This window comes from Pseudarthrobacter sp. NamE5, from assembly GCF_005796225.1.
Lineage (GTDB): Bacteria > Actinomycetota > Actinomycetes > Actinomycetales > Micrococcaceae > Arthrobacter.
Map to the genome: position 1 here is coordinate 112050 of NZ_CM016730.1, position 55844 is coordinate 167893.

58 protein-coding genes and 3 pseudogenes (1 of these 61 only partly in view) are annotated in these 55844 nt (G+C 61.4%); 41 read left to right on the plus strand and 20 right to left on the minus strand.

Annotated features, from left to right (window positions below):
- Window positions 1–143, minus strand: partial view of a hypothetical protein gene (locus FDW84_RS00585; RefSeq protein ID WP_240721312.1) — the 5' end (the start) only. The gene continues 529 nt to the left of window position 1, outside the view; 143 of the gene's 672 nt are visible here — the first part of the coding sequence; its start codon is at window positions 141–143; the stop codon falls past the left edge of the window.
- A gap of 221 nt (window positions 144–364) precedes the next feature.
- On the opposite strand from FDW84_RS00585, the gene FDW84_RS00590 reads away from it, so the two are divergent.
- The 5 genes and pseudogenes from FDW84_RS00590 (at window position 365) to FDW84_RS00605 (ending at window position 2578) form a co-directional block, all read left to right on the plus strand.
- Entirely contained in the window at window positions 365–784 is a 420-nt protein-coding gene (locus tag FDW84_RS00590; RefSeq protein WP_138605542.1) for a P-loop nucleotide/nucleoside kinase family protein, read from the plus strand.
- A 56-nt stretch (window positions 785–840) separates the two neighbouring features.
- The gene (locus tag FDW84_RS00595; protein WP_138605544.1) at window positions 841–1191 is read left to right on the plus strand and encodes an ArsR/SmtB family transcription factor; all 351 of its coding nucleotides are present in this window, start codon (window positions 841–843) and stop codon (window positions 1189–1191) included.
- A pseudogene (locus FDW84_RS19560) lies at window positions 1191–1607 on the plus strand (SRPBCC domain-containing protein); the annotation flags it as partial. The gene FDW84_RS00595 and the pseudogene FDW84_RS19560, both read left to right, overlap by 1 nt.
- 93 nt (window positions 1608–1700) lie before the next feature.
- Window positions 1701–2102 carry a VOC family protein gene (locus tag FDW84_RS19565; RefSeq protein WP_240721313.1) on the plus strand — a complete coding sequence of 134 codons (402 nt, stop codon included), beginning with the start codon at window positions 1701–1703 and terminating at the stop codon, window positions 2100–2102.
- Window positions 2099–2578 carry a mycothiol transferase gene (locus FDW84_RS00605; protein WP_138605548.1) on the plus strand — a complete coding sequence of 160 codons (480 nt, stop codon included), beginning with the start codon at window positions 2099–2101 and terminating at the stop codon, window positions 2576–2578. Before FDW84_RS19565 ends, FDW84_RS00605 begins: the two co-directional genes overlap by 4 nt.
- Window positions 2579–2660: 82 nt before the next feature.
- On the opposite strand, the pseudogene FDW84_RS19455 reads toward FDW84_RS00605, so the two are convergent.
- From FDW84_RS19455 to bla, 4 genes and pseudogenes are all read right to left on the minus strand, one after another.
- Window positions 2661–2804: pseudogene (locus FDW84_RS19455) on the minus strand (ATP-binding protein); the annotation flags it as partial.
- Between the two features lie 97 nt (window positions 2805–2901).
- A complete protein-coding gene (locus FDW84_RS00615) occupies window positions 2902–3129 on the minus strand; it encodes a hypothetical protein (RefSeq protein ID WP_138605551.1) in 228 nt (75 codons plus the stop codon).
- A gap of 163 nt (window positions 3130–3292) precedes the next feature.
- Complete coding sequence (locus FDW84_RS00620) at window positions 3293–4030, minus strand: hypothetical protein (protein WP_240721294.1); 738 nt, start codon at window positions 4028–4030, stop codon at window positions 3293–3295.
- Window positions 4031–4504: 474 nt separating this feature from the next.
- Window positions 4505–5455 carry a class A beta-lactamase gene (bla, locus tag FDW84_RS00625; protein ID WP_138605553.1) on the minus strand — a complete coding sequence of 317 codons (951 nt, stop codon included), beginning with the start codon at window positions 5453–5455 and terminating at the stop codon, window positions 4505–4507.
- A gap of 79 nt (window positions 5456–5534) precedes the next feature.
- On the opposite strand from bla, the gene FDW84_RS00630 reads away from it, so the two are divergent.
- Together FDW84_RS00630 and FDW84_RS00635 are read left to right on the plus strand one after the other, a co-directional pair.
- The gene (locus tag FDW84_RS00630; protein ID WP_138605554.1) at window positions 5535–6419 is read left to right on the plus strand and encodes a LysR family transcriptional regulator; all 885 of its coding nucleotides are present in this window, start codon (window positions 5535–5537) and stop codon (window positions 6417–6419) included.
- 56 nt (window positions 6420–6475) lie between these two features.
- Entirely contained in the window at window positions 6476–7330 is an 855-nt protein-coding gene (locus tag FDW84_RS00635) for a serine hydrolase (protein WP_171046589.1), read from the plus strand.
- A gap of 151 nt (window positions 7331–7481) precedes the next feature.
- On the opposite strand, the gene FDW84_RS00640 is transcribed toward FDW84_RS00635, so the two are convergent.
- The gene (locus FDW84_RS00640; RefSeq protein ID WP_171046590.1) at window positions 7482–8066 is read right to left on the minus strand and encodes a hypothetical protein; all 585 of its coding nucleotides are present in this window, start codon (window positions 8064–8066) and stop codon (window positions 7482–7484) included.
- Window positions 8067–8518: 452 nt separating this feature from the next.
- Between FDW84_RS00640 and FDW84_RS00645 the strand changes: the two genes are divergently transcribed.
- The 10 genes and pseudogenes from FDW84_RS00645 (at window position 8519) to FDW84_RS00690 (ending at window position 17700) form a co-directional block, all read left to right on the plus strand.
- Window positions 8519–8851 (plus strand): STAS domain-containing protein, encoded by a 333-nt coding sequence (locus tag FDW84_RS00645; protein ID WP_138605560.1) that lies wholly within the window; start codon window positions 8519–8521, stop codon window positions 8849–8851.
- Window positions 8844–9269 (plus strand): ATP-binding protein, encoded by a 426-nt coding sequence (locus FDW84_RS00650; RefSeq protein ID WP_138605562.1) that lies wholly within the window; start codon window positions 8844–8846, stop codon window positions 9267–9269. The genes FDW84_RS00645 and FDW84_RS00650 overlap by 8 nt, the downstream gene beginning before the upstream one ends.
- A 213-nt stretch (window positions 9270–9482) precedes the next feature.
- Window positions 9483–10745, plus strand: coding sequence for a PP2C family protein-serine/threonine phosphatase (locus FDW84_RS00655; protein ID WP_138605564.1), 1263 nt, complete (start codon window positions 9483–9485; stop codon window positions 10743–10745).
- Window positions 10746–11106: 361 nt separating this feature from the next.
- Complete coding sequence (locus tag FDW84_RS00660) at window positions 11107–12435, plus strand: glycosyl hydrolase (protein ID WP_138605566.1); 1329 nt, start codon at window positions 11107–11109, stop codon at window positions 12433–12435.
- Window positions 12436–12511: 76 nt separating this feature from the next.
- A pseudogene (locus FDW84_RS00665) lies at window positions 12512–14467 on the plus strand (glycosyltransferase family 2 protein).
- A gap of 93 nt (window positions 14468–14560) precedes the next feature.
- Window positions 14561–14779, plus strand: a complete 219-nt coding sequence (locus tag FDW84_RS00670) for a hypothetical protein (protein ID WP_138605568.1) — start codon at window positions 14561–14563, stop codon at window positions 14777–14779.
- A gap of 72 nt (window positions 14780–14851) precedes the next feature.
- Entirely contained in the window at window positions 14852–15562 is a 711-nt protein-coding gene (locus FDW84_RS00675) for a sensor histidine kinase (protein ID WP_138605570.1), read from the plus strand.
- Window positions 15555–16226, plus strand: a complete 672-nt coding sequence (locus FDW84_RS00680) for a response regulator (protein WP_138605572.1) — start codon at window positions 15555–15557, stop codon at window positions 16224–16226. The genes FDW84_RS00675 and FDW84_RS00680 overlap by 8 nt, the downstream gene beginning before the upstream one ends.
- A gap of 482 nt (window positions 16227–16708) precedes the next feature.
- Window positions 16709–17044: a PadR family transcriptional regulator gene (locus tag FDW84_RS19940; RefSeq protein ID WP_138605574.1), complete on the plus strand. Its 336-nt coding sequence runs from the start codon at window positions 16709–16711 to the stop codon at window positions 17042–17044.
- Window positions 17041–17700 carry a hypothetical protein gene (locus tag FDW84_RS00690; protein WP_138605576.1) on the plus strand — a complete coding sequence of 220 codons (660 nt, stop codon included), beginning with the start codon at window positions 17041–17043 and terminating at the stop codon, window positions 17698–17700. Before FDW84_RS19940 ends, FDW84_RS00690 begins: the two co-directional genes overlap by 4 nt.
- 164 nt (window positions 17701–17864) lie before the next feature.
- Here the strand turns inward: FDW84_RS00690 and FDW84_RS00695 are convergent, their stop codons facing one another.
- From FDW84_RS00695 to FDW84_RS00705, 3 genes are read right to left on the minus strand one after another with little or no spacing between them, the layout of a single operon-like run.
- The gene (locus tag FDW84_RS00695; RefSeq protein ID WP_138605582.1) at window positions 17865–18320 is read right to left on the minus strand and encodes a DDE-type integrase/transposase/recombinase; all 456 of its coding nucleotides are present in this window, start codon (window positions 18318–18320) and stop codon (window positions 17865–17867) included.
- A complete protein-coding gene (locus tag FDW84_RS00700) occupies window positions 18307–19209 on the minus strand; it encodes an IS30 family transposase (protein WP_138605584.1) in 903 nt (300 codons plus the stop codon). The genes FDW84_RS00695 and FDW84_RS00700 overlap by 14 nt, the downstream gene beginning before the upstream one ends.
- A gap of 15 nt (window positions 19210–19224) precedes the next feature.
- Complete coding sequence (locus FDW84_RS00705) at window positions 19225–19548, minus strand: protein kinase family protein (protein ID WP_205754704.1); 324 nt, start codon at window positions 19546–19548, stop codon at window positions 19225–19227.
- A gap of 1078 nt (window positions 19549–20626) precedes the next feature.
- Here FDW84_RS00705 and FDW84_RS00710 point away from each other — a divergent pair.
- Window positions 20627–21568, plus strand: a complete 942-nt coding sequence (locus FDW84_RS00710) for a ParA family protein (RefSeq protein ID WP_138605586.1) — start codon at window positions 20627–20629, stop codon at window positions 21566–21568.
- Window positions 21565–22317 carry a hypothetical protein gene (locus tag FDW84_RS00715; protein WP_138605588.1) on the plus strand — a complete coding sequence of 251 codons (753 nt, stop codon included), beginning with the start codon at window positions 21565–21567 and terminating at the stop codon, window positions 22315–22317. Before FDW84_RS00710 ends, FDW84_RS00715 begins: the two co-directional genes overlap by 4 nt.
- Window positions 22318–22499: 182 nt before the next feature.
- Here FDW84_RS00715 and FDW84_RS00720 read toward each other — a convergent pair whose 3' ends face one another.
- Both FDW84_RS00720 and FDW84_RS00725 read right to left on the minus strand, forming a co-directional pair.
- Window positions 22500–24155, minus strand: a complete 1656-nt coding sequence (locus tag FDW84_RS00720) for a MarR family transcriptional regulator (protein WP_240721296.1) — start codon at window positions 24153–24155, stop codon at window positions 22500–22502.
- Window positions 24156–24542: 387 nt separating this feature from the next.
- Window positions 24543–24779 carry a hypothetical protein gene (locus FDW84_RS00725; protein WP_138605593.1) on the minus strand — a complete coding sequence of 79 codons (237 nt, stop codon included), beginning with the start codon at window positions 24777–24779 and terminating at the stop codon, window positions 24543–24545.
- Between the two features lie 763 nt (window positions 24780–25542).
- Here FDW84_RS00725 and FDW84_RS00735 point away from each other — a divergent pair.
- From FDW84_RS00735 to FDW84_RS00745, 3 genes are all read left to right on the plus strand, one after another.
- A complete protein-coding gene (locus tag FDW84_RS00735; RefSeq protein WP_138605597.1) occupies window positions 25543–25995 on the plus strand; it encodes a hypothetical protein in 453 nt (150 codons plus the stop codon).
- On the plus strand, window positions 25996–26442 hold the full coding sequence (locus FDW84_RS00740; RefSeq protein ID WP_138605599.1) for a hypothetical protein: 447 nt from the start codon (window positions 25996–25998) through the stop codon (window positions 26440–26442).
- Window positions 26443–26547: 105 nt separating this feature from the next.
- Window positions 26548–27360, plus strand: a complete 813-nt coding sequence (locus tag FDW84_RS00745; protein ID WP_240721315.1) for a hypothetical protein — start codon at window positions 26548–26550, stop codon at window positions 27358–27360.
- Here the strand turns inward: FDW84_RS00745 and FDW84_RS00750 are convergent.
- Complete coding sequence (locus FDW84_RS00750) at window positions 27357–28505, minus strand: alpha/beta hydrolase family protein (protein WP_138605604.1); 1149 nt, start codon at window positions 28503–28505, stop codon at window positions 27357–27359. The two genes, FDW84_RS00745 and FDW84_RS00750, sit on opposite strands and share 4 nt — an antisense overlap.
- A 169-nt stretch (window positions 28506–28674) precedes the next feature.
- Here FDW84_RS00750 and FDW84_RS00755 point away from each other — a divergent pair, with 169 nt between their 5' ends.
- Genes FDW84_RS00755 through FDW84_RS00805 form a run of 11 tightly spaced genes read left to right on the plus strand, consistent with a single transcriptional unit; the run spans window position 28675 to window position 40030 of the window.
- Window positions 28675–29751, plus strand: a complete 1077-nt coding sequence (locus FDW84_RS00755; protein ID WP_138605606.1) for a CHAP domain-containing protein — start codon at window positions 28675–28677, stop codon at window positions 29749–29751.
- Window positions 29751–30257 carry a hypothetical protein gene (locus tag FDW84_RS00760; RefSeq protein ID WP_138605608.1) on the plus strand — a complete coding sequence of 169 codons (507 nt, stop codon included), beginning with the start codon at window positions 29751–29753 and terminating at the stop codon, window positions 30255–30257. Before FDW84_RS00755 ends, FDW84_RS00760 begins: the two co-directional genes overlap by 1 nt.
- A gap of 41 nt (window positions 30258–30298) precedes the next feature.
- Window positions 30299–31765: a chromosome partitioning protein ParA gene (locus FDW84_RS00765; RefSeq protein WP_138605610.1), complete on the plus strand. Its 1467-nt coding sequence runs from the start codon at window positions 30299–30301 to the stop codon at window positions 31763–31765.
- Between the two features lie 35 nt (window positions 31766–31800).
- Complete coding sequence (locus tag FDW84_RS00770) at window positions 31801–32400, plus strand: DUF6668 family protein (protein ID WP_138605612.1); 600 nt, start codon at window positions 31801–31803, stop codon at window positions 32398–32400.
- 11 nt (window positions 32401–32411) lie between these two features.
- Window positions 32412–32681 carry a hypothetical protein gene (locus FDW84_RS00775; protein WP_012623549.1) on the plus strand — a complete coding sequence of 90 codons (270 nt, stop codon included), beginning with the start codon at window positions 32412–32414 and terminating at the stop codon, window positions 32679–32681.
- Between the two features lie 27 nt (window positions 32682–32708).
- Window positions 32709–33449, plus strand: a complete 741-nt coding sequence (locus FDW84_RS00780; protein WP_138605614.1) for a DUF8175 domain-containg protein — start codon at window positions 32709–32711, stop codon at window positions 33447–33449.
- Window position 33450: 1 nt separating this feature from the next.
- Window positions 33451–34731: a TrbL/VirB6 family protein gene (locus tag FDW84_RS00785; protein WP_171046593.1), complete on the plus strand. Its 1281-nt coding sequence runs from the start codon at window positions 33451–33453 to the stop codon at window positions 34729–34731.
- A complete protein-coding gene (locus tag FDW84_RS00790; RefSeq protein WP_138605616.1) occupies window positions 34718–36226 on the plus strand; it encodes an SCO6880 family protein in 1509 nt (502 codons plus the stop codon). The genes FDW84_RS00785 and FDW84_RS00790 overlap by 14 nt, the downstream gene beginning before the upstream one ends.
- Window positions 36226–37812, plus strand: coding sequence for a helicase HerA domain-containing protein (locus FDW84_RS00795; RefSeq protein WP_371419111.1), 1587 nt, complete (start codon window positions 36226–36228; stop codon window positions 37810–37812). Before FDW84_RS00790 ends, FDW84_RS00795 begins: the two co-directional genes overlap by 1 nt.
- Window positions 37809–39578, plus strand: coding sequence for a type IV secretory system conjugative DNA transfer family protein (locus tag FDW84_RS00800; RefSeq protein WP_138605618.1), 1770 nt, complete (start codon window positions 37809–37811; stop codon window positions 39576–39578). Before FDW84_RS00795 ends, FDW84_RS00800 begins: the two co-directional genes overlap by 4 nt.
- An 11-nt stretch (window positions 39579–39589) precedes the next feature.
- The gene (locus FDW84_RS00805; protein ID WP_138605620.1) at window positions 39590–40030 is read left to right on the plus strand and encodes a DUF4913 domain-containing protein; all 441 of its coding nucleotides are present in this window, start codon (window positions 39590–39592) and stop codon (window positions 40028–40030) included.
- 85 nt (window positions 40031–40115) lie between these two features.
- On the opposite strand, the gene FDW84_RS00810 is transcribed toward FDW84_RS00805, so the two are convergent.
- The 3 genes from FDW84_RS00810 to FDW84_RS00825 all read right to left on the minus strand — a co-directional run bounded on the left by FDW84_RS00810 (window position 40116) and on the right by FDW84_RS00825 (window position 41917).
- On the minus strand, window positions 40116–40451 hold the full coding sequence (locus FDW84_RS00810) for a histone-like nucleoid-structuring protein Lsr2 (RefSeq protein WP_138605622.1): 336 nt from the start codon (window positions 40449–40451) through the stop codon (window positions 40116–40118).
- Window positions 40452–41144: 693 nt separating this feature from the next.
- Window positions 41145–41372 carry a hypothetical protein gene (locus FDW84_RS00820; protein ID WP_171046594.1) on the minus strand — a complete coding sequence of 76 codons (228 nt, stop codon included), beginning with the start codon at window positions 41370–41372 and terminating at the stop codon, window positions 41145–41147.
- Between the two features lie 29 nt (window positions 41373–41401).
- Entirely contained in the window at window positions 41402–41917 is a 516-nt protein-coding gene (locus FDW84_RS00825; protein ID WP_138605626.1) for a hypothetical protein, read from the minus strand.
- Window positions 41918–42276: 359 nt separating this feature from the next.
- On the opposite strand from FDW84_RS00825, the gene FDW84_RS00830 reads away from it, so the two are divergent.
- Window positions 42277–42468, plus strand: a complete 192-nt coding sequence (locus FDW84_RS00830; protein ID WP_138605628.1) for a hypothetical protein — start codon at window positions 42277–42279, stop codon at window positions 42466–42468.
- Between the two features lie 666 nt (window positions 42469–43134).
- On the opposite strand, the gene FDW84_RS00835 is transcribed toward FDW84_RS00830, so the two are convergent.
- Window positions 43135–44574, minus strand: coding sequence for an MFS transporter (locus tag FDW84_RS00835; RefSeq protein ID WP_138605630.1), 1440 nt, complete (start codon window positions 44572–44574; stop codon window positions 43135–43137).
- A 456-nt stretch (window positions 44575–45030) separates the two neighbouring features.
- On the opposite strand from FDW84_RS00835, the gene FDW84_RS00840 reads away from it, so the two are divergent.
- Entirely contained in the window at window positions 45031–45609 is a 579-nt protein-coding gene (locus tag FDW84_RS00840; protein ID WP_138605632.1) for a TetR/AcrR family transcriptional regulator, read from the plus strand.
- Between the two features lie 170 nt (window positions 45610–45779).
- Here FDW84_RS00840 and FDW84_RS00845 read toward each other — a convergent pair whose 3' ends face one another.
- Together FDW84_RS00845 and FDW84_RS00850 are read right to left on the minus strand one after the other, a co-directional pair.
- Window positions 45780–46439 carry a hypothetical protein gene (locus FDW84_RS00845; RefSeq protein ID WP_138605634.1) on the minus strand — a complete coding sequence of 220 codons (660 nt, stop codon included), beginning with the start codon at window positions 46437–46439 and terminating at the stop codon, window positions 45780–45782.
- Window positions 46436–47248, minus strand: coding sequence for a hydroxypyruvate isomerase family protein (locus FDW84_RS00850; protein WP_138605749.1), 813 nt, complete (start codon window positions 47246–47248; stop codon window positions 46436–46438). Before FDW84_RS00850 ends, FDW84_RS00845 begins: the two co-directional genes overlap by 4 nt.
- A 116-nt stretch (window positions 47249–47364) precedes the next feature.
- Between FDW84_RS00850 and FDW84_RS00855 the strand changes: the two genes are divergently transcribed.
- The gene (locus FDW84_RS00855) at window positions 47365–48132 is read left to right on the plus strand and encodes a GntR family transcriptional regulator (RefSeq protein ID WP_171046595.1); all 768 of its coding nucleotides are present in this window, start codon (window positions 47365–47367) and stop codon (window positions 48130–48132) included.
- Window positions 48133–48256: 124 nt separating this feature from the next.
- Window positions 48257–49189 (plus strand): glutamate cyclase domain-containing protein, encoded by a 933-nt coding sequence (locus FDW84_RS00860; protein ID WP_138605638.1) that lies wholly within the window; start codon window positions 48257–48259, stop codon window positions 49187–49189.
- A 406-nt stretch (window positions 49190–49595) separates the two neighbouring features.
- On the opposite strand, the gene FDW84_RS00865 is transcribed toward FDW84_RS00860, so the two are convergent.
- A complete protein-coding gene (locus tag FDW84_RS00865; RefSeq protein WP_240721297.1) occupies window positions 49596–50501 on the minus strand; it encodes an alpha/beta fold hydrolase in 906 nt (301 codons plus the stop codon).
- A gap of 188 nt (window positions 50502–50689) precedes the next feature.
- On the opposite strand from FDW84_RS00865, the gene FDW84_RS00870 reads away from it, so the two are divergent.
- The 4 genes from FDW84_RS00870 to FDW84_RS00885 all read left to right on the plus strand — a co-directional run bounded on the left by FDW84_RS00870 (window position 50690) and on the right by FDW84_RS00885 (window position 54866).
- Window positions 50690–52039, plus strand: a complete 1350-nt coding sequence (locus tag FDW84_RS00870; RefSeq protein ID WP_240721298.1) for an MFS transporter — start codon at window positions 50690–50692, stop codon at window positions 52037–52039.
- A gap of 195 nt (window positions 52040–52234) precedes the next feature.
- Complete coding sequence (otnK, locus tag FDW84_RS00875) at window positions 52235–53545, plus strand: 3-oxo-tetronate kinase (protein ID WP_240721299.1); 1311 nt, start codon at window positions 52235–52237, stop codon at window positions 53543–53545.
- Window positions 53532–54149, plus strand: coding sequence for a 3-oxo-tetronate 4-phosphate decarboxylase (gene otnC / locus FDW84_RS00880; protein ID WP_138605753.1), 618 nt, complete (start codon window positions 53532–53534; stop codon window positions 54147–54149). Before otnK ends, otnC begins: the two co-directional genes overlap by 14 nt.
- Window positions 54150–54176: 27 nt before the next feature.
- Window positions 54177–54866 (plus strand): substrate-binding domain-containing protein, encoded by a 690-nt coding sequence (locus FDW84_RS00885; protein WP_138605644.1) that lies wholly within the window; start codon window positions 54177–54179, stop codon window positions 54864–54866.
- 51 nt (window positions 54867–54917) lie between these two features.
- On the opposite strand, the gene FDW84_RS00890 is transcribed toward FDW84_RS00885, so the two are convergent.
- A complete protein-coding gene (locus FDW84_RS00890; protein WP_171046596.1) occupies window positions 54918–55655 on the minus strand; it encodes a GntR family transcriptional regulator in 738 nt (245 codons plus the stop codon).
- Window positions 55656–55844 lie beyond the last annotated feature (189 nt).

Sequence of the window (55844 nt, forward strand, 5' to 3'; positions counted from 1 at the left end):
CCCGGGCTTCCAACCAGCCGCTGGAGGGTTTCACCCTCGAACTGCCGCTGCGGTGTTACAACGGCAACTGGGCCACCCGGTTGTTGCAAGAGCCAGTCGACCGCGCGGGCATTCTGCGCTTCACGGGAGTCGTTCTCACCCAATTGCGATACTGCGACTGGAAACGGGTATTCATCTGACGACATCGAAACTCCCTGCTCGGCTTGGACAGACCCTAGCAGCCACGCCCCGACAACAAACGCCGCCCAGGCGAGGGGCACACCCGAGGCGCAGGTCGACGCACGGACAACGATCCTTCACCCGGCGCTGGGTAGGTACTCGCCAAACCTGCTCATACGATCGTAGACATGAGCCGGCCGTATTCATGTGTGGGCCAGCCGGTGCTGGCAAGTCCACTGTCGCTCGTCGGTTGGAGCGCGAAGGCATGGTCCGTCTCTCTTTCGACGAGATCGCATGGGATATGGGGCTACGCATTATGCCCCTGGATGCGGAGACTCAACGCTTGATCGAGGCATCACTTCAGGACCGTATAGCCGCCCTCATCAAGGCTGGCGCAGATGTCGTCCTCGACTTTTCCTTCTGGTCCCGAAGGATGCGTGAGGACTATCGCAACCTCTTAAAGCCTCTAGGTGTTGAGCCAGAGACCATCTACTTGGCGACGCCCCGATCTATCGCCCTCGCACGTATTCTTGCCCGGAGGGCAGACCACGCGGATGACTATTACCTAGGCGAAGAAACGGCCGCTCAATACTTCGATCAGTTCGAGGTCCCCAACGGAGGATGAAGGCCCGCACTTCGAAGCTTGTATTTACGTTATGGCCTAATTAGGCTAGAGCGCAAATGGATGAATTGAGTACGATCTTCCTTGCGCTGGCCGATCCCACCCGCCGTGCTCTGCTGGCGCAACTGCAGCAGGGCGAGGCGACGGTGACCGAATTGGCCGCTCCGCACTCGATTAGCGTGCCCTCCGTATCACGCCACCTGAAAGTGCTCGAGCAGGCCGGGCTGATCACTAAGTCCAGATCAGCCCAGTGGAGGAACTGCCGGCTTCAACCCGCACCGCTCCAAAAGGTTGAGGAATGGATGGGCTCGTACCGCGATTTCCTGGGCATCCGTCTGGATCGCCTTGACGCTCAGCTCGCCATAACACCCGAACGGCCCGACGCTCGCACTGAACCGGAGGATAGATGATGACCGATAACCCGCCAAAGGATCGAAGCTTCACCCTTACCCGAATTCTTGCTGCATCTCGGCAGTCGGTGTTCAAAGCGTGGACTGACCCTGATCACTTGGCTTGGTTCTACAACCCCGAACTGCCCACACCGACCACACCCATTGAGGTCGACCTACGGGTCGGGGGAACATGGAAACAGCAGATGATCGTCGATGACGACCTCAGCTACCCTACCGGAGGGATCTATTTGGAGATCGTTCCCGACGAACGACTCGTCTTCCGCTGGGGAGCAGTTGGAGGCTGGCCCGAACTCGACGGCGAGAACGAATTGACTGCCCCTGTCGTCACGGTGCAGCTCAACGAGCTGGGCAAGGAAACGGAGCTCGTCCTCACAGTTCAGTTCTCTGAGCATCTGGACATTGAAGAAGTGCAAAGGCTCATTCTCGGCGGCACTCAGGCGGGATGGGGTGCCACCATCGACCGGATTAAGGACAGCACCGCCATGACGCCCAAAACTCATGGGCGCATGGCCGGGCCCCAAATCTATGTCTTTTTCCCGGGAACGGCGCGGGAAGCATTGAACTTTTACGCGGAAGTTTTCGGCGGTGAGCTGTCCCTACACACCTACGAGGACTTCGGCAGGAGCGACGGCCCACCAGAAGCCGTAGCTCATGGAGTGCTCAACGGCATCGTTGCTCTGGCGGGATCGGACGCAGCCGAAGGCCAAACAACGGTCCGGCTCGAAGGCATCATGCTCTCGCTGCTGGGAACCGCCGAACCGAAAGTCCTCCATGAATGGTTCGACAAACTCTCCGTTGACGGGTCCGTGCTCGATCCACTCTCGCCAAAGCCCTGGGGCGCTTCCGACGGCCAAGTGATTGATCGTCACGGACTTCACTGGCTCGTCGGATACGAGCCCGCGATATGAGCGACGCACTGCTGCTTGCTCAGCTCGAGAGGGAGCGAAGCCATGTTCTCCGGACAGTCGACGGCCTCGAGGACGATGCGATGCGGCGAACTTTAGTCCCTTCAGGCTGGACGGTGACGCAGCTACTCAACCACTTGGCCTTCGACGACGAGATGTTCTGGATATCGGCCGTTCTCGGTGGTGACGACAGGGCAATCGCCGGACTTCACAACGGGTGGGCCTCCCGACCGATGACCGGTGCCGAGGCCGTCACCATTTACAAGCGTGAAATCACTCGAAGTGATGAGGTCCTCGCGGAAATCAATTTGGATGCCCCTCCCAGCTGGTGGCCTCCAGCCAGCGTGTTCGACGCACCACCGATGTCCAACGGGCGTGAGGTCCTGTTTCGCGTGCTCGCTGAAACTTCCGTCCATGCGGGCCACCTCGACATCGTCCGAGAGCTAATCGACGGACATCAGAATCTCGTATTGGAATAGTCCGGAATTCAGGCCGCAGTTCAAGCGGAGACACCAACATATCGTTTCGTTCTTGACGTTTAACTAGCCGCCTGCTGGGCCACGTATGGGCGAGCCGGTAGGAGTCTGCGCCCGTTTTGATGATGGTTCCTTCGAAGGTCAGACGGTCCACAATCGCGGCGCACAAACGTGGGTCGGTGAAGGTTTTGGTCCAGCCGGAGAAGGATTCGTTGGTGGCGACGGCCACTCTCGGAGATGACAGTAGGGACAGCCTCGTATAGCTGCCCCTACTGGAAGGATGTGGTTGTCCGCCGACCGATTGGTCGACCTGAATTGAGGGTCTGTCAGGCCGTATCGATGCGGTCACTGAGGCGCTGGATGCCACCGCGAATCATGGCGCCGTAGCCGCTCTCGGAAAGGAGTCCGGCGCTGCGCCTTGCCTGCTCGAGGTGGGCTCTCGCGTCCTCGATGCGACCTGCGCGCAGGTAGTCATCACCTAAATTGAGGTGAAGGCTGAGCGCGAACCCGGCGGCCGATGGAACGCCGATGGGGGCAAGGTCAGCATCCTCCACGCAGGACCTGGACTGGGATCCAGTTAAGCAACCCGAATAAGGGACCAGTTCCTGGCTTATGCTGCGCGCAGCATTTACAGGATGTTCGGTGCGGAATTCTTCAGCGCACAACTGCACGGTGGGGCGCTGCAGAGGATCATCCTTTCAAGTGGCGGCTTTGTATCTATCGCGGAGCACTGCACGAACGGACACCTATTCCCAGCACTGCTAGGAGTAGGGCGAGCAGCACTATTGGGACTGCTCCTCCATCGGGCCCGAGAGTCGCTGTAAGGATCTGCCGGCTCAGTATGAGCATCTCTTGTGGGTTGCCCAAGCTTAGGCGGGTGCCAAAGACATAGGAAATAGATGTGAAAAGAGCCGGGACCAGCCAGAGAAAAGCAAGATTCGTGAGCCAGACGACTCCCTGCCGCACCGAGTGTAAGCCGCACCACGCCAGCGCCCCGCCTACGAGAACGGCAGGAATCCATCGAGTCACGGTCGGCAATCCAGCTGGAACATTCATTTGCCCAAGGACACCAACAACCCACTCACCTGTCCAAGAAGCGACGGGCACCGAAATCAAACCGATTCCTAGAGCTGTGGTCGTCCTCGATCTGGCAGCGATAAGAAGTAGCACAATGAGGGTAACGGCGAGGGAGGCGATTCCACCGATGAGTAATCCGACTATATAGATGGTCGCGGCCGTTCCTATCATCAAGCCGTCGTCCAGGACGATGAATGACTGAATCATTGCAACGACCTGAACCGTGAGTACACCGGCTGCAGCCCATCGAGTTACCAGTTCACGTCGGGTGGGGCCCCACATGCGCACAGCGAGTCCAGCCGCCGCACCGCCGACGACAAGTAGGACCACAATCGTCGTCAGCTTGTACTGGTTTAGTGGCAGCAGTGCGATGGGCATTTGATCGGGAAGGGTGTCGGCGCCCCATAGATTTTGCAGTGGAAGTCGTGCTCCGGATATCAGCCAAGGACCGAGTCCGAGGGTTCCTGCTGCAAAGCCGACAAGCCATCCACGTACCGCGTCGATCCCGAAGCGTCGATCTGGCCGTACGACCACATCAGGCCCATGAGGGTTGTGGTCTGAGGAACTCAATTGGTGTCCTTTTCTGTGTTTGTAGCTCTCATTGGTGATTTGCGAGGCTTGAAGTGAGAACTCTCGCATTATTGGTCCGCCGGTACGGACCAGTAATCACCGTCCTCGACAAGTGCGTAGGGTGCGAATCATTAGTGAGGTGTCCGTTCATCGATGCGGGTTTCGCCCAGGGAAAGCTCCAGACCGGGAAATTTCCAAGGAGGTGGAAAATCTGGGTACTGCGCTTGCGAGTCTGATGGGTACCTGTCGGTAGGACAAGACGCCTCATTGGGCGAGCGTCCATCAAAGGAGCTCCGCGAAAACGAGTTGGCCAACGCGCGCGAGGACGGCGTTGTTGTTTACCGCATCCGGATCATCGGTCTTGGTCATCACGGCCAGTGTTAGCGGAGGACGCCCGTCCGGCCACACGACGCCCGCGTCATTGACGACTCCGTAAGCGCCGGCACCTGTCTTGTCGGCGAGTTCAGCTCCAGGTGGCACAGCCGCTCCCAGCCGCTTGCCGGCGGTGGTGTTTCGCAGCATCCAGCTGCGAAGGCGTGCCTGCCCGAGTGTACCCAGCGCTTCGCCGAGCAGGAGGGCCTCGTAGAGTTTGTGGATATCAGACGGCGTGCTGGTATCGCGGAGGTCCCCGGGAAGCGCCTCGTTGAGCTCCGGTTCCCAGCGGTCCAGACGGGTGGAGGGGGCGCCGAGAGTTCGCGCATATGCGCCTATCTGCAGTGGGCCTCCGATGAGTTCGAGCAGGAGATTACCAGCCGTATTGTCGCTGAAACGCAAGGCAGCTTCGGCGAGTTCTTCCACGCTCATGTCCCGGTCCTCGTCGGCAGCGCAGATTATGGAGTTCTCCACGATTTGGTCATCACGGAACCGAATTCGGCGCTTCCAGAACTCGTCATCGTACGTGTGTTCGCGTAGGAGTCGGGCAACAGCGAGGGTCTTGAAGAGAGAGCACATCGGGAACGTGTCACCGCCTCGGTATGTATAGGCCGTTTGTCCCTGTCGGCCCGCGGCGATCCCGATCGTGACGCCATTGGCCGATTCGAGGGCGGCTATTGACCGGTCGAGATGCGGACGAGTGCTCCCTTTCCCTGGTAGCTTCTCCTGGGCGAATCCCGGGCTGTTTCCTGTCGCGACGAATGAGGTTGCGAGCACTCCTCCTGTGCCGAGCAAGAGGATTCCACGCCGGGTCGGGGCGAAATTCCGGCCTTGGGGGCCGGATGTCTCAATTGGTTCCATGCGGCCAGTCTGAGGGAATGCCCCGATGCGTTCAAAGCCAAAAAAGAAGAGTTTTATGTATTTTTCGCATAATTGAGAGATGGATATCCTTAGTTGTGCACGTGCATTCGTTGCCGTCGCTCATCGGCAAAGTTTTTCGGCGGCCTCGCACGATGAACGGACGACCCAGCCTGTAGTGAGTCGGCGAGTTGCTGCATTGGAGGTCCATCTCGGCGGAGCGCTGCTGGAGCGGAGTACGCGCCAGGTAAGTCTCACGCCCTTCGGCGCGGCGATCCTCGGACATGCTCAAGCGGTTCTGACGGCCGAACGGGCGCTCCTCGATGCCGCAGAATCCCATCGTCGCGGCACGGTCCGCCTTCTCGTACCGCCTGATCACGATCCCGCGTTGTGGGCGGCCCTTCGGCTACGCGCCCTCGGAGCGGGCACCGACCTCCAAATCGAAGAAAACGACCGGGAGCGGCGTTCTTTGAGGTTCCGGCTAGGGGAAGCGGATGCCGCCATCCTTCCGGTCGAGACCGCCCGGGCAGACTGGGTGGTGCCGCTGGGCCTCGCCCAAGCTACCGATCGAACCAGACCGCTCACACTTGCGGCGTTGCGTCCGACCCGCGCCATGCTGCCACACGAAGCTTGGCGTATCACAGTGCTGGCGGAGGACGCGTCCGACCAGCTTCTGACCCTGTTACAAGAATCCGCTGCGGAGTCTGGGCTGGCAGCACATCAGGTTTACGAGTCCCCAAGCGTCGTCAGCGCGCTCACTGGAGCGCTAGCAGGCGAGGACTGGGTCCTATGTACGCAGGAGCAGGCGACTGCGTGGCGTTTGCAATGGTTCGAGGTGCGCGGATTGAGGGTCGCACGTGCGTATCGGCTTGAGTCAGGCTCGACAGACTTCCGGAAGCTCTTCGGTACCATCCTTGGGCGGGAAATCGCTGTGGCGCTCGGCGGCGCAATGCGGGGGCAATCTTGACCGTCCCGGCACACGAGGCCGGCGCGGGGGCACGGGCCCTGCGCCGGGCAGCGCACGTGCTCGAGACCGCGGGACTCTCGGGATCTCTCCTCGTGCGTCACCTCGGCACGGGGCACGAGCTCGCACTTGATGCCGATCGGCCATTCCCCCTGGCATCCGTAGCTAAGCTGCCACTAGCGGCAGCAGCGCTCGATGCCGCGCAACAGGGTCGGCTCGATCTCAGCATGCCGGTGCGCATCGACGACCAGAGCCGATCTCAGGGTGGTCCCGGTATCGCCCGCTTTACCCACCCGGTGACAATCGCCGTGGGGGACCTCATCCGGCTTGCAATAGAGATCAGCGACAACACGGCCGCGGATGCAATTTTCGGCATCGTCTCCCCGCTTGACGTCACAAATTGGCTCAGGGCCCTCGGAACGAGCGGCGTCGTTTTGCGGCATCCGATCGGCGAACTTTACGCATCACTCGCGACGCAAACCATAACTCGCGATGCTGCTACCGTGCACTCGCTCGTCGTATCCGCTGACAGACAGGGGCACCCCTCTCCACTGCCCCAACTGGACATCGAGCGTGCAAACGCCGGCACTGCGCGCGGACTTGCCGATCTTCTGCAAAAGATCTGGGACGGAAGCGTCGGCGACGCAGTGGCGGCACCTCTGCGCGAGATGCTCGCTGCAAACGTCTTCCGACATCGCCTCGCGCCGGATTTCTCAGCCGATACATCGGTCTGGCACTCGAAAACGGGTTCCTTCGTCCATCTCCGCCACGAAGCGGGCGTTGTCGAACACTTAGGCGGCGATAGCCTAGTCGTTGTTGCGCTCACTCGCAGTCGGGTGCCAGCCGTCATCCAACCGTCAGCCGAGCAGGCGATGGGTCACGCTGCACGCATCCTCCACGATGAACTCGTGTAGCCGAACACCCAACTGTGATGAGGCATTATTCAGCACGCGGTTAACCGGGATTGCCGGACTTCCCCCGGCAGCTCGGCATAGAGATTTAGGTGCAGCAGCCGTGAATGCTGACCGCTGCTGAGGATTCTCGGGCAGGTCCAGCCACAAGCCCTCAACTCTCAGCACGACACTTAAAGTCGTGCAACGTCGGCCAAACAGGGTCGACGCTACCGTGCACCATCAGAAGCGCGACTTCGTTGTCCCACGTGAATTCATAGGTGCCGGAGGCGACAGGCTGGTAGCCATCATCTGCGGTCCAAGAACTAACAGGCATGCCAAAGCCACCAAACCCAACTGCGTACAACTCGCCGCCACCGGCAAACAAGAACGAATGTTCCCTCACTGCGGCCTGGCAGAAGCCGGGTCCCTGGGGGCGCAAGACCGTATAGGTTGCACCAAGATCGCCTACCCCACCGATTACGCTGCAAACGCCGACCAAAAATGCGAGCCCCGCCCGCAATCCCGAACCCCTGCGGTTTGACCCTTGCTCGCCTGAAGCAGCCTTCCGAGGGTGGCGTACAAATGCGCCGACGATTGCGAGTCCGAGCGAAAGTACAAGCAGCGAGGCGCTAAGAGCCCATCCCGGCATCACGAAATCATCCCACACCAGTATGAAATCCAGCATGCCGCCCACGATGGCCACTGCCGCTAGGAATAAGCACAAACTGACAGCTTGGTCGAAGCGATCTGCCTTCATCGCTCGGTGTCTGAAGGATTGCCAAGTTGAGTTCATTGAAGCATCTCCCATTTGGACGTGTTCAAGGTGAGGTGCGCAGGATCTGCCGTAGATACCCAGTTCCTGCACCCACATGAGGTATCGTCCCGATCATCAGGCTAGCGTCCCCGAGGGGCTCCAGGGACGCTAGGGGTGGATGGACGGCGCCGATGAGCGTCACCAAGTTGGTCATAATGAACGCGGTTTTGACCTTCCCCGTGGGAAGTATTTGGACCACTGTCCTTCAGCGCCGAACGGGGAACCGGGACTTGTCGTGCTTGGGCGTCAGCCAGAACTCGGCACGGCATGACAAAGCAGAAACCAGTTTCAAAAGTGAACCCTCGCCTACGTACGGTGAAGGTTTCTTATCCGCGCCGTGCTCTACCAGGGCTACGAACTGGGCGCGGAACCTGCAGTGACAGAGAAGGGTAGTAATGGAGTTTAGCTATGGGATCAAGGATTCGTACGCGGAAGTCAAAGCGGACGGGCGGCTCAATATGGTAGCCGCTGCCAAGCTGCGCGAGTTCGTCGGCGGTGTTATCGCTGGCGGTTCCACCCGGATAGTTGTCGACCTGGGAAAGACCGCCTTCATGGACTCCTCCGGTCTCGGGGCGCTCATCGGTTGCCTCAAGGCGGCCCGGCAGGCGGGGGGCGACCTCCGCATCGCGGCAGTTCAACCCCAGGTGAAGATGGTCCTGCAGCTGACCAGCATGGACAAGGTGCTGACGGCCTACCCCACCGCAGAGGAGGCGTTCAGCAATGACTAAGGTAATTGCCTCGCGCGGTTTCCGGGGACTGGCTGGCGAAGACGCCATCGAAGCCATCAACGATGATCTCGAGAGCCTTTGGCTGGACGTGCCGTTTGTGCAGGACATGGACCAGATGACCTTTACGACCGCGGTGATCGAGTCCGCGTCCAACATCGTCCAGCGTGCCGAACCGGCCGGGCAGGAGCCGGTGGAGTTGGGCGTGGACATCACCGTCCGGCCGGCGCTGCTGCAGGGCCGGGTCAGCGCCTATCACGCCAAGCCCCCGTTCGGGCCCATGGAACCGGCAACACCCGGCGAGGACGCCGAATCAGGCCGTGGCCTGGCGCTGATCCAGGCGCTGGTCACCACCGTCAGCTTCGAACGGCAGGACGGCACCAACATCTGGGTGCTGTCCAGGACATCGTCACAAAGCTGAGTCCGGGTTTCGCATCCCGTCTGTGTCCAGCTGCCGAGGCCGTTGGCACCCTTCGACCAGCGCAGACTCTTCGTGCATGGGTAGGATCGCAGGGGACTTCAGTCGTGCCCGGCGCACCGCGGGCCGGGTCCCGGTACGCTTCCGATCCGGGTCAGAAGGCCCGGTTCGCGGGCAGTTGCACGCGATGGCAGCTAAAGGAGAGATGACACAGCGATGATGCCCAGTCCCATGGAAAAACTGGCAGGACTGGATGAACTCTCACCGGCCCTTAAACAGGTCCCGATTTTCGTTCTGTTTGTGCTGGCGGCAGTAATGAGCGCCTGGATCAGCACGCTGACTGTCAGCAGTTGGCCGGCTCTGACGGCGGGCGCGGTGCTGGTCACAGTGGCAACGGTGCTGGCGGCCTTTTTCACACGGCCAGCACTTGCCCGTTTCGCCAGCATCGTACCGGCGCTGGACTTCCTTGCCGCCGGCGCCCTGCGCCACGGTACCGGGGAAAGCCAGTCCATCTACGCCTCCCTGGTTCTCCTGCCCGTGCTCTGGTTCGCCTCCATGAACGGGCGGCGCTATGTGGGCTACGCGGTGGCAGGAGCAGCGACCGCCATCCTCGTTCCATTCGCGCTGGGTTCAACAATCGGTAATAACCCGAACGAGCTCTTGCGGGGCCTGTACAGCATGCTGATCTTCGCCCTGGCCGCCGCAGTCGTGAACGAACTCGCCCGCAGGGCCCGCCAGAAGCTTACCGCCGCCCGGGAGCAGGCCGCGACCGCGACAGAGGAACTCAGCCGGGCAGCGCAGATCCAACGCTTCCTCCTGCCCCGGGGTGCCGCTCCCCTGCCCGGATATGAGACCGCAGGGGCGTGCCTTCCTTCCAAAGCCGTCGGTGGCGACTTCTTCGACTGGTACCTCATCGACGGGGGCCTGGCCTTCACCTTAGGTGACGTGATGGGCAAAGGCGCCGGAGCCGGAATGATCGCAGCAACCACCAGAGCCGTCATCCGCAGCGCAAAAAACAGCCGCGACCCGGTCAGCGCAGTGGCCCTCACCGCCGATTGCTTCGCCACCGACCTGGACCAGGCTTCATCCTTCGCGACCCTGTTCCATGCAAGGCTCCGCGCCGAGGACGGCCGGGTACTGTTCGCCGACGCCGGACACGGCCTAACCCTCCTGATCCGCGCGAACCGTACCTGGGAACGCCTCGCCTCCAGAGACCTTCCAGTAGGCCTGATGCCGGATACCCAATGGGAGTCCCACGAAATCCTGCTCAACCCCGGAGACATGATCGTCAGCTTCAGCGATGGGATTCTGGACCTGTACGACGGCACCCTGGCCGCGATCAGCGACGTCGCGCAACTGGCCCTCTCCGCCTCATCAGCAAGGGACGTCGTGGACTTCGTCACGGCCAAGGCCACCGAAAACAGCAACCCCGACGACGTCACCGTCCTCGCCATTCGCAGGGAACCTTTACCCTCCTAGCCGCTCAGCTTCGCCAGGGAACAGCGCAACAACCCTGGAGATCCAGAATGCCGGTTTTCCTGGTGGCAGGAAGAGGGCGGCGTGGGCTCTGACAGCGGACGGAGACGCCGCAGCTACGCGGCCCGGGGGAAGCCACAGGATCTGCACAGGATCTGCCGAGGATTCCGCTTTTTTCCGTCCGCGGGCCAAGCCCTTTGCCACCATTGTCTGGTGGCCCCTTTCCTGCACTTCGCGTTAGTGCTTGCACATGTGTGGATGAATTGGGCATACGAGGTCTCGGTGGCCTGCGGTTGAGCACCTCTCAGCGGGTTGTCCGGGGCCACACTAGTCAGCCCTGTATGAGGGCCCAAAGTTTCCATTGATGCTGGGGAGTGCTGTGCAAAAGAATCGTTTAGTCAGGCTGGTCGTGTCCGGTCTTGTTATGTCGCTGGCCGTGTTGCTCGGTATCGGCGTGCCCGCCGAGGCCGCCGGGCGCCCCGCTGTCACGCTCAGCACCTCCAGCGGACCAGCGGGCGCATCGGTCACGGTGACCGGTTCCGGCTTCGCCCGCCACACATCGGGAACGGTGACAGCCGGATCATCGACCGTTCCATTCACCACCGAAGCCACCGGCTCCTTCACGGCTGCCGTCACTATCCCGGCCACCTCCTCCGCAACGGTCACTGTCACGGCCACGGCCGGAAAGCGCTCCGCGTCCGCGGATTACACCGTGACCTATAGCCCGGCTTCCCTCAAGGCCGGCCAGCAGGCCACAGCCGCCGGTGATACGCCCGTGACCATGGCCGCCCGAACCGGGACGACAACCACAACGACATTGCCGCCGAAGAGCTCCGACACCCTTCGCTTCGGCGTTTCCACCCCCGGCGGCCCGCTGGCCTCAAGCGAACTGGATGCCGTGGCCACCCTGGTCAATGAAAGCCCCTCGATCGTGTTGTCCTTCAAGGACTTCAGCCAGGCCGCACCCATCGCGGACCTGAACGCCGTCCACGCCCGCGGGGCGACGAGCCTGATCACTTGGGAGCCGTGGCTGTGGAGCGGGAACGGCGCCAACCAGCCCGCCTACGCCCTGGACCGCATTACGGCCGGAGACTACGACAGCTACATCCGGCAATGGGGCACGTCACTGGCTTCCTGGGGCAAGCCGGTGATGCTCAGGTTCGCCCATGAAATGAACGGCAACTGGTACCCCTGGGCTGAGGCTGCCAACGGAAACGGCACCGGCGACTACGTCGCGGCCTGGCGCCACGTCCACGATGTTGTGGCCTCCACCGGAGCTTCAAACGTTCAGTGGGTCTGGGCACCGAATGTCCCGTACTGGGGTTCCACTGCGCTGGCCGGGCTCTACCCCGGCGCCGGCTACGTCGACGTCGTGGCCCTGGACGGCTACAACTGGGGCACATCGCAGTCATGGAGTTCCTGGGCCTCACCCTCGGCACTCTTTGGTGAAGGCCTCAGCGCGCTCCGCAGCCTCGCGCCGGGCAAGCCGATCATCATCTCCGAAACCGCCTCGGCCGAAGCCGGAGGGTCAAAGGCCAGCTGGAACACCGACCTGGTCTCCTACCTGGCAGCCCAGTCCGACGTCACCGGCTTCGTCTGGTTCCACCACAACAAGGAAGTCGACTGGCGGATCAACAGCTCCACCAGCTCAACAAACGCCCTCAAGACCGCCCTGGCCGCCAGAAACTCCTAACTCTAACCATCAGTCGGGCCGCATCCCTTGGAAACTCTCAGGGGATGCGGTCCGGCGAACCGAAGCTGAGGTTTGAGTGGGACGCTTCTTCAATCACCAACTCCTTGTCCGGGTCCTGACCACCCTGACAATCATCCTGGGCGTGAACTACATAACCTGGCGATGGCTGTTCTCGGTGAACTGGCCAAGTGCCTGGATCGGCGTCCCGCTCGTTCTGGTCGAAACCTACAGCCTCATCGATTGCTTCCTCTTCGGTCTCACCATGTGGCGGCTTCGGGAACGAGAAACACCCCCGGCACCGCCCGAGGACCTCAGCGTGGACGTATTCATCACCACCTACAACGAACCCATCGACCTGGTCATGACGACGGCCGTCGCCGCCCTGGGCATCAGGTACCCGCACAACACCTGGATCCTTGATGACGGCGGCCGGCCCGCCATGCAGCAGGCCGCCGCAGAAGCCGGCATCGGCTACATCACCCGTTCCCCGGAATGGGACAACCGGCCACGGCACGCAAAGGCCGGAAACCTCAATAACGCCCTTGCCGCCACCCAGGGCGAATTCCTTTTGATCCTGGACGCGGACCAGATCCCGGAACCGGTAATCCTGGACCGCATGCTGGGCCACTTCACGAACGAAAAAGTCGCACTGGTACAGACTCCGCAATGGTTCTACAACGTCGATGACACGGACATCCTGGGGAGCCAGGCGCCGTTGTTTTATGGCCCGATCCAGCAGGGCAAGGACGGCTGGAACGCGGCCTTCTTCTGCGGCTCCAACGCCCTGATCAGGCGAGAGGCGCTCATGCAGGTCGGGATCACCTGGTACGTCCACGGTGTCCGGACCACTGTTGGACAGACCCTCAAGGCCGGAGACAGGGTCATTGCCCGGGCCCGCGCCGAACATGCCGCATCAGGCGTGCATGTAACCCGCGCCCTGGCCGCCGTTGGCCGGGCCGTACGCTCGGCCCGCAAAGAGCTACGCGGGAACACACCGGTCGGGACCGTCACCTACGACTTCCAACGAAAAGTCGATGCGGCCGCACGAACCATCGTGACCGCGGACCTTGCCGCCATCCAGGCGGACCTGGAGGAAATCCAGCGGCTCAGCGGCACGCCCTCCCCCACAAAAGGATTCAACCGCGATGACGTGGTGGACCGTCTGGCCAGGCGCGACTGGTCACCCATCGGCGCCATCGGCCCCGTCCGCAGGATGGTCCGCGCCATGGACGTGGACCGTTCAGATTAGGCCATCCCGATCATGCCGATGGCCACCAACTCCGTCACCGAGGACATGGCCACCTGTATGCGCCTGCACGCCCAGGGCTGGGAAAGCGTCTATCACCACGAAATCCTGGCCAAGGGCCTCGCCCCTGAAGATCTTCGAACGATGATCACCCAGCGGCTGCGCTGGGCCCAGGGCACCATGCAGGTGTTCATGCGGGAGAACCCGCTGCTGCAAAAGGGACTCAGTGCAGGGCAGCGCCTGATGTACTTCTCCACGATGTGGAGCTACCTCTCAGGGTTCGCGGCCGTCGTCTACCTCATCGCCCCCATCCTGTTCCTGTGCTTCGGAGTGCTGCCCGTGGCCGCGTTCAGCGTCGACTTCTTCGCCCGCCTGATCCCGTTCCTGGTAGTGAACCAGTTCCTGTTCTTTGTCGCCGCCCGGGGCCGGAAAACCTGGCGCGGACAGCAATACAGCCTCGCCCTCTTCCCCGTATGGATCAAAGCCTGCACAAGTGCGGCGCGCAATGTCCTGTTCGGGCAAAGCCTCAGCTTCGCAATCACCCCGAAAACCCGGCAAAACGGCGGACCGCCCTGGGCCCTGATCCGGCCCCAGCTGATTGCCATCGCCGCGCTGGTAATCGCCGCCATCACCGGACTGACCCGCATGTTCACCGGCGTCGGCGCCCCCGCTGGCACCCTGGTAAACGTGGCGTGGGTGGCCTACGACCTGGTCATCCTCAGCGTGATCATCAGAGCGGCGCTGTACAACGGCTTCACCCCACAGGCGCTAAAGGACAACCAATGAAACTTAACGCTCACGCATTCGAATACTTCCTACCCCGGGTCGCCTCACGCCCACTCATTGCGAATGACACCCTAAGGGGTGAACAATCGCCGTATGGAAAAACGATACGAAGTCGAAGTTGATACAGAATCCCCGACAGCACCTGAAGACGGAAAAGCCCTGGCTATGGGCGCCGCTCAAATCCAACTGTTGGCAGCAGCCGATGGCCACACACTCACCGATGCCGAAGCGCTGCAGGACCTCCACGTCGAAGGTCTTGGACCAGGCAGCACCAAGTTCAAGGTATCTAAGACGATCGAAATCGGCGGTTAGCAACCGCAGGCAAGCAAATTCCCGCTCGATTCCGCAGCCGAGGCCAATAACTGTGAGTACGTCAACACAGACGTGGCGTTTCATGCCGGGCGGGATCTTCATGACGTCCTTGCCCATTCTCTGGCTGTTATCGCGGCGCAGGCAGACGGCAGCCGGTATTTGAGTAAGGATCAGCCGAAGGCGGTCCTGGGTGCCTTGGAAAATATTGCAGGGTCCGCGAGGACTGCGTTGGTGGACGCCCAACGTGTAATCGAAGGGGTCCGGGGTAACGGTATGGCCGTCCCTCAGCCACAGTTCAGCGATATTGAGGGGCTTGTTGAAGGGCTTCAACGTGGCAGTCTAAAAATTCAGACCAGTGAATCCGGAACCCGCATGGAGCTTTCGGGTGGACAGCAGGTGGCGGTTTTCCGCATTGTGCAGGAATGCCTCACGAATGCTCTTAAGCACGGTGGGCGGGGCGCGGCAGCCCGTGTGCACTTCGACTGGAGCGGGCCTGGACTTACGGTCCATGTGGCCTCGGAATTGGCCTCCGGCAAACATGGTCAACTAGCGGCCGCAGGTCCGCAGCGTCTTGGGCGCGGTCTTCCCGGCATGCGGGAGCGTGCACATTTAGCCGGCGGATGGCTGACTGCAGGACCGGATGGCGAACAGTTTCGTATGACCGCATTCATCCCTTACCTGGCAGACGTTGACGATCCCGCCAGCGAAAACACTGTCCAAGAGCACCCTGTGACGCATAACGTCCTTCAAGTGGCGACCGGAAACGCCGATCGTAATGACTGAAACCGGGGCTCGTATCAGCGAAGCCTTGGTCGATGACCAGCCGCTGTTCCTGGCCGGTATCCGCATGCTCATCCAGAGCCAACAAGACATGCAGTTCGCTGGCCAGGCCGCGGACGGGGAACAGGCAGTGGCACTGGCAGCCGAAAGCCGTCCGGATGTGATGCTCATGGACCTACGCATGCCTGTCATGGACGGAGTTGCCGCCACCCGCCAAATCATCAGCGACGCGGACGCGTGTAACTCTGACAGGCCTCGAATAATCGCGCTTACTACCTTTAACCGCGATTACGCCGTTCTGGATGCCGTCCAGGCCGGGGCGAGTGGTTACCTGCTCAAAAGCGCCGAACCCGAATTCCTGCTTGCGGCAATCAGGACCGTTCATTCCGGATACTCAGGATCGGTACACTCACTGTTCGAGCACGCGGCTAGCCGCGGTCCGAGCGTGGGGCCGGATCTATCGGTTCTGGACGTCCTCTCGGTCCGTGAACGGGATGTGTTTCTCCTGGCCGCCAAGGGACTCAGCAACAGGGACATAGCCGGAGCCTTGTTCGTTTTCGATGCCACAGTGAAGACACACTTACGAAGCGTTCTGGACAAACTGGCCCTCCGCACCAGACTGCAACTGATTGCGTTCGCTCACGAACGCAGGCTCCTGGGCGACTGAAAGAGTTTGGAATCAGCCGTTCTACGACTGAGGCGTCCGGTGGAGGATCCTCTTGTGGGCTGCACTACGGCGACAAACAGCAACCGCCAAGCCCAAGAGTCCCGGGTTACAACCCGGGACTCGAATCGTTCTTTCTAAGCGAGAGCTTTTTCCCACGCTGGCTGGTTACGAAGGACGTAAGCAGCAGCTGCACGCCAGTGCTCGCCAGGCGGTTTCTCACCAACGTCGCAACAGGCTCTATGCGAATGTAACTGAATCCGTCTTCGGTGCCTGGATGCCTTACCGTGGAGCACCGAAAATTAGATATTGGGTGCAACCTGAGCGCAGCCAGAAACCCGGTCAGCGCTGAGTACTGACGTGGCGCAATTTGTAGCGTTCGAGGCACAGCGCTCTTCTAACAAGAAGACTCCTAGTCGGCAGTGCCTTAGCAACGAATCCAACTCTCACCTTGACTTCTAAATCTATATAGCTAGATTTATGCCATGGAGAACTTAGGGCGAGTCACGCCGGCCACTGCGTTGGTCTTGGAATCTTTGCTATCTGCAGAACGAGTATGGGGGCTGCAGATCGTTAAGGATGCCGGGAAGAAGCCGGGCACCGTCTATCCCATTCTTGATCGGCTTGAGTCAGCAGGGTGGATTCAAGGCGAATGGGACACAGCGGAGGTCCGCAAGGGACCTCGACGTCGTTACTACCGCTTGGTTTCGGAAGCCCGACCCGTAGCGCTGGCATACGTTAAGGCACAGCAAGCTAAAGTACCGTCTCCGGCTTCGCGGCCGTCGCCTGCACTGCGTGATACCCAGTGGTGCGGCGCATGAGCTCGGCCGACAAGGTTCTCGCACTCTGTGTGGCATTAACTCCTTCCCAGTTCAAAGCTGTCCGTGAGGAGCAGTGGCGCGCAGATCTTCGGGACGGACCTGGGCTGGGGATTTCCACATCATCTTTGTTGTTTGGGGCCCTTTGTTCATCCATAACTGCCAGGTTCTACGAAGCAATAAATCGTGGCAGCTTCCTGCTGTCACAGCTAACAAGGGGGAAAAACATGAAGGTATTACTCGTGATGAGCGGCTTGGCCGCCGTCCTCGCCGCCGGCGCTGTCGTCGGTGTCCAAGCCGTCCAACCGAAAACGGAATACCCGCGACCAGAGGCCATGACCATTGCGGGATACGAAGGGTGGTGGAACTCAACACCCGCGTCCGGAAACACAGAAGGCCTACCCCAGGAAACGGTGGCCGTGAACACCCGGACCGGCAAAATCGTCGATGCCTCCAACAGGGCCAGGAACGATGCAGGGCTGCCTACTCTGCCTTCAGACGTAAACTTCGACGTTGTCCCTGACCCTAACTGGCCAGCAAACTCAATAGTCATCATCGATACCGCCTCGGGCAAAGTCATTGAGGACTTCGTGGTTGATGAAAAGGGGTCCGCCTACGATCAATACGGGCAACCGTACCAGCCGAAAAATAACTTCTAAGCGCTTACAGGACGATGCCCAGCTCAAAAGAGCTGGGCATCAGCCCAAGCCAGAACAACTTCAGGTACAGCTCGACCGGGCCTATGCTGCACCGAGTCCCGCTCCGCCTTCGCGGCGTCTCGTAAAGGGTTCCTTGAACGCGACTGTGTGCAAGGAACCCACTTCTACTGTCCATGGTTGGGGTCAATTGGGTTTTCCACGGCTGGAATTGGGAGCCGCTGGGGTAGCTCCTTGGTCGCCGTAGCGGTGGGAAACCTTATTGAATTGTCCCCGGCTGTGGGCAGCCGAGTCGTTTTTCCAATGCCTTTGGAAACGGCCTTGGTCGAAAGCGCAGCAATGGTTAGGGAAGCAAAGCGCGCGGCAGCGCTATCCCAGTTGAGGACGGCCCGTGGCCGTCCGTTGATTTCATCAGCGGCGAAGCGGACCTCAGCTTGTTCTAGCAGTCCGTTGGCGTTCTCGTTCGATGCACGTTGCCAAGGGCTGGCCGGGTCGCAAAAGTACACGAGCGTTCCTAGCGCCGCGGTGACTTCGGCGTGTTTGGCCATCTCGGAGCCACGGTCCCACGTCAAGGTCCTCCGCAGCGTGGCCGGCAGGACCCCCAACGCCTCAATGATGGTCACGCATGTTATCGGACCTGTTGCCTGGGCGGAGCGCGAAGGCGAGGAGGAGCCTGGAGGAGCGCTCCACCAACGTCACGATCGCTGATTTGTTCCCTTTCCCCATGATGAGGTCGCCTTCCCAATGGCCTGCTTCTTCCCTGGTAGTTATGTGGGCTGGGCGGTCCCCGATCTTCAGAGCATTAGCCATGTAGTGGCGTGGCTTCACCTTGGTCCTGGACCGCGGCCGCCGGCTGAATTTACCCGATCGAAGCAGCCGGGCTGACCCGGCTGGAACGGGGCGGATGCTCAGATGGTAAAGGGCACGGTAGACCGTTTCATGCGCCAAATGCCGATGCTTTTCTCCCGGAAACCTTGCCTTTAAGGCCCGACAGACCTGCTGAGGACTCCACCGCTTCGACAGGCACTCTACGACGTAGTGCCGCAACTCGTCATCGCCGACGAGTTTGGCCTGCCTTGGCCTCGGCCTTCTCTTCTGCGCCATTTTCTGGGCGCGGAACGGATGATAACGACGCTTGTCGGAACGATTCCGAGTCAACTCCCTGCTGATTGTGGACGGTGACCGCCCAAGATCACGAGCGATGGATCGAAGACTTGCCCGAACCAGTAGGCGGTCGGCGATGTAGATGCGTTCGTCCTCTGACAAATAGCGACTGGACACAGCTGCCGCAGGAACCGCCTTACGAGGCCTCGGATCCAAGCCTTGCTGGACCAAGCCCTCCACCCCGTTGCGTCCATGCAACCAACGATGGCCCGTGTTCTGGTTGATCCCCAGAATCCTGCATGCTGCCCGGTTGGAGTGCCCTTCTTTCATGAGCTGAACATACAAGGGCCTCTTCTCAACCAAGCCCGGAGGGCCCATTTTCCTCGATCGGCGCGTCGAACTACGCATGAATCAACACCACTTTCAGTAGGTGTTGCGACGTTCGTTGGAAACCGCCCCATGGCCATTGAGATACATGTCGGCCCAGGGTTGGAATCCCGTCTTATGTGACGTTTCCAAAAGGTCGTGCATGGCAGCCGTTCGTTCGATCAGGGCTTCGGGCAAAGCCTTCCTGAGCGCGGTATCAGCTCCGTAGCCGTCCACCACTGCCCGCAATCGCAACGCAGCTTCTGCTACAGGCTCGTCATCAAAGAGCAGGCCGAAGGACTGTGCAGCATATGCCAGGTCCCAAAGACGTGTGCTCGGCCCAGCTGCATCCCAGTCAATAAAGACCCACCGCTCCCCCATAATCAGATCCGGGCGAGCTCATCGTCAACTGTTTCCGGAGCTCTGCATTCCAGCGGTTCCAGCGGTTCCAGCAAACCGTGCGTCGTCTCAACAATGCGTCTCAACTGATCTATTCTCAGCCAAAGGGAAAGTGGCCTTTGATGAGCTATGGGAGTCGCTTTGGGGAGTATTGGATATGCCAGGGCCCCTCTCCCCCATCTACTGTGAGGCCCTGGCAGTCGACCCCGGATGGGACAAGCCCTCAATGCGAAAGGCCGACGACGCGGCCACGCTGGCAGCACAGGCTGGAGGAACTGCAAAACCTCCGTGTCGGCATCCGCCAAAGTCCGGATCGAGTTGGGCCAGACGTGCATCCGAACCACGTTGTTCCCGCTGCCACCGAAAGGGCTGGTTCAGGCCCTACCGGCAAGCCGGGCCCTTGGCTGGGGGTGCTTCCCCCATCTTCTCCCCTAGCGCCAACATCGATTTACAGCGCCACTGTGTCCCCGGCCGTCGGCGGCCTCTGCGCGGGGGCCCAATTAGCATGGTTTGCAGGCCGTAGTGCAGCCCGCTACTTGTTGAGCCAGACTATACGGTCCCATTGTGCGGTCAACCATTGTTCGTACCATAAGGTATGCCATAACTCCTATTTGTTGTTCTCCTATACGACTCACTGGGCGACTCGTTGGAGGACCAGCCGCACGACCCGTGATAGACGACGCCTAGCGGCCGGCTAAACAAACAATAAGAACCGTAATAGATCGCCACGCCCAACGCTCAACGGGCCGATAAGTGGGAAAACAGGGGGGATACGACACGGGGCAAACAATTGTTTGCACAATAAGACTCAGCACAGGGTTAGCCGCAACAAGCCCAATGTACGGCAACGCTAAAGGGCCAATTGCTCATCCCACGTGATTCCGTGTGGGGGAGCAGGCATGAGGCCCAGCGATGCCCATAACGGAAACCCCAATGTATGACCCTGCTTTGCACACTGTTATTCCTCATATGCGTGTCACTACCAACATTCCCAGAGGAGCGCACATAGCGTTGACAGCAGGACAACATGCAACCCAGCAAGTAGGAGAGTCGCCGACCGATGGCACGATCACTGCAAACCCCCGTACCCCCCAAATCCCAAGCGACACGGGCCATTGACCGTGTCGTCTCTCTGGCGAACGGCAAGGGCGGAGTAGGCAAAACGACCACTGCAGCCAACGTTGGCGGGTACGTAGCGCTGGCCGGCTCCCGCGTATTGCTGATCGACCTTGACCCGCAGGGCGACCTGGCCCGCGACCTCGGATACGAGCGGCAGACGGGCAGGGAATTCTTCCAGGCTCTCATTGCCGGCACAACGCCGATGATCCTGCGCGACGTGCGGGAAAACCTTGACGTCATCCCCGGTGGCCAGGACCTCGAAGACATCCAGGGCCTCATGGTGTCGCGCTCCAGCCGCTCCGATGCCGGCGACTTCGGCGACATGCTCTACGCCGTCCTGGCCCCGCTGGCCGACGATTACGACTTGATCCTGATCGACACCCCGCCGGGGGAGCGGATCCTCGTAGAAGGCGCCTTCGCCATCTCCAGCGCCGTTGTCATTCCTACCCGTTCAGATGATGCGAGCATCGACGGTGTCGAACGCATAGCACGCCGCTTCATGGCGGTACGTGACCGAAACCCGTCCCTGCAGTTGGCGGGCATCGTCCTATTCGGTGTCGGACCGCGCTCCTTGCGCTTGGAACGCAGCGTCCGAGACACCTTGGAACAAATGCTCGGCACCGTCGCCCCGGTCTTCGAAACCCGCATTAGGAACCTGGAGAGCGCAAGCGCCGACGCCCGCCGTAAGGGCCTGCTCTTCCACGAACTTGAAGGTGCCGTTACCGACGGTCAGAAAAACCGCCTGAAGGCGCTCCGGGCGGGGGAGAAGCCGGTGGACGGTTTCTTCTCGCGCAATGCCGGGGGACTGGCTGAAGAGTACGAGCAGCTGACCGGTGAGATCCTCGCGCGACTGAATGAGATCGAAAGCGGGAACCACGCATGAGCGGCCGACAGAGCCTTGCTGGGGCCTTCGCCCCTGTAGCGCCTGCCCGTGGTGCAGCACTGCAAGGGTTGCTGGCTCCGAAACGGGGGAGGGCTGCCCCCGCGCCGGAACCCGAAACCAGAGAGTCCGGGGAGGCACCGGCCCGGGAACGGACCCTGGTGCTGCCAGCAGCAGGGCCCGTTCCCGCTGACACGCAGGCACCTACTGAGCAGCCGCAGGCAGACAAGCACGCCACTGAGCAAGCACCTGTTGAGGAGGCCTCTCTCGAGGAGGCAGGAGAGCAGGAGGAGCCCGCGCCTACATCCGTCAAGGCCCCAAAGACCACTACGCGGCAGCAGCCTGCTTCCAAGAAGGCAGCTAACGCGACGAAAGCCTCCGAACTGGTTCCCGGGGCGCTGCGTAACGTTGGGGTGTACCTGCCGCCGGCGCTCCTGGCCCAAGTCAAAGATGCCGTGTATCAGGAGCGGACCACGTACGCGGACCTGTTAATTGACGCCTTCGAAGCCGTCGACGACAAGCAGATCGCCCAGGAGTTCAGTCCTGAGACCACGCTGACCAGCTCCGGCATGCCCCGTCGTGCACCGCGGAAACGGGGAGAGGCCGGCATTCAGATCCAGCTGCGCCTCGACGGGCTGCAGGTTGCCTGGCTGGATGAGAAGGTCAGGGAGTTCGACGCACCGTCACGCAGCGCGCTCGTCTCGACCGTCCTCAAGCTTCATATCCAAGCGGGACAGACTGCGGGGGAGTGATGCTGGACCTCTTTGAGACAAGCATGGCCCGGCTTCCCGTAGTGCTTATGGCATAACTTATGGCACGAAAACGGAGAGTGCGAACATTATCTGCGGGTGGATGCGGCGGTCGGCCGCATCCACCCGCAACGTGTACAAGCCCGGATAATGGGCACACACTGACACGCCTCTGGCGCTGACCCTCATCCGGTTCTGTTGAAGGCTATGTCGGACAGTGACCATTCATCGGGCGGCCCCTCGAACATCTCCCAGGGGTAATCTTCGTCGGGGGAGAGCAGCTCCGGGACGGTAGCGACGTTCCTGGCGAGCCATTCCCGCCAGATGATCCGATCGTTGCGATAGCGGCGCAACTGGACGGCAACCGCCTCGAGGACCCCGAATTGTTCAGCGAGCTGTCTGAGTGATGTCCCAGCCACGATTGACCACGCCCGGCTGGGACTGCGGACAACCAGGTTCCAGCCGGCGAGGACTTCCAGGGCTTCATGGACGGCGGAACGAGACAGCCGGGTGATCCGGACAATCTCGGCGGTCGGCATCCCGGGGGAGTGCTCCAGCGCCTCGTAGACGAACGCGGCCGGCAGCCCCAGTTCCCGGAAGACAGGTCGCAGTGCGTGGATTTTCCCTTTCTGCCAAGTAGCGTCCTCAGCAACACTTTTCAGTTCTTCGGGGATGGCCAGCATGTAGAGATCACCTTTGGTTCCCCTAGCTTCTTCAACGAGGGTGACCAGAGGGTCCTTCTCCGCACGTAGCTGCCTCAAGTGCAGACCAACAGTGGTGTGGTCGAGACCCGTGGCCACAGCAATGGACCGCACGCCGAATTCGATGAACCGAGATGCCGTCATGTGCGCTGCCTCCCCTAATGCCCTAAGAACCATCCGCCGCGCCATTCCAGTCCTGGATTGTTGGTAGTTCACCTCTCTGATACGCAAGGCGTTTCGCCAGGTCCGAATAAACCGATGCTCTGCATCGGGATTTGAGATTGGATGGATCCCCTTTACCTCTGCCGGCTGTGTATTTGGGTGGCTTGTGGGGGATCTGCGGACATTATCATTCGGGTCGGTTTGGGCCGTCTTTTTGCTCAAGAAGCTGACGGCGCTCATCCAGTCTCGGCGCAGTGACGGGAAGCGGTGGCGGGCTGCATAGCGGGCGTAGAAGGAGGCCAGTCCAGGCCAGGTTCCCTGCAGCATCCGGCGCTCCACATCCACCAGCTCCAAGCCGGCGGCCGCGGCACTGAGGATGACCGCCTGGCGGGCCTCGGAGTCAGAGGCGTACCGGGTGGTGTCGTATATGCCGGTCTGGGCGAGCACCTGCATGGCGCGGGACATGCGCCCCACCGGCTGCTCAACCACGGGAACATCAGAGGTAGCCGGAGTGAAAGTCTCCTCTAGCCGCAGTGCCCTGACGGCCTTGATCTCGGCGGCCAAGTCGTTGGTCATGGCCGCCCAGACGGCGGCGCTGTTGGGCCTGCGGGCAATGTCGTAGGCCATGGACAGGCTCATCGCTAGTTTCTGGTGGCCGCCCCGCTTGTGCGGTGAGCCGGGAGTTCGCATGCAGCCGTGGAGCAAGTTCTGGTGTGGGGTCTTGTCCAGGCTCCGGTACCGGGTACCCAGCGCCTCGACCAGGTCACGCGCTTCTGAAAAGGTGACCCGCCGTGCGAGCGGGACATAGACGTGGCGACCGCCGTTGGGGGAGTAGTCCTCAATCCAGCGGGCCCCGACCGAGTACAGCCAGGACTGGACCGCGCGGACGTCAGCCTGTACCCAATCGAGTCCGGCTACTGAGGAGTCAAAGTCGAGAAAGATCGCCGCGCAGGTACCGTCCTTACCGAAAATTCTCACGGCCGCGGGCAGCGAGGGGAGTGCTTCAGTCAGGTTCCGTTCGTGCTTCTGCGGGTATGTTTTACCCGCATCACGAGAGAGACGCATTCTGGCTTGGCCGGCTAGCAAGGGAGCTAGAGCTGCCCAAACGATTGCTGGATCGTCTGGCTGCGTTGACACGCCAACAGCGGGGCGTGCTGGCAGCACGGAGACGTGCTGATGTACGATGTGAGTAATCCTTCCGGGGATTGAGGTATGAAAAAGGGCCGATCCTGCCAGATCGGTTTCATAGCAACACAAAGGATGGCCTGTTCAGGCTCTCCACGACTTACAATCTGATCCGCCGGCAAGCAATCCAGAGGGTAAGTCTCAAGCTTCGAAGGCCCGCTTAGTGCGGGCCTTCTTTTGTTATGAGGCGATGCGAATGGGCAGCTCCTGCTGGTAGTCGTCCTGATCGAGTGCGGCCAGGTCTTCCTTCAGTTGTGGCTCGACAACGGACAAAAGGTACTCAGTGACGGTCAGTCCCTTGTGAGCTGCCACTTTGGCGATACCGTCAGCGGTGGGTTCGGGTGAGCGAAAACCAATGAACTTACGCAGGCCTTTGCTGGGGCGCCCGCCGCCTCGATTTACTGCTACTGCCGTCATTTGCTGTGTCCTTTGATTTTGTAGCCGCCTGAACGGTCGGTTACAGCTTCATCGTTGTATTGCCTGCCACCAGGACTACCTGAAAGCCCCTGCGACTGCTCCGAAACTATCACCGGGCAACTGAACCCCTTGGGATTTGTTTTCAGAAAACGAAAGCGTGTCGCGTATGTGACGTAGCGCGTAGGCCCCAAAGGGGGTGAAGTCCTGTTTAGCCCGCATCGGACGAGCCACGCCATCCGCCCGGTGTGATGGGAGTCGGAATCCAACCTGCCTTTCACTCTTTTCAGGATGTGAGACGTCTGATGTCACGTCTTAAGGTTCTTAAATAGGCGACGCCCGTGGTTGCATGCCATCAAGTCTGTTAGGACGCCCTTCCGCGTGGTCTATCAAAGCACCGACATACTCACCGAAGGACATTTTGTGCCGCTGCGTCGCCTTCCAGGCGGCGTAGTGCTGATCCGGGTGCACAAGGCAGTTCAGCGGCGCCTTCTTACCGAGCATCTTGGGTGGCCGGTATTCCTCCATGTCACTCACCCTCACTTCGGTTCCAGAGAACCTGTAGACCTACAGGTTCTGCCGCGACGGCACCCAGTCCTCCCTTGAAATAGACCAAGCAATCGACAGACTACATACATGCTCCGCACATGCACAACTCACTTCCTGTACCCTCCGGTAGCCATCAGGTAACATCTCTGTTAGCTGCCCGCCTGCTCTGTGTTGGCGGCCGACACAAGTCGCGGAGCTTGGCTAAGGAGCTGTATAGATGGCAAATGGGGGCCGCAGCGTGTTTCTTACGCAGCAGCAGAAGAAAGAACGGCTGGCGGATCGCATGGGCATCCTGGTGGATATCTGGGAGGCAGATAACAACACTGCTCTGACTTACCCTCATGTGGAAGAAGCACTTTCGGCCCACGGAATCCACCTGTCACGGACGCGGTGGTCTTACTTGATCAACGGCACCGGCAGCCTGGTGACAGATCAGGAACTGCTAAAGGGCATAGCAGAGTACGTTTTTGCCGTACCCGCCAGTTATCTGTGTGACCTCAATAGTGAGACTCCCCCGGAAGTGGAAGCGCGCATGGAGTTCCTTGTGCAGATGCGCAAGCTCAAGGTGAAGAACTTTGCGGCGAGAAACCTGGGGGCCACCTCGCCCGAAATGCTGCGGACGATTACCAGGATCATCGATGCGTCGATGAACGGCGAAGAGGAAGACTGAATGGGTCTCCCGCCGGTCGCAGAAAAGGTCCGGGAGTTATGCGGAGACGGCACGACGTCAATGGCGGAAGTCCTCGAACGTCTGGCCGTCATCTGCGAAAAGCCGATCAAGCTGATCGAGCAGGAGGGGTCTTGGGGAACTCTGACAGCCTTCAAGTTGGACTTTGAAGATCACTTCAAAATCTATGTCCCGCCGCAAAACTCGACGCAGTACAAGCTTCACTGCATCTATCACGAGCTCGGACACATATATCTGGAGAGCTTCCAAGGCCACATGGTTCTGCCCCATTTCTCTGAAGAGATGCTGAAGGAGGCTGCCGGCGCGAAAAGCATGAGCTGCTGTTCTGTTCAGAATCATCCCGTAGAACGCTGGGTGGAGGATTTTGCATTCGAGATGTCAAAGAAGACCCGCACGCGCAGCTCCTCCGAGACTGATCCTTTCCTCTGATAGACCATGAAACACTTGCTCTTTACGCTGCTCAGTGCCCTATGCCTCCTTCGGATCCCCTCGGTAGTCAAGGTGGCGGAAGCCCGGGCATCGTGGGTGGCATCGATGTTCGGCCTGGCGGCGCTTTATGTTCTGGGAACGGTTACGCCGCTGGTGTCCATCGACAGCTACCTCGGTGGCGTCAACGTGACGAACCTTCTTCAAGCCATCTTCGCGCTGTTGGCGATCTTCTTCTTCAACGACAGTGTGCGGCGGTTAGCAAACGTACCAGCCAGGTGGACTTACTATGCTCCGTTGCTGAGCATTCCCATCATGATTGTCAGCTTCGCCCTCATTGAGGACAAAGGTCCAACCTCTGCGGACTTCATCGATTACCGAATGGACCAACTCGCGACCGCCACGTACAGCGGCACGTACATGTTCGCGTTGCTATTCACCGTGCTTAGGATCATCTACATGCTTCGGCACAAGGCCCGGGGCCTGTACGCAACATTCTCAGCCGGCCTGGTCGTGGTTGCGGCGGCCGTCTCGTGCCACATTGCATATGTGCTGCTGTTCCAATTCACGCCCTGGGATGCCTTCGCGGAGTCGATCGGAGCCTGGTTTGACCGTCTTTTCTATGCTGGCCTCTCGGTGACGGCTGCGGGGTGGCTAATTCTTTTCCTGTCCAAGCAGCTGCCGAGGTTGCGGCTCTGGATGATCGATGCGCTTTGGCTTACTGCGCTGAGAATCCGGGTAAATGCAGATCAGTCTCGGGTTAGTCCGGCACGGGATCTGTTCAATGAAACGCTGGAAAATGGGGTCTACAAAAGCCTCATTGTTCTGCACAACTACCAGCGGGGGAACATGTGCCCGTTCCCGGAGTCTGTTCAGGGCAGGATCAGCCAGATCGAGGCAAAGCTGGACGCGCGGGTCTAGCCTTCGGTCAGGATCGTTTTGTTGATCCAACTCGTGAGTTCGTTGGTGAAGGTGTGAGGTGACACATTCCACTCTTGGGTGTGGTGCGCCTCAGGTAAGGGAATCAGGGTGACGGTGTCGGGGTTCGCGCGTTGGAACGCCGCCGAAATTTCCCAGGGAACCTCCTGATCCGCGCTCGAGTGCAGAACTAGAGTCGGGATTGACACCCGGTTAGGTACGTCGACCCATTCAAGGGCATCGAAATTGATCGGTTCGTCCAGCCCGAGCATCTTCGCGAATGGGGGAGCCTGCAGCAAGGACATGACAAGGCCGGCACCAACCGCAGGCACGCCGGCGGCATCCGCTCCTGCCAGGATGGTTTTACGCCAGCTCGTGACCGGTCCTACCAGGACGATCCCGGCGATCCGGTCCTGGTAGGCGCTGCGCTCCGCTGTGAGCAGGGCGATCGTCCCACCCATTGACCAGCCCGAGAGGATGATTCGCTGCGCGCCGTGAGCCACGGCGTAGGCCACAGCGCTTTCCACGTCCCGCCATTCTGTTTGACCAAGGTGGCTCGACTCGGCCTGTGGCGGGCTGACCTCCAGGTCGCTGCGGAATGAGGGCACCAAGGAGGTGAATCCCAAGGGGCTGAAGGCATGGACGTCACGGAACATGATCGACCGGTCGGTCCAGCTGCCATGGATGTGGATCACCCATGTGTCCGCGTTCCTACCTTCGAATAGCCATGCCGGCGCCGCACCGTAGGCGGTGGGGATGTGTACCTCTTCAAACCGCCCGCCCACGGCGGAGGGTTCGAAGAACACATCGGGCGTCCAGTCGACCAGGGGTCCCAAAGTCATCGGCCCGGACCCCGTCGGATGAATTCGACGCTCCACGAACTTTTGATCCTCGTCGATCAGGGTGACCTCGCCGAGCCTGGTGTAGCGCTCGGCCGCAAGGTCGAACACGGCGAAGTCGCCGTGGGCTTTGGTGTAGTCATCCAAGTCGATGCGGACTCTACGGCCATCAGCTGTCAGCTCGGCGCGACGGTAATCCTTTGGGCTCCGTCTAACGATCTTGCGGGCCATGATGACCGCGAATCCGAATAGTGAGGCCACGGGTACGAGGAACGCCAGGCAGGCGAGGCCACGCCTTGTCGTCAGCATATGTCCCGCCCTCCAGCGCCGATCCGGGAAGAGTATCGAAGCCCAATCATCGTAAACGCTCCTCTAGTCCTGGATATGTATGAGCTGCGTCCACTACAAGCGTTGCACATGTCCACTACAGGCCGGTATTCTTGGTGTGGGCCAGTTGGGGGCTAAAAGGGGGATTTGCATGCAGCGGAAGTCACTTGGTCTCATGGCGCTGATCGTGGTCCCCGGCATTTTGATAGGGCTGGTCTTTTCCATCCTCTTACTCCTTGCCCCGGCAAACCCCGCGGCTGCCAATTGCGGCCCGACCGTGTCAGTGGTTATCAACGGCGACACGAAAGTCGATGGCTACTCCCAAGAGCAGTTGAAGAACGCTGCGGCGATCCTGGGAGCCGGCAAGGCGCTGAACCTTCCTGTGAAGGGCCAGATAATTAGCGTCATGGTCGCCTTGGGCGAATCGGGGCTGCGTGTTCTGGACCGCGGCGACGCCGGCGGGCCGGACTCCCGGGGGTTGTTCCAGCAGCGCGACAACGGCGCGTGGGGATCCTATCCAGACCGGATGGACCCAACCATCAGCGCCACGAACTTCATCAAGGCCCTGCAGAAGGTCGATGGTTGGGAGCTGCTGGAACCGACCCTGGCCGGCAACAAGGTCCAGCGCAACGCAGACCCGTACCACTACCAGAAGTACTGGCCCGACGCCGTCAAGCTTGTCCAGGCACTCTCGGACGGCAAGTTCTCCTTGGACGGCAGCGACTGCGCCATTCCGGGAAAGTCCGGTGCCGGGGATGACTACCCGTGGAAAGACTCTCCCACCTGGATGCAGGTCGGAGCAGGAGCTGCTGCCGCCTCCTCGCTGGGCATGTTTCACCGCGAGTGCGTGGACTTCGCCCTGTGGCGGGTGAACCAGCAAATGGGGTCCAAGGGTGAGCCGTTCAAGTTCCTCAACGGTACCTTCCGCCCCGATGGGCAGGCCCTGGGCTCGGCCCTGGCATGGAAGGCCGGCTGGGACGCCAAAGGCTGGTCCACCGGTTCCGTCCCACGTGTCGGTGCGGTCGTCTGGTACGCACCCGGTGCCGGGGGAGCCGACCCGACCTATGGACACGTCGCCGTGGTCAAGGAAGTCAAGGACGACGGGACCTACGTCGAAGAGGGCTACAACGGCAACCCGCCCCCTGATGACCACAACTACTACACCCGGACCGTCAGCAGCGATGTCCCTTCCGCGTTCCTGTACCTGCCCACCCAAGAGGAGAAGTAATGAAGAAGCCCCTGACCCTCATCGCAGTAACCCTGCTCTGCGCCGCGTGCGCACCGGCAGCGAACACCACTCCTGCTCCAGAATCGACCGCCACGCCTTCCGCGCCCGTTTCGCTGAGCGTCAGCAGCGGCCCACAGGCCCCCGGGGGCACCGTCCCGGCCACGATCGGCATCACCTGGGATCAAGCCAGCAAAGACGCGGCCATGGAGGTGGCTGAGAAGGCCATGGCGGACTTTGCCCGCCCCGGTACGGAGGAGAAGCAATGGGCCAACGAACTTGCCCGCTGGCTGACGCCACAGGCCACTGCTGATTACTCGGCCGTGGACCCGGCCAACATCCCCGCCAGCCGCGTCAACGGCCCGGCCGCGCTGAGCGTCGATGAAACCAACGGCTACGGGGTCAGGGCGGCCGTTCCGACCAACGCCGGGACCTACACGGTGCAGCTGCTCCGCACGGACAAGGAAGCCCCATGGAAGGTCAACCGCTTCACGCCTCCCTCGTCCTAAGCCCCGGAACCCTCCATCTCACACACGTAAGGAAAAAGCCCATGAGCACCAGCACCACATCAACCGAGGTCCTGGCCTTTCCAAACATCAGAGCCATCGTCCGTGACAACGGAACCGCCGAGGTCGTCCTCGCGGGTAACTCCCGCATCGTCCCTGCCGGGGAATCCCTGCAGGACCTCCGCAACAACGCCCTGGCCCTCGTCGTAAGCGAAGCACAGACGCTAAACCGTCCCGTCAGAGTCCAGATCGAGGACCCCGAAGGACACGGTGAACTAATCGTGCACCCGGACAACAAGATCGAATCCGTCTCCTACGAGGCACGCCCCGCCCGAGGCCGGGCACCGGAACCCACGCCCGCGACGCCAGCTCCCCCAGTCAATGACACCGTCCACGCCCCTGCACCTGAGGATGCTCCGGCAGAGCCCACTGCCGCCGCCGCCGCTACCGTGAACCGCCAGCCGTGGCCGCTGAATCCCGTGTCGCCAGAGACGACGGACAAGCCTGCCACCTCGGTGCCGGAGACGCCAGTGGCCACGGAAGAAGCCCCGCCGACCCGGCGCAGCTTGAAGGAAACCTCCTTCCTGGTCAGCGCCCCGGTCCTGGAACCGGCCACACAGGGCTGGCGGGGTGCGCTCACCCGCCTTGGCGTCCGGATGGACCCGTCCGCGGAAGAACTCTCCGAGCGCGAGGATATCCGCACGGTCAGCCAGCACTGGCCCGGCCCGCGGACCATTGCCGTGGTCAACCGCAAGGGCGGGGCGAACAAGACCCCCACGGTCGTGATGCTCTCGGCCATCCTCGCCCGCTACAGCGGGGCCGCGACCGTCGCCTGGGACAACAACGAATCCCAAGGCACCCTGGGCTGGCGAACGGAAAAGGGCGCCCACGACCGCAGCGTCCTGGACCTGATCGATTCCTCAACCGAACTGCGTTCCCCGTCAACGAACGCCGCCGAAATCGCCAAATTCGTCCACCACCAAACCGCCGACAAGTTCGACGTCCTGCGCTCAGACGAGAACGAAGAAGGCGACCACGAAGTCACCGCCGAGGAAGTCGACATCGCCCACCAGGTCCTCACCCGGTACTACCGGCTCGTGGTCATGGACTCGGGCAACACCGCCCGCGCAGCGAACTGGCGACGGATGATCCACCACACCAGCCAACTCGTCGTTCCCGTAACGGCCATCGAGGACCGTGCAGAAGCCGCACGGCTGACGCTGCAGACCCTCGAATCCCGTGGCGGCCACGGCGCAGAGCTGGCCCGCAACGCCGTCGTCATCGTCTCCGAGTCCACCGATGCCAAGCGGGCCATGTCCGGGGATGCCTTGAAGCGGGCCAAAGACGAGGCCCAGCGGATCGCGGACGGCTTCGAGCCGTTCGTCCGGGCCGTCGTCCGGATTCCCTACGACCCGGCACTGGTGAACGGGCCCATCCGCTATGAAACCCTGCAGCCCGCCACCCAGCGGGCATGGCTGGCGGCCGCGGCCGCCGTCGCCAAAGGCTTCTAAACCCGGCCCAATCCGGACTTTCGAAAGGAGGAACCATGCAACAGTCCCTGAACCCCTGGATCACCAGCCCCGGCACCGAAACGTCGGAGGAGGAAAGACTTGATGCGCACCTGCCCCCGGCGGCTGTCATCAGTGCCCCACTAAAGGGCATGGTTGAACCCGACACAGCCGACCGCCTCGCCACCCGCACCATGACCGGTTCCGCAGCTTTGTGGATCATCGGCGCACATGGGGGAGCCGGCGAAAGCAGAATCGCGGACCTCCTTGGGGCACGCGCCACCGACCACTGCTGGCCCGTCCTCAATGACGGAAGCGAGCCACGGGCCCTGTTGGTCTGCCGCGCAGACATGCGCGGCCTCACAGCCGCCAGGAGTGCCCTGACCCAATGGGTATCAGGAGCCGCACCGAAAGCTGACCTGCTCGGCCTCGCGATCCTGGCGGACGCACCGGGAAAGACCCCCAAAGCGCTACGTGACTTCTCCGCCATCGTCGGCGGGGGAGCACCCCGGCTCTGGACCCTGCCCTGGGTCGAGGCATGGCGGCTCGGAAACGACACAGCCCCGCCCCGCGAATTTCAACGCTTCATTACTGACATAGCCAACCTGGCTGCCGACACATCAAACACCGCTCCCTGAAAGGTCTCACCATGAACTACTTCTCCGCACTTGCAACCGGTGTCATCCCCAACCCCACCCCGACCATTCCTGCAGAGGCAGACGGGCTGCTCCTGGTTCTGAACTGGGCCTCCGGCATCGGCCTGGTCCTCGGCGTCCTCGGCGTCATCATCGTCGGCATCGGCATGGTCATCCAGCTCCAGCGCGGCGAAGGCGCACAGGCCATCGGCAAACTCGGCTGGGTCCTCCTGGGCTGCATCATCATCACCGGTGCCGCCGGCATCGTCCGCGCCTTCGTCTAAGCCAGCACCAACAACGGGAGGTTCACCATGAGCCAGTCAACAGAGAGCACCACCGAAAGCAATCCGTTCACCAAACCCGGGTTCATCATTGCGGCCGCGCTGGTGGTTGCGCTGATCGCAGCAACCGTCATCATCTTCCTTCTCCCGAAAGGCCAGGGAAATGCCCAGCCGGCAGAGACCAGCGGCTCGGCCACTGTTAGCCCCAGCGCTTCAGCTGCAGTTAACAAGAGCATCTGCGGGCTTCCAGCATCTTCGGACGTGGCCCTGGGCTCAGCACCAAGTTCCAAGTGGGAGCTCGTAGGCCGAATGGCGGCGCCCACTGATCCCAACACGATTGGCCCCGGTGTAACCGCCGAAAATGGCTTCCGTTCTTGCTTCGCACAGTCCCCAACAGGAGCGCTCTATGCAGCTGCCAACATGGTGGCGCTCGGTGGCCTGAGCGATGAGGGAATTCAGAGAGAACTCATTGAGAAGCTTGTGGTCCCCGGTCGCGGGAGGGACGCAGCGCTAAAGGACATCCGGACTCCGTCCAGTGCAGATTCCTCGTCCATCCAGATCCGCGGGTTTGTCATTAAGGCTTATTCCACCACGGCGGCTCACGTGGACCTGGCCTTCTCAACGTCGACAGGCGAGTACGGCCACTGCGTCCTTCCGCTCAAGTGGATCGACGGTGATTGGAAAGTAGAGATTTCCGATGCTGGTGAACTTCTCAACGATGTCGCCCAGATTCGCGACTTGGGGGGATTCATCCCCTGGTCGGGAGCCTGACATGGACAAAGAATGCGGATTGATCGACTGGAAGTGCTCGACTCAGCAATTCATTAGTGGAATCACAGATGACGCTATCGGCAACCTGGCCAAGGCCATCATGGAGGGCATGAGCCAGATGGTGACGACTCTGTCTACCTTCTGGGTTTCAATGCCCACCGTGAACCTGGCCAGCGAGGACGGCAGCACACCAAGCCCTGTTGTTGCTGCGGTCAATAGCGAGTTGATGCCTTGGACGCTGGCGCTGGCAGTTCTTGCCGTTATCCTCGGCGGCATCCGGATGATTTGGGAACAGCGCGGGGCGCCACTCAAGGACCTGCTCCGCTCACTGCTCACACTCACGCTGGTGTCGGGCCTTGGCCTGGGGGTCATTTCGATCTTAGTGATTGCGGCCGACGCATTCTCTGTCGCCATCATCGAGCGTTCCACGGACGGGAAGGGCTTTGCTCAATCGATGAGCGTCCTTGTCATGACCGGCCAAACGGATGTTGGAGTATTCATCCTCATCGTCTTGGGCCTGGTCGGATTGATTGCTTCACTGGTCCAGATCGTCCTCATGGTGGTCCGTAGCGGCATGTTGGTAATCCTGGCCGGCATTCTGCCCACCACGGCCGCGTTCACGAACACGGAGATGGGCCGGCAGTGGTTCCAGAAAGCGGTCGGCTGGACCATCGCGTTCATTCTCTACAAGCCAGCGGCAGCCATCGTTTACTCGGTCGCGTTTCTCTTGATGGGCAAGACCACCGGACAGGACGCCCTGGTCGGCTCGATCACAGGCTTCACGCTGATGATCGTTGCCCTCTTCGCACTTCCGGCATTGATGCGCTTCGTGACACCGATGGTTGGAGCTGTCGCCGCAGGCAGCGGAGCAGCAGCCGGGGCTGCCGTGGGGGCAATGGCTACGGGAGCCGTGTCGCTGGGCCGTGGCAGCAGCGGACGAGGCAATGCCGCACCAATCCCCGCTACGACAAGCACTACGGCCAGTACCCAGAGCACTTCCACCGGCGCTTCACCGAAGGGCAGTGAAGGAGCGTCTGGTCCCCGAGGCGGGGGAGGTCAACCAACCCCCGGTGTTACGGGTCCGGGCGGAGCCGCTGGCGCTGCGGCCGCAGGCAAGGCAAGCTCCGCAGGAGCAGCGGCAGGGGCAAGCGGCGCGTCAGCAGCAGCCGGCCCGGCTGGCATGGCCCTAGCCGCCGGGGCACAAGTGGCAACCAAGACGTCACAGGCAGTCGAAAAGACTGCACAGGACTCAACCGGGGAGGGCCCCAGTGGCAGCAATTAACACCGAATACAAGGAACCGTTCTACGGCAACTGGCGCGTACCGCGCTCCGCCGGCCTGGGTAACCTCGGTGCCATTGGCACCGGGATTGTCATGGCCGGACTCTTGCTGGGCATCACCACTTTCGCGATCTGGGGCCTGTTCCCGGGCCTCGCTGTCCTCGCGCTTGCCGGGGCCAGCGCCCTGCTGCTCACGGTCAAGGACAAGCACGGCCAGTCCGTTGTAGACCGCTTCGGCACGCGCATGAGCTTCCGGCTCTCCAGGTCCACTGGAACGAACCTCTACCGCTCCGGCCCGCTGGGCGTAACCGAGTGGGGCATGTACCAGCTGCCTGGCCTGGCTGCGAAGTCGACCCTGTACGAGTTCACCGACTCATATAAGCGCCCGTTCGCCATGCTGCACGTGCCGGCGACCAGCCACTTCACTGTCATCTTCTCCACCGAACCCGACGGAGCGTCCCTGGTGGACCCTGAGCAGGTCGATGCGTGGGTCGCCAACTGGGGCGGTTGGCTCGCCGGCCTTGCCGACGAAGCAGGCCTCGACGCCGCGGCTGTCACCGTGGAGACCGCCCCTGATTCCGGGTACCGGCTCCGGAACGAGGTCGAGATGAACATCGACCCGAACGCACCCGAATTTGCCCAGGCCATTCTCCGCGAGGTCGTACACACCTACCCTGAGGGATCGGCAACGGTCCGCGCCTGGGTGTCCCTGACCTTCAACGCCTCCCTGCGGTCCGGGTCAAAAAAGCGCACCCCCGAAGACGTAGCCCGCGACCTCGCCTCCTGGATCCCCGGCCTGTCAGCCCGCCTGCAGTCCACCGGTGCCGGTATCGCCCGTCCGATGTCGGCGCAGGAGCTCTGTGAAGTCGTCCGTATCGCCTACGATCCCCCCGCCGCACTGATCATCGATGAAGCCCACGCCGCCGGTTCCCCCGTTGCCCTGGCCTGGGGCGAGGTCGGACCCACCGCGACGCAGGCAAACTGGGACGACTACCGGCACGACAGTGCATTCTCGGTCTCCTGGACCATGACCGGCGCACCCCGAGGCTCGGTGAACTCCTCGGTCCTGTCCCGGCTGCTGGCCCCGCACGGCGACATCGACCGCAAACGCGTGTCCCTGCTCTACCGTCCGATGGATTCCGCAAAGGCCGCAACCGTAGTCGAGCGGGACCAGAACAATGCCAACGTCCGCATCACCTCCGGAACCCGGCCCAGCGCCCGGGCCTTGGTCGATGCCCGTTCCGCCGTGCAGACCGCCCAGGAAGAAGCCCGCGGCGCCGGCCTGGTGAACTTCGGCATGGTCGTCACCGCCACAGTGACCGACAGGGAACGGCTGCCTGATGCCGTGGCCGCCATCGAACAGACCTCCGGCACCGCCCGGGTGCTGCTGCGCCGCGCCTACGGTGCGCAGGACACCGCGTTCGCGGCCTCCCTGCCGCTGGGACTGGTCCTGCCCAAACACAGCATGGTCCCCTCCGAAATCAAGGATGCCCTGTAATGGCCCTCAAAGACCTTTTAACGTCAATGACAGTAAAGCCAATAAAGGGGCCACAAAAGGCCAAGGCTTCGAAGCAGCCGGGAGAGGCCGGGCCGGGTGCCCGTGGCTGGTCCGGACGTGGTGGTGGTCTGGCCCAGCTCGTCCCGTCCGTGAAGGAGTACCGGGGGACCACGGTTCAGGTTTGCGGCCTGTGGCCGTTTTCCTCCGGCGCGTCCTCCCCAATGATCGGCGTTCCGCTGGGACGTCACGAGGAAACCCAGGCCACGGTCTGCTGTGACCCGATCAGCTGGTTCCAGCGCGCACGCCTCATCTCCACCCCTTCGGCTTTCATCCTCGGCAAGCCCGGGCTGGGCAAGTCCACCCTGGTCCGGCGGATGTTCCTGGGCCTCGCCGCCCAGGGCGTCAACCCTCTGGTCCTTGGGGACCTGAAAGGCGAGCACGTCAAAGCCGTCGAAGCTCTCGGCGGGCAGGTCATCAAGCTCGGCCGCGGCGTCGGCTACCTGAACATTCTCGATCCGGGCCAGGCTGTGGAAGTTGCCCTGGTCCTCGAGGAAAACGGCCACCACGAAGCCGCCACCCGGGTCCGCGCTGACGCGCACGGCCGCCGGCTGAACATGGTCGTTTCACTGATCACGATCAGCCGGAACAACCCGCCCACCGACCAGGAGCAGACCATCCTGGACCGGGCCCTGCGGGTCCTGGATGACCGGTTCGACGGCGTCCCAGTGTTGAAGGACCTGCTGGACGTGATCGTCTCTGCCCCGGATGAGCTGCGGCAGGTCGCGCTGGACCGTGGCAACATGAACGTCTATCTGCAGGAGACCCGGGCGCTGGAAGCGACCCTGCTGGGCCTGACCGGGGGAGGGAAGCTGGGAGAAATCTTCTCCCGGCAGACCAGCAACCCGATGAAGCGTGACCGCGCCGTGGTCTTCGACGTCTCAAGCATCGACGGAACCGAAACCGACCTCCAGGCCGCCGTGCTCCTCGCGTGCTGGTCCTACGGATTCGGAACCGTGAACGTCGCCAACGCCCTGGCCGACGCCGGCCTGGAGCTACGGCGGAACTACTTCGTGGTCCTGGACGAGCTCTGGCGGGCACTGCGGTCCGGGAAGGGCATGGTGGACCGTGTGGACGCCCTGACCCGTCTGAACCGGTCTGTGGGCGTCGGGCAGATCATGGTTTCGCACACCATGTCCGACCTGCTGGCACTACCTGCAGAAGAGGACCGGATGAAAGCCCGGGGCTTCGTCGAACGTTCCGGCATGGTGATCTGCGGCGGTCTGCCAGCTTCGGAGATGCCGCTGCTGACCTCAGCGATTCCGCTGTCCCGGCAGGAGCAGCAAAAGCTCATTTCCTGGCAGGACCCGCCCGCGTGGGACTCCCGCGGCCTCGACGTCGAACCCCCGGGCCGGGGCAAGTTCCTCATCAAGGTCGGCGGCCGTCCCGGTATTCCCGTCCAGATTGGGTTGACCTCGATTGAGAAGAACGACGGCCTGAACGATACCGATACCCGCTGGCACGCACCTGCGAAAACGCTCATGGACCCGGCAGCACCAGCGCTGCCGACAGAGGGAGGCGCGCTGTGAGTGCACCGAACCGCAAGGGAATGGGCCTCGAAGATGCCCTGCTGGTCTGGCTGGCCATCGGCGCCATCGTCGTCTTCGGCGGCGGCACCTACGCTGCCGTCCACCTTGGGTCCTGGATGGCCGGCATCGCCGCGCCCCCGGCGCATCCCATCGACCTGGTCGCCGGGCTCATCAAGGGCAAGGTGCCTTGGCCAGCCCAGTCCACCGTCGTCGCGTGCGTCATGGCTGGCCTGATCCTGGCTCTGGCCATTGTCGTAGTCGTGGCCTGGCGGAAAGGCGCGTCCAAGCGTGCCCGTGTAGATAAGGCCGCCCGTTATCTGGGCCGGGGCAAGTCGCTGGCAGTGTTCTCCGAGAAGGGAGCACAGGCCAAGGCCGAGCGTCTCGGTGTAAAGGACAATCCCGGGATCGTCGTGGGCAAGGTGGTCTCCACCGGCCAGAAGTTCGTCCAGTCCTGGGAAGACCTTAGCCTCGACATTTGGGGACCCCGAACGGGTAAGTCCACCTCGCGGGTGATGCCCGCGATTTTGGACGCGCCCGGTGCCGTTGTCTCGACCTCGAACAAGCGTGACGTCGTGGACGGCACGCGCGGCGTCCGCGAGGCCACGGCCCCGGTGTGGGTGTTCGATCCGCAGAAGATCGCTCAGGAGGAACCGGACTGGTGGTGGAATCCCCTCTCGTACGTCACTGACGAGGAGAAGGCGTACAAGCTCACCCAGCACTTCGCTGTCGGCTCGCGGGTTCCTGGGTCAAAGCCGGATGCCTACTTCGATCCCAAGGCCGAGGACATTCTCTCTTCGTATTTCCTCGCGGCCGCGCTGGGCGGGTTGCCGATCACGCAGGTCTACTTGTGGGTGACGGAGCAGGTCAGCCAGGAACCCATTGAGATCCTCCGGGAGCATGACTATGAGCTGCAGTACAAGGGCCTGGAGTCCACGTTGAAGCTGGCTGACAAGCAGCGGGACGGCATCTTCGGTACCGCCGAGAAGATGGTTCAGTGTCTCAAGAGCCGGAACACGCTGCGCTGGGTCGCCCCGACCGGCGGCGCCAGCGTGGCCAGTGAGGCCCGCCGGCAGTTCGACCCGCACGCCTTCGCTTCCTCCCAGGAGACGATCTACATCCTCTCCAAGGAAGGCGCCGGCTCCGCTGCCCCGCTCACAACCGCACTGACCGTCGCGATCGCGGAAGCCATGGAAGAGCGCGCCGAGCGCAGCGGCGGCCGCCTGCCCAAACCTGCACTGTTCGCCCTCGATGAGCTCGCCAACGTCGTCCGGTGGGCCGGCCTGCCGGACCAGTTCAGCCACTACGGCTCCAAGGGCCTGATCGTCATGGGCATCCTGCAGTCCTGGTCCCAGGGCGTCGAGCTCTGGGGCGAGGCGAACATGCGGAAGATCTGGTCCGCCGCGAACGTCAAGGTCTACGGCGGCGGCGTCGCCGAAGAAGGCTTCCTCCGCGCCCTTTCTGACCTGATCGGGGACTACAGCTACATCAACGTCTCCGTCTCCTCCGGGAAGTCCGGGTCCAGCCGCTCACGCCAGGAGGCAAAGGAACGCATCTTCGACGTCTCCAACCTCGCCGAGCTGGACCGCGGCCGCGCCGTCATCCTCGCCTCCGGTGCACCCGCCACCCTGGTCCACACCATGCCCTGGTACACCGGTCCGCGCAAGGACGCTGTGGAAGCATCCATCCAGAAGTACAGCCCACAGCCAGAGAAGGAACCAGTACCAGCAGCAGCGGCGCCGGCAGCAAATCCATGGGTGACCGGGTAGGGGAGTAGGGCATGACCATCGAGATCGGCCGGTTCAGTGAAGCTCCCAGCCCGGAGGCAGAAGAAACCGGTGCTGGGGCCGGCGAACACCAGAAGCCCCCGGAGCTGGTCTACGGCTCTGCCGAAGAGTTCCTGCACGAACAGCTGCTCCCCACCTACGTCCGTGATGTTGACGGCCGCGCTGCCAAGTGGTGCATCGAATGGTACTTCCACCCGGAAGCTGTCTCCCGCGTGGAAGCACTGTGGCGGGCCTGGGAACACCTCAGACTCGACGGAGCCACCGGCATCAGCGTCTGGTTCAAAGACCACGCAGACCACCACATGAGCGTGCTCCTCGCCCCCCGCGGCCCGTTCTACAAATGCGACATGCAAAAGCACCGCGACCCCGAACACCTCGAACCAAAGAAAGCCCCGGAAGGCTGGTTCCCGGACGTCCGAACTATCTCCGGATAATGCTGGGGGTAGAAGTAGCTTGCACAACAAAATCAGGGCCGAAAAGTTCAATAACTTCCGGCCCTGATTTTATTTTTTACTGGTTTTAGTGTGCTGCTTCGTACTTCTCTACGACTTCCGCCTGAATCCGCCCACGGGTGTTGACCGGTATGCCGTTCTCAGCCGCCCACATCCGCACCGCCTTGGCGTTAGGTACACCCTGGGAAGACTTAGTGCTAGTACGGGCCGCCGGACGGCCTCGTCCGCCGGAGACCTTACGGCCGGCGTTAGTGAAGCGGGCCAGGGCTTCACGCAGTTCATTTGCATGTCCCTCGTTGAGATCAATTTCGTATTCACCGCCGTCGAGAGCGAAAGATACCGTTTCCTTAGCTTCGGAGCCGTCAATATCATCTTCCAGCAGCACGACTGTCTTTTTTGCCATAAATCAAGACTATCAGCGTGCTGACTATGCGGTACGCCGCCCAAACAAGCAATAGCTGCCGAGCTAAGACATCCCGATGACATAACGCCTTTGTTGATGTAAGTGGCAATAAGGGAAAAGAGGGCACCTCATAACGGCGCCAGAAAGCCAGTAGTCCACGGTTGGGGTCAATCCGGGTTATCCACGGCTGGAAATCGGGAGCCATCGGGGTAGCTCCCTTAGCCGCGGTAGCGGTGGATAATCCATCAGGATTGTCCCCGGCTGTGGGCGGCGGAACCAATTGTCCAGACGGCCTCCCGACACTAGCGAACACCTTGTGTGCCGCGATTCCGACGAAGTAGCCCTCGTCCTGCAGTGTCTTGAGCGGCACATTAAGCTCACGCGTGCCGAACCCGGCTGCGTCTCGTTCCATGTGGCTCCTACGGACGACCGACCCTCTGGTCTTGCAGGTGCGGGAACAGTTTCGCGACGCGGCCGCGTGTAAAGTACACCAGCAGCGGGTAGTTGCCAGCGACTGGGGACGAGCCACTGCAGGGATCGAACGCCGCTACACACTCGAAGGGCTCTAGACGTGACCGGGCGGCCGGCATAAGGGAGACCGGCTACGCTGTCTCACGATGAGCCGCGTGGGTCTCCGTACCTGTGGCTCAGGAGCAGGCCCCAGGCCGGCAGCCCGAGCAGCCAGCCGCCCGCTCACCAGCGAACGTTTGTCAGCGCTAGCGGCACCAACAGGGGGCCGGGAAGCAGGAACGCCGCGGCCTGCCGCAGCGACGGGAGCTTTCCGGTAGGACCGAATATGCAGGCCGCGATCAGCAGGTAGGTGGTCGCGTACCAGGGCAGCAGCCGGATCACCGGATCGGCCAGGTTGAACATCATCAGCGTCAGCGCGGGGACCATGACGCACACCCGGGCAAACTCCATGGACGGCGGGTGTCGGCGGTGGCCACCGGTTACCGGCGCTCCAGCCACCGTGCGTAGAGCTCGCCACTGTTCTCCAGGACTGACGCCGAATAGGCCATGCCGCCGGTGATGCTCGTCAGGGCTGCCGCGACGAAGCCGATGATGGGAAGCAACTCCGGGAACTTGATTTCCGGGATGAACCAGAACAATGCGGCGACGATCAGCACAGATATGATCGCCGAGATTTTGATGGCCGGTGGATTGGTGCGGAGGGCCTGGTCCACACGGGCGATGTCGGTGGCGGGTTTTGGAAGCTTCCGGGAGAACCGCGCCCCCAGCGTCACGAGCCAGCCCACGGACGAGAGGCCGGCGCCAAGGGCCATCGCGAAGATGCCCCGCTCAGTGTCCTGGCCGAGCAACCCGGAGAGCGCCGCATCAACGGCACCAGGGATAGCGATTACTGCCCCATACCACCAGGCAAAGAAAACCCAAGTCCGGCGCTGCGCATAACCGAAGGCTTCTGCCCGCGAATCCCTTGCCACCACGGTGGCGTCCCCCAAAGTCATGGACCGCACTCTACCGGTTTCCGCTGCCTGCTCCATCACGAGCGCCGGACACCGACCACCCGAAAGCCTGCTGACAAGAGCAGTCGCCCGGATCGGTCAGTGTTGGTCAGATGCCTTGGTAGTCCCCGGATCCTTGCTTGGGGACAACCCATTCACCCTTTTCGGTCCGCTCTCCGCGCATGACCCCGAACATCATGTCGGTGATCCCTGTAGGGTCACCTCCGCAACGGACGAAGTCTTCCCGCCGGCGCCTTACGGATCGTAAGGTGACGCTCACGTTCACGACGCTTGCCTGCGCTGCTCCGATGGCAGCACCAACCAGGTAGAGAGCCTCGTTCTAAGGACTAAACGGAAGGAGGATGCAGGCACCGGCAGCGCCAACGAACAGCACAGCCAACACCGCCCCCACAACCACGGCTCCGCGCAGCGATGAGTTGCTTGGCCTGCTGATAGGGACCAACCTGGTCGGGTCCACCGGTGTTTGCCCGGTGCGTGCACGGCGCCCTGTCGGCTGCGTCATGGGCCTGCTCCTATTCTTCATCACGCAGTGAAATCTAAGCATGAAACGGGATGCAGGGCCGCAGCTCGAACAGGGAGCTGCGACTGTCTCACGAAACCCTTAAGGCTATGCACGATCGTCCGGCACCCGCCGACACAAAGCTAAGCACGAGGGACGGCAGTCAGGTTTGAATCTAAGACTTCTCACTGGGCATGTGCAGAAACTAGCTATCGCACCCTATTCTGACGGTCTTTTCAGCGTTTCCTGACGTCCGGTTGGGGTGTGCTTTGTCGGACGATCCCGCGCTTGAATCAGCACGATTAGTTCCAAATTGAATATGCACGGTTACCAGTTGGGGGGCGGTCCACGGAGTCCTCTCCACCTGCAACCGCGGCTGAGTACGGGGACCCTTGCCTAGTCTTCCTCTACTTAGAAGTCATGCGCGGGCTGTTTTGTGATCTCCAGCGCTTCGCCGATTTGAGTTGCGCTGCCCCCGCCTCGCGGTTCGAGGCGGGCCTGCATGCGGAACACCTGCAAGGGGCCGATGTCCAGGACGGTCAGGCCCGGGTACTGGAGGAATGTGATCGTCTAGAGCGGGGCTTCGTGTTGGGGGTAGGGGATTCGGGCATAGGCATGTTTCAGGCAATTGAGGCGGAGGACGGCGGCGGGCAGTAGCCTGCCTCCATCCTTGCGCTGCGATTGTGGGGTGGGGCGTCGTTTATCGCTCTCGTTGGGGAGAGCGCAGCAGGAGAACTGCCAGGATAGCGGCCAGCAGGGTGAACGCTGCGGTGGTCAGGAATGCGGCGCGGGCCCCGGGGACGAACTGGCCGGGGACGGCTCCGGCGGCGTAGACCGAGACGATGACCGCGAGTCCGATGGCGCCGCCCAGCTGCTGGACCGTCTGGAGCAGGCCGGAAGCCGATCCGGTGTGCTGCGGGTCGACCCCGCCCATCACTAGGGAGGCAGCAGGCATAAAGGTCAGTCCAGCCGAGATGCCGTTGATCAGCAGGGGGGTGAGGACCGCAGTGGCGTAGCCGCTGCTGTTGTCGATGTTGCTGAGCCAGACGTAGCTGATGGTGAGGCCGAGGGTGCCGGTGATCAGCAGCGGGGCCTGTCCGAAGCGGGCCACCAGCTTGGGCGCGATGCGTGCCATGGCGAAGATTCCTAATGTCATCGGTAAGAACGCGGCCCCGGCGGCGATGGGGCCGAAGTGCAGCGCCCGCTGGAGGTACTGCACGACCAGGAAGAACGTCGCGATCTGGGAGCCGAAGACCAGGGTCGTGACGGCGAGGGCCCCGAGGCGGCGGCGGTCGCACAGCAGGGAGGGCACCAACATCGGGTTGGCGACCCGGGGTTCGGTGACGGCCAAGGCGGCCAGGAGCACAACTCCGGCCGCGAGGCAGCCGATGGTCTGTGGGGAGGTCCAGCCATAGTCGGGTGCGCCGGTCAGTGCCCAGACGATTGCCACGGCCGCGCCGGTGGCGCAGAGCGCGCCGATGAGGTCGAACCGTCCGGGGTCGCGAGGGGTTTCGGCAACGAAGAGCGGAGCGAGGGCGATCACGGCGATGCCGATGGGGACGTTGATGAACAAGGTCCAGCGCCAGGAGCCGACTTCCGTGACCAAGCCGCCGAGGAGGAGGCCGAGGGTGCTACCGCCGATGCCGACGGCGGCGAACAAAGCGAGGGCCCGGTTGCGCGCCGCGCCGTCGCGGGCGCTGGTAGTGAGCAGGGCGAGCACTCCGGGTGCTGCGAGGGCTGCGCCTATGCCTTGGGCCGCCCGGGCGGCGATCAGCAAGTCCGGGGTCTGGGCAAAGCCCCCGAGCAGCGAGGAAGCGGTAAAGACGGTCAGGCCGATGAGGAAGACGCGCAGTCGGCCGTATTTGTCTCCTAGCCGGCCACCGGTCAGCATCAGGCCGCCGAAGGCAATGGTATAGGCATTGACGACCCACGACAGGGAGGACGGGCCGAGGCCCAGTCCGGTACCGATGCTGGGCAGGGCCACGTTGACGATGGTGCCGTCCAGGGTGAGCATCAGCTGCCCGACGAGCACGATCATGATGCCGACGACGGCGCGACGGCTGTTCCGCGCCAGCGTCGCCGGCGATTGGGTGGACGAAGCTGGTGGGTTCGACTCAGGGGTGCGATGGGTGGCGGGCATGGCGAGGTTCTTTTCTGGCCTTCAACGGGCCGACGGAGCGTGAGCGGTGCGCGGAGCGGCGGTTGGCCTGTGGCACCGAAGGGCAGGTGGCGTTAGGGGGTGGGCCGGTCGAGGCAAGCCGGGCAAGAAATGTCGGCGAGGTGACGCGCGCCCGGCCGGGTCCGAGCAGCAAAGCTCGTATGACAGGGGCTGGCTTCTCAGACTTGAGCCATGCCGCGTCAACGGAGAGCTCGACGCCGGCGATGGAACTGCAAGCACCGCTGGAAAGGAAAGCCGCGAACCTAGGTTCATCCTTTTCTCCTTCCATTTGAGTGTGCCCCGCATCCTGCGGGCGGCGGCGGAAAAGCTCTACACTAAGGAAAGTGGAGGCATCTCCGCTTCAACTATAAACGGAGATGCCTCCAGTTAGCAACATGTGGAGGAGTCTCCAGATAATTCCTACGAGAAAGGCTCTCCGTGACTACAGAGGCCAGCCGACCGCTGCGGGCCGACGCGCGACGTAACCGCGAAAAGATCCTTTCCGCTGCCGTACGCGTCTTCGCTGAAGAAGGGCTGGAGGCGCACCTCGAGCGCATTGCGAAGGAAGCGGGTGTAGGCTCCGGCACTCTCTACCGCAACTTCCCAACCCGCGAGGCGCTGATCGAGGCCGCCTACCGCAACGAACTGAGCCGGCTGTGCGACGCGGCCCCCGACCTACTGGCGACCCTGCCGCCACGCGAAGCGCTCCGCGCCTGGATGGGACGCTTTATCGACTACGCTACTGCGAAACTGGGGATGGCCGAGGCCCTTCGCGCCATTGTCGACTCCGGCGTCAACCCCTACGCCCATAGCCGGGAGCTGATTATGAACGCTCTCGCCTCGCTTCTGGACGCCGCGACCGCCGCCCGAAGCATCAGGCCGGACATCAACGCAACGGTCATGTTCGCCGCCCTCACCGGCGTCGCCCTCGCCTCAGGAAAGCCTGAAGAGCGCGAACAGGCCGAACAGCTTCTCGACCTCATCCTCGACGGACTAGGGCACGGCATCACCGACTGAGTGAGCTGACCCTTCAGATACTCGCTCTCGTCGTCAACCCGCAAAGTGGGAGATATTCGCTACTGCGAGACCACTGGCACATCGGCAGAAATTCCCTGGAGGCAGGTCCTGGCTGGCCAGGAATGTGCGATTCTTTCGTCTATAGACGGCCGAGGCTATGTCTATCCAGCCTAGGTGTGGAGCATTGCCGCGAGTTCCTTTGCTGCACTACTAGGTCCAGAAAACACTGGTCGGTTAGTCCTTTCCGCGAGCAGGCTGACAGCGGGAGCGAGAGAATATTGTGCTAAGAGCAGCGCATATCCTGCGGGAGCTTGACTAACGGCATTTGTCAGCATGTCGGCGAGGAGTTCCCGGTCGCCAGAGTGGGCAGCCTTTGCTGCTTCCGGCACTGTAACTGGAAGTACCGTCATGGCGCTTTTTACGTGTTGCAGGTGCGTGCTTAGTCGATCGGCGGAATCCCGGGCTGCGGCCTCAATTGATGCAAGTACGAGCACTCCACGTGCCTGAGAACGAGTGACATCTTTGAAGGCAGCTTCATCCGGTGGGAGGACGGGAACGGGGGAGCGGGAGTAGTCTGCTGTTACAAATCCGTAGAGTGAGCATGTGAGCAGAATGCCGCGTGCTTTGCCAGCGAGTGCATGGTCAATAAGGCGGTTCATGCGACGGTGCAGCTCGGAGGTGACTTTGCCGTGGGCTTGTGCGTCCACCAGGAGGCGGTCATCAAGGATGTTCCACAGCTCGTAGTCCGGCAAGCGGATTTGGAGTGCCTCCTGCGCCGGGCCGATCGCCAAATTGGTGGCGCTGATCAGGGCAATTGTGGGTGTATTCACGAGGCCCGTCCCTGCGCGGGCTCGTATCCAAGGGGCCCCCGCCACCATAAGCTCTCAAGTGTCGACGTGGTTGGTTCGTACTCGCAGCCTATCCAGCCGTCGTAGCCAATGTTGTCGAGCTGGTCGAATACGGCGGAGTAGGCGATCTCGCCAGTTCCTGGTTCATGGCGGTGCGGAGAGTCGGCGACTTGAACGTGGGCAATTTGAGGCGCAAGGTTCTGCAATCGTTCCAACACGTTCCCGCCGCTGCGCTGGACATGGAAGACATCAAACAGGACCCCAAGCTTTGGCGAATCGAGAACTGCAGCGATTTCTGCAGCGTGCTCGATCTCATCCAGGCTGTGCCGAGGCATAGTGAATCTGTTGATGGCCTCCATGACCAGCACTGTATTGGTATTCTGCGCTTGTTCGAGCGCCCAGGACATGTTGGCAACCAGGGTCGCCGCCGCTTGTCGTCTGGTCACCTCCGGAGGCACGTTGCCGGCCATAACGTGTATCACCCCGGCATCCAGCCAGTCCGCGTATTCAAGTGCTGAGAGGAAACCGTTTCGAAACTCCTGCTCGCAGCCAGGGACGCCAGCGGATCCGAATTCGCTAGGACTGCCGGTCGGCCCTCCAGGGGTGTTGATCAGAACCTGCTTTAGTCCAGCCCGGTCCAGCCAGCCCCGCAGTTTGGTGGGTTCGAAGGCGTATGGGTTCGGATACTCAACACCTTGAAACCCGGCATGGGCAGCGGCCTGAAACCTGGATTCGAAGTCGAGTTCCTTGAAAAGCCATTTGAGGTTTGCGGCCAACTTTGCCTTGCGCATCTTCGTCACCACTCTCTCGTGATAGTTTAATATACGTAAAGTATATCCTATGGCAATGGCTTGCGGGTTGAAGCTGGGAGACGAGGGGGAGTGCTTTGCCGGATTCGAAGAAGTCCTTGACGGACCAGGCGGTGGAGAAGATCCGGTCGAGTATCATCGATCTGACGCTCGCGCCTGGCACGCGAATTGACGAACCGATGCTTTTGTCCGAGTTTGCGTTGGGGCGCACCCCTGCACGGGAGGCGCTGAACCGTCTGGCCGCAGAAGGATTTGTATCGATAGTTCAGAACCGCGGGGGGATGTTCGTCCGCGGGCTGGACTTCCCGGAGATGATCGACATCCTGGTGGCGCAGCAGGTGGCTGAAAATCTCCTTGGGCACTTGTTGAACTTTTCTGACCCGCACCTCGCCGACGATCTGACCGCGATACAAACGCGGTACAGGAACGTCATCGATTCCGGCAACTATCTGCAAATCACTGCACTGAATGAGGCCTTCCACCTTAGAATGCACCAGTCGGTGGGAAATAGCTTCGTTTACAGTTACGCCCGGTCCACCCACAGGCATGTACGTCGACTGAATGTGTATATTTATCGGCTTGAATCCTTCACCCCGGCTGACCAGCGCGAACAATTTGCCAAGAATGCTGGAGAGCACGACCGGATCATCGATCTCATACGGCGACGCAGCCGGGAACCGCTGGTCACCCTGCTGAACCATCACGCCAGAACTGCCCAGGAGCGGCTGCTGCTTGTGCTTGGTGCGGCCACCGCCAGTCCTTTTCCCATTGACACGCCGCCTGCTGAACAGTTCGGTTTCATGTCGGGGGAGCTGCCCACGGGACACCGCACAAGCAGACAGCGTTCTGCCGCCGCGCCCGTCTAGGGCCGGGCCTTCCTGTGTCACTCCAAATATTTTGGTCCACCATCTTCACGAAGGACCCAAAGCTAATATACTTTACGTATATGCGACGCCAGTGAGGGCGGTACGCTTCGGAAAGGACTGAAAAGTGAACGCGAGCATTGATTCGATCGAGCAAGTAGTGGGAACGAAGGTCCGCCGGGACATCAGCAATCTGGTGGATTTCTCCCGGGGGCAACTTGCTTTGGCCGCTGAGTCCCTGGCGGGGCACCCGGCTCCCCATGTAGGTATCATTTGTGGATTCTTCGTCCGCCATGCGGAGCCTGCTTCACCGGAAACTGACGGACTGAACGGGATGGCGCAACTGGCTGCAGGGCTTCTTGAAGCCGGTGTGCGCGTCACGGTAATCACGGATGCGCCCTGCGCGAAAGCCGTGTGGGCAGTGACCAAGGTCTTGCCCGGCAAGGTAGGCCTGGAAGTCGTTGACGTTGATGCTGATGCGGTACGTACGCTGCGGACTCGTCTGGCGGCAGATTCTCAACCCATGACGCACCTGGTTGCTATCGAGCGATGCTCGCTGGCTAAGGATGGAAAACCTCACCGGGAGCACGGATGGGACATCTCAGGCGACACAGCACCGCTCGACTACCTCTTCGCTGATGAGGACTGGACGGCGCCCTGGATAACGATCGGAATCGGGGACGGCGGAAACGAAATTGGCATGGGGAACCTGCCCCAGGAGATCGTCGAGCGTGACATCCCCAACGGAGCAAAGATCGCCGCAGTCACTGGCTCGACCTATCTCCTGGTGGCCGGAGTAGCGAACTGGGGTGCGTACGGGTTGCTGGCGGCGCTTGCTGTCCTGCGGCCTGAGCTGCGCGAGAACCTGCTGCGGCACTTCAATGGTGAGTTCGAATCCGCTGTGCTCACAGCAGCGGTTGAAGTAGGCCAAGCGATCGACGACAGCCGCGTCGACCGCCCCGGTCAGTTGCAGATGACAATCGACCGGTTGCCCCTGGAAGATCACATCAAAGTAATCGAACAGATCCGTGATCTGGTCTTCCAGGAAGTCCCCGCCTAAGCGGAACTGATCTTCACCAACAGGGCCCCCGAAATGCTTGTTCCAAAGCGTTCCGGGGGCCCTGATGTTATCTTCCTGACCTCCCTTGTCCTAGAGGATCCCTTGTCCCACTAGTTGACCCGACACTGTTGTGCGGCTTTCGCGCGGCATTACTGTCGGTGCCCGCCAGGAGCGGCAGTAGTGGGGGAGGCGCGGCTCCGCACGAGGCTCTGCCCCTAGGAAGCAATGTCTTTCCTGGTGCAGGCCGGTGCTAGCGGCAATACCAGAGGGGCCGGGACCTTGACGGGGCCAGGTCCCAGCCCCTCTGAAGACAGAGTTGGATCTTGATATCAACTAGTACTCGGCCAGCTTTCGCTGGGCTCGGGCACGGGTCGTTTGGGCAGGAAGCGCGAAGAAATGCTCTTTGTTAGATGACTGCCGAAATAAAGGAGCGGAGTTCCTGGACCAGCGCTTCCGGCTGCTCCTCTGGGATGTAGTGTCCTGAGTTCGCAATTTGTCCGCCCCTGATGTCCTCGCACATTGGCTTAAGCCTTGCGAACAGGTCAGGTGCTGAGCCAACATCGCCGCCGAGAGCCAGGACCGGGACGCTGATGCGGTTACGGGCGAGCTCAGCATGGTCCTGGATGTCCTGCAGTACGGACCTGTAGTAGCCGAGCATTCCCCGCAGCACCCCGGGTGTGGCGTAGGCGCGTTCGTATTCATCGATGTCCTGTACGGAAAAAGTCTCCTTCCAGTTCGCCGTCTTACCGGCAAAGAACCACTCAATGAGAACTCTCTCCCTGCCGGTGAGCAGCGCTTCAGGCAGGTCCTGTATCGCGTTGAACAGGAAGTGCCAGTTGCGCCAGTTGTCAGGTCCCAACTCGATGGACGACGGGAGGGTCACCCCGGCGATGTTGGCGTCCAGGAGCGCTACCCCCAGGAGGTGCTCGCTATGCAGGTAGGCATGGGCGAAGCCGACCCACGCGCCCACGTCGTGGCCCACGTAAACGTGCTTGGTAACGCCGATCTCGGACAACAGTGAGTGCAGTCTGCGGCTCGTGGTCTTGGTGTCGAAACCGCCTGAGGGGGCGGGCGAATAGCCCTGCCCTGGAAGATCCACCGCGACGACATGGAACTGGTCGGCAAGCAGAGGAATTACTCTTCGCCATGCATAAGCACTTTGTGGGAAGCCGGCGACAAGTACAACTGTCGTATTCTCCGGATCACCAGCCTCCACGATATGCCAGCGCTGGCCCTCCGGATCATTCACCATCCGGTGCCTGCCGCCATGGTCAACACGGTTAGGGTCGGCGCCAAAAGCTTGAGTAGCCATGTCTTGCTCCTTTCGTTAAGGCCCTGCACGCTCATCTTGCCGGTGACTCATCGGGACGCTGGCTGGACTGTTGGGATGCCGTGCACCTTGGGCTTGAATTCACAATATACGTTACATATACTTGGGTCAAAGGTGGTCGTGACGCACAACACATGCCACCATTTCTCATAGCTCTAAGGAACACGACAATGACCGTCTCATCCGTTTCTCTCAGGGATAAGAGGAAGGCTTTCACAGCCAGCCTCGTCGGCACATCGCTTGAATGGTATGACTTTGCCATCTACTCAGCGTCCGCAGCCCTGCTTTTTCCTCGCTTGTTCTTTCCTTCTTCAGATTCGTTTACAGGTGTAATCCTGGCCTTCTCTACCTATGCGGTGGGTTACGTTGCAAGGCCGCTGGGAGCGCTGGTTTTCGGCCGGCTCGGTGACCGGATCGGTCGCAAACATGTCCTGGTGGCGACCCTGCTCCTGATTGGTGCGGCGACGTTCCTGATCGGGCTCCTTCCCACCTATGAAACCATCGGTTTCTGGGCCCCGTTGCTGCTCGTTCTATTGCGCCTCGCTCAAGGTATCGGGGTCGGCGGGGAATTGGGCGTGGCCGTCCTCTACAGCAACGAAAACGGAGACACCCGTCGGAGGGGATTCTGGTCCTCGGCATCGCAGATTGGGCCGCCGGCAGGAAATCTTCTCGCCAATGCCGCCCTCGCTGTCATCTCCGGAACCTTGTCCGACGAAGCCTTCTTTAGTTGGGGCTGGCGTATTGCCTTCCTCCTCTCCGCCGTACTTGTCGCTTTCGGGCTCTGGATTCGGATCCGTCTGGAAGACACCCCGATTGCCCGGGCGATCCATGCCAGCGGTGACCAGGCAGACGCACCTCTTCGGGAGGTCTTCCGCAAGGAATCCCGCGGTTTGATTGCAGCTGCTTTCAGCCGTATCGGCCCCGATGTCACCTACGCGCTCTTTACGGTGTTCGTTTACACCTACGCGACCATGGTTGTCGGATTTGAGCGATCACAGGTATTGGTTGCCGTCCTGATCGGATCAGCGGTTCAAGTCCTAGTGATTCCCTGCGCCGGCGCTTTGACCGACAGGTTCAACCGACGGCTGGTATTCGGAGTCGCTGCAGCAGCGGCTGCCGCCTGGCCGTTCATATTCTTTCCCCTTATCGAGGGCCGCTCCGGTCTGGGCCTGACCCTTGGTGTCATTACCGGACTCGTCATTCATTCCACGATGTATGGCCCGCAGGGTGCCTTCATCACGGACCAGTTCTCGCCAAGGCTCCGCTCCACGGGCAGCTCCATGGGGTTCGCGATTGGGAGCACCTTTGGTGGCGCAATCGCGCCCCTGGCCTTCGCTGCCCTGTTTGAAAACACTCACTCGTGGTTGCCCATCGCTGTATACATCGCCGTGGCCTGCTCCATCAGCATCGTTGGTATGTTGCTCGGCCGTGACTACAAGCCCTCTGAGGACGCCCACTACCTGGGCGCGCAGCCGGAGCCGGTGCTCACTCCGTCGCCGGCCACCAGCCCCAACGCTTAGACGACGTCAAATGCGCGCCAGCCAGGTGAAGGACCCCCAAGAGTCCTTCACCTGGCTGGCGCCAACAATCGCCGCTTTCTTTTCAACTGGCCGACCTGTTAGGCGCACTGAAACCTCATGACACATCACACTGATTTGCGCGGACCAGCGCAGGTAAAACTTCGTACTTCAGAAACTGCCCCCGTTAGCGGAACTGTGCCGGATGCAAAGCCCACGATAGGGGTCATCGCGGACGACGTGACGGGAGGCACAGATGTAGCTGTTGCCTTGCGTCGCCGCGGGCTTCGGACCTTGTTGTTTTTTGGAACACCCCCGCAGAGTGAGGACCTGCCCTCTCACGACGCCCTCGTCATCGCGCTCAAGACCCGGATGCTCCCGCCACTGGAAGCCGTGGACCTCTCTCTCGAGGCCCACCGCTGGCTCCAGTCACACGGAGTAGACCTGACGTACTTCAAGTACTGCTCGACGTTTGACTCCACGTCAGGGGGAAATATCGGGCCAGTGCTGGATGCTTTGGTTGCTGCCCTCAACACGAACATAGTCGTGACGACACCAAGTTCTCCAGAGCACGGGCGTACCCAGTACGCCGGGCAGCTGTTTGTCGGGGACAGTCCCCTCGACGAGTCCCACATGCGCCACCATCCCCTCACCCCCATGAAAGACTCTGACTTAAGACGCTTGTTTTCCCAGCAATCGCCGGGCAAAGCCGTTCTCATCAATCACGAAAGCGTCCGCAAAGGCGCACATGAAATCCGGCACCGCGCTGACCAGGCCGCGGCATCCGGAGCACGGTATGCCTTTATCGACGCCGTTTCCGACGAGGACCTGACGCAGATCGGATTGGTGGCCGTCGGGGAAAGGCTTGCCGCCGGGGCCGCCGGGCTCGCTGGCGGCATCGCCGCCGCAATTAATGAACTGTACGGGACGAGCGAGGAAGGCGGACCTGCCCCTGACGCAGAACACGGTCCTGCTGCCGTTATTGCGGGAAGTTGCTCAGCCAGAACACTGGAGCAGATTGAACGTATGCACAGAGCAGGAAGGCCGGCATATTTCCTTGATGCTGCCTCCATAGGAGACGCCAACCTGCTCGCCGCAAACGCTTTAGAGTGGTTTGACGGACTCCCACCAAACAGTTCCCCCATCATCTACTCCTCAGTAGAACCAGTTCTCTTGTCGAAAATTCAACTGCAACTGGGCGTTCAAGGCAGCGCCGAGATCCTGGAAAATGCGACAGGACTGATAGCTCAAGGACTGACAGCCAGGGGAGTGCGACGGCTCATCGCCGCCGGCGGCGAAACCTGCGGTGCCGTCGTTACCGCCTTGGGAATCACCGGGGGACTTGTCGGCAATGAAGCCGACCAAGGCGTGCCCTGGATCCACACTCGCCGGGGAGAACAAAAGCTGTTTCTCCTGCTGAAATCCGGCAACTTCGGAGACCCTGACCTCCTTGTAAGAGCATCAGCACCCGCCCCAGTGAATCGGGAGGGCCGTGTTGGACCCGCGTGAAGAAATTGTCGCCACGGCCAGATCCCTGTTCACCCGTTCGCTCACACACGGCAGCTCTGGCAATATCTCCCTCCGGGTACCGGAGGGCGCCCTCATCACCCCAACTGGCTCAAGCCTTGGAACCGTCACGCCCGAGGAACTATCACTCATCAGTCTCGAGGGAGCTCACCTGGACGGCCCACGCCCGTCGAAGGAGGCCTTCCTGCACGCAGCGATGTTCCGGGAGCGCCCTGGCGCGCAGGCCGTCATCCATACCCACTCAACGCATGCCGCAGCAGTTTCATGCCTTGACGGACTGAACCATGATGATGTTCTGCCCCCTTTGACCGCGTACTACGCCATGCGTGTCGGCCGACTGCCCCTGCTGCCCTACCACGCACCAGGAGATCAGGCGTTGCAAAGCACCGTTGAGTCGGTAGCGCGTGAAAACTCGACGCTGCTCCTGAGCAACCATGGCCCGGTCGTCGCCGGCCCCGCTCTTCGAGAGGCCTTGGACGCCCTGGAAGAACTGGAAGAAACCGCCAAACTCTTCCTGATGCTGCACGGGATGCCGGTACGCCCCTTGACCGAGGTGCAGCGGGCTCAACTCGCGGAACCGCGATAGAAGCCACAACAAGAAAAGGAACTTAGTGTGAAACTGTTCAGCACGCTCGCTGTTAAAAAAGCTCTTGAAGACGTCATCCTCGAAGCCTTCGAGCAGGAAACCGGCATCGAAGTCCAAACCGTATTCGATCCAACGAACCAACTTCTTCGCCGCATCCAGGACGGCGAAAAGTTCGACGTGATGATCGGCGTCACTGACTCCTTCGCGGCTCTCGATGACATCATCGATGCCCGAACCCTTACGGCCGTGGCACGCACCGGAGTTGGCGTCGCTGTCCCTCCCGGTACCCCGACTCCGGATATCTCATCGCCTGAATCATTCGTCCAGACCCTCCTGCAGGCCAGGTCAGTCGCCTACTCCCGTACAGGCGCAAGTGGCATCTACTTCACCGCGCTCCTGAACAAGCTGGGAATAGCGGAAAAAATCGGTCCCCGGGCCACAGTCCTTGAAAAAGGATTTGTCGCGGAGGCCATCGTCGACGGACGCGCCGACCTGGCAGTCCAACAACTCAGTGAACTGTTGTTCGTACCCCAAGCCCATATCGCCGGCCCTTTCCCTCCCGAACTGCAGCACTACACAGAATTCTCCGCCGCAGTCAGCGCCGAACCAGGCGAACGGTCCGAGGCGGAAACCTTCGTCAGGTTCCTGACCTCTCCGCAGGCCACGGCAGCCTACATACAAACAATGCTTGAACTGCCAGTTACCCACACAAACTGACCCACCTGTCCCGGCTTCGGCCGGGACACATACGAATAAAACGTAGCGCCGCTACTCCTTGGAAAAACCGGAAGCAAGCATATCCGCGAGACGGGTTTCGACCGAAAAGCCCGGCACACTCTTGCTCTGGAGAATGCGCACCAGCCGGTCCTGGGTGCCACGCGCATGCTGGGGGAGCAACGAGGTCAATACGGAACGGTCCTTCTTCCGGACGGCATCGATAATGAGTTCATGTTCACGGAGGTTCCTGCTGAACTGCTCATCACGCGCCTGGGGTTCGGCTGATTCGAGCTTGTACAGGTGAACGTTGAGCCGGCGCACATGTCGGTGAGTGGACTGTGCAAAATCAAAGAAAAACGAGTTTCCCATCGAGCTGTGGATACGCAGATGGAAATCCTCGTTGAGGGCGGTAATCAGCAGATAGTCAAGCTTCTTAACTGCCTTTTCATACCGGTTCTGGATGTCCATCAGGTCGTCGGCCATTGACTCGTCATCCAAATTGCAAAGCTGCCCAAGCACGTTCTCTGCGAGCTGATGGGCGACGACGATTTGACCTATCTCCTCAAGGTCAAGTTTGCGTACGAAGGTGCCACCCCTGTTGGGAAGGACGTTCACGAAACCCTCGGCGACAAGCCTGTTGATTGCCTCCCGGGCGGGCGTGCGCCCAAGCCCGAAGTCACTCAGAAGCAGGGGCTCATCAATCCGGCTGCCCGGAGCCATCGTCAGATCGATAATCCGGGAGCGAATTTTCTGCAGAGCTTCATCAGTCTGCGTTAAACGCGGCTCCACCGTAACGGCTCCTTCCTCTAGGGAAGACCTGACAGACGAGGATGCCTTAGCCGCCAAAGGGACGTTCCCGCTAGCAGCTTTGTGACGCAGTGCCGACATGGCCCAATACCCCTGTTTATTCCTGAAACCTTGGCCGCCCGATCCCGCGCGGTCCTGTCGATTCTACGGCCTCGACTCGACCGGCAGTCC

What these genes read in the sequence shown, in the direction of transcription:
- FDW84_RS00590 (WP_138605542.1), top strand. Translation starts at nt 365, where the DNA reads ATGTGTGGGCCAGCCGGTGCTGGCAAGTCCACTGTCGCTCGTCGGTTG.
- FDW84_RS00595 (WP_138605544.1), top strand. Translation starts at nt 841, where the DNA reads ATGGATGAATTGAGTACGATCTTCCTTGCGCTGGCCGATCCCACCCGC.
- FDW84_RS19565 (WP_240721313.1), top strand. Translation starts at nt 1,701, where the DNA reads ATGGCCGGGCCCCAAATCTATGTCTTTTTCCCGGGAACGGCGCGGGAA.
- FDW84_RS00605 (WP_138605548.1), top strand. Translation starts at nt 2,099, where the DNA reads ATGAGCGACGCACTGCTGCTTGCTCAGCTCGAGAGGGAGCGAAGCCAT.
- FDW84_RS00620 (WP_240721294.1), bottom strand. Translation starts at nt 4,030, where the DNA reads ATGCCCATCGCACTGCTGCCACTAAACCAGTACAAGCTGACGACGATT.
- bla (WP_138605553.1), bottom strand. Translation starts at nt 5,455, where the DNA reads ATGGAACCAATTGAGACATCCGGCCCCCAAGGCCGGAATTTCGCCCCG.
- FDW84_RS00630 (WP_138605554.1), top strand. Translation starts at nt 5,535, where the DNA reads ATGGATATCCTTAGTTGTGCACGTGCATTCGTTGCCGTCGCTCATCGG.
- FDW84_RS00640 (WP_171046590.1), bottom strand. Translation starts at nt 8,066, where the DNA reads ATGAAGGCAGATCGCTTCGACCAAGCTGTCAGTTTGTGCTTATTCCTA.
- FDW84_RS00645 (WP_138605560.1), top strand. Translation starts at nt 8,519, where the DNA reads ATGGAGTTTAGCTATGGGATCAAGGATTCGTACGCGGAAGTCAAAGCG.
- FDW84_RS00650 (WP_138605562.1), top strand. Translation starts at nt 8,844, where the DNA reads ATGACTAAGGTAATTGCCTCGCGCGGTTTCCGGGGACTGGCTGGCGAA.
- FDW84_RS00655 (WP_138605564.1), top strand. Translation starts at nt 9,483, where the DNA reads ATGATGCCCAGTCCCATGGAAAAACTGGCAGGACTGGATGAACTCTCA.
- FDW84_RS00660 (WP_138605566.1), top strand. Translation starts at nt 11,107, where the DNA reads ATGCTGGGGAGTGCTGTGCAAAAGAATCGTTTAGTCAGGCTGGTCGTG.
- FDW84_RS00670 (WP_138605568.1), top strand. Translation starts at nt 14,561, where the DNA reads ATGGAAAAACGATACGAAGTCGAAGTTGATACAGAATCCCCGACAGCA.
- FDW84_RS00680 (WP_138605572.1), top strand. Translation starts at nt 15,555, where the DNA reads ATGACTGAAACCGGGGCTCGTATCAGCGAAGCCTTGGTCGATGACCAG.
- FDW84_RS19940 (WP_138605574.1), top strand. Translation starts at nt 16,709, where the DNA reads ATGGAGAACTTAGGGCGAGTCACGCCGGCCACTGCGTTGGTCTTGGAA.
- FDW84_RS00690 (WP_138605576.1), top strand. Translation starts at nt 17,041, where the DNA reads ATGAGCTCGGCCGACAAGGTTCTCGCACTCTGTGTGGCATTAACTCCT.
- FDW84_RS00700 (WP_138605584.1), bottom strand. Translation starts at nt 19,209, where the DNA reads ATGCGTAGTTCGACGCGCCGATCGAGGAAAATGGGCCCTCCGGGCTTG.
- FDW84_RS00705 (WP_205754704.1), bottom strand. Translation starts at nt 19,548, where the DNA reads ATGGGGGAGCGGTGGGTCTTTATTGACTGGGATGCAGCTGGGCCGAGC.
- FDW84_RS00710 (WP_138605586.1), top strand. Translation starts at nt 20,627, where the DNA reads ATGGCACGATCACTGCAAACCCCCGTACCCCCCAAATCCCAAGCGACA.
- FDW84_RS00715 (WP_138605588.1), top strand. Translation starts at nt 21,565, where the DNA reads ATGAGCGGCCGACAGAGCCTTGCTGGGGCCTTCGCCCCTGTAGCGCCT.
- FDW84_RS00725 (WP_138605593.1), bottom strand. Translation starts at nt 24,779, where the DNA reads ATGACGGCAGTAGCAGTAAATCGAGGCGGCGGGCGCCCCAGCAAAGGC.
- FDW84_RS00735 (WP_138605597.1), top strand. Translation starts at nt 25,543, where the DNA reads ATGGCAAATGGGGGCCGCAGCGTGTTTCTTACGCAGCAGCAGAAGAAA.
- FDW84_RS00740 (WP_138605599.1), top strand. Translation starts at nt 25,996, where the DNA reads ATGGGTCTCCCGCCGGTCGCAGAAAAGGTCCGGGAGTTATGCGGAGAC.
- FDW84_RS00745 (WP_240721315.1), top strand. Translation starts at nt 26,548, where the DNA reads ATGTTCGGCCTGGCGGCGCTTTATGTTCTGGGAACGGTTACGCCGCTG.
- FDW84_RS00750 (WP_138605604.1), bottom strand. Translation starts at nt 28,505, where the DNA reads ATGCTGACGACAAGGCGTGGCCTCGCCTGCCTGGCGTTCCTCGTACCC.
- FDW84_RS00755 (WP_138605606.1), top strand. Translation starts at nt 28,675, where the DNA reads ATGCAGCGGAAGTCACTTGGTCTCATGGCGCTGATCGTGGTCCCCGGC.
- FDW84_RS00760 (WP_138605608.1), top strand. Translation starts at nt 29,751, where the DNA reads ATGAAGAAGCCCCTGACCCTCATCGCAGTAACCCTGCTCTGCGCCGCG.
- FDW84_RS00765 (WP_138605610.1), top strand. Translation starts at nt 30,299, where the DNA reads ATGAGCACCAGCACCACATCAACCGAGGTCCTGGCCTTTCCAAACATC.
- FDW84_RS00770 (WP_138605612.1), top strand. Translation starts at nt 31,801, where the DNA reads ATGCAACAGTCCCTGAACCCCTGGATCACCAGCCCCGGCACCGAAACG.
- FDW84_RS00775 (WP_012623549.1), top strand. Translation starts at nt 32,412, where the DNA reads ATGAACTACTTCTCCGCACTTGCAACCGGTGTCATCCCCAACCCCACC.
- FDW84_RS00780 (WP_138605614.1), top strand. Translation starts at nt 32,709, where the DNA reads ATGAGCCAGTCAACAGAGAGCACCACCGAAAGCAATCCGTTCACCAAA.
- FDW84_RS00785 (WP_171046593.1), top strand. Translation starts at nt 33,451, where the DNA reads ATGGACAAAGAATGCGGATTGATCGACTGGAAGTGCTCGACTCAGCAA.
- FDW84_RS00795 (WP_371419111.1), top strand. Translation starts at nt 36,226, where the DNA reads ATGGCCCTCAAAGACCTTTTAACGTCAATGACAGTAAAGCCAATAAAG.
- FDW84_RS00805 (WP_138605620.1), top strand. Translation starts at nt 39,590, where the DNA reads ATGACCATCGAGATCGGCCGGTTCAGTGAAGCTCCCAGCCCGGAGGCA.
- FDW84_RS00810 (WP_138605622.1), bottom strand. Translation starts at nt 40,451, where the DNA reads ATGGCAAAAAAGACAGTCGTGCTGCTGGAAGATGATATTGACGGCTCC.
- FDW84_RS00820 (WP_171046594.1), bottom strand. Translation starts at nt 41,372, where the DNA reads ATGGAGTTTGCCCGGGTGTGCGTCATGGTCCCCGCGCTGACGCTGATG.
- FDW84_RS00825 (WP_138605626.1), bottom strand. Translation starts at nt 41,917, where the DNA reads ATGACTTTGGGGGACGCCACCGTGGTGGCAAGGGATTCGCGGGCAGAA.
- FDW84_RS00830 (WP_138605628.1), top strand. Translation starts at nt 42,277, where the DNA reads ATGCAGGCACCGGCAGCGCCAACGAACAGCACAGCCAACACCGCCCCC.
- FDW84_RS00835 (WP_138605630.1), bottom strand. Translation starts at nt 44,574, where the DNA reads ATGCCCGCCACCCATCGCACCCCTGAGTCGAACCCACCAGCTTCGTCC.
- FDW84_RS00850 (WP_138605749.1), bottom strand. Translation starts at nt 47,248, where the DNA reads ATGCGCAAGGCAAAGTTGGCCGCAAACCTCAAATGGCTTTTCAAGGAA.
- FDW84_RS00865 (WP_240721297.1), bottom strand. Translation starts at nt 50,501, where the DNA reads ATGGCTACTCAAGCTTTTGGCGCCGACCCTAACCGTGTTGACCATGGC.
- FDW84_RS00870 (WP_240721298.1), top strand. Translation starts at nt 50,690, where the DNA reads ATGACCGTCTCATCCGTTTCTCTCAGGGATAAGAGGAAGGCTTTCACA.